Raw genomic sequence first — 57,313 nt, forward strand, 5'->3', positions numbered from 1 at the left:
GGCTGAAGCCGGTCCCACTAAAAAGCATCGCATCCCGCCAGTGGGACTGGCGCCGACCCCCGTAGGACCGGCTTCAGCCGGGAAGCCCTTGATCTGCCTAAACGCGCTTTTGATCTTGATCTTCGCACGCAAAAAATCCAGACGCCGCCAATCGCGACTTGGGTGCAAGCTGAACGCAGGGCCCACGCAGCGGGACCGGAGTGAGGGTATTGCGACGAAGGAGCAACCAAATCACCGCATTGAGAACAACAAAACCCCCTTATTCTGACCATCCGCCCGTCGCCGCTGTCGTTCAGCACGCCCGACAGCTATAATCCGCCGCTTTCCCATTTGCCAAGACCCCCGAGACCATGACTGAGTCCGTTCTTGACTACATGACCCGCCTGGGTCGCGCCGCCCGCGAAGCCTCCCGCGTGATCGGCCGTGCCAGCACCGCACAGAAGAACCGCGCCCTCGCAGCCACCGCTGCCGCGCTGGACGCTTCCCGTGCCGAGCTGACCGCCGCCAACGAACAAGACCTCGCTGCTGGCCGCGCCAATGGACTCGAACCCGCTCTGCTCGAACGCCTCTCCCTGACCCCGGCCCGCATCGACAGCATGATCGCCGGCCTGCGTCAGGTCGCCAGCCTGCCAGACCCCATCGGCACCCTGCGTGACATGAACTTCCAGCCGTCCGGCATACAAGTCGGCAAAATGCGCGTGCCACTCGGCGTCGTCGGCATCATCTACGAGTCGCGCCCCAACGTAACCATCGACGCCGCCAGCCTCTGCCTCAAATCCGGTAACGCCACCATCCTGCGCGGCGGCTCCGAAGCTATTCACTCCAACCGCGCCATCGCCGCCTGCATCCAGCGCGGCCTCGACGAAGCCGGCTTGCCTGCCGCCGTCGTACAAGTCGTCGAAACCACCGACCGCGCCGCCGTGGGTGCGCTGATCACCATGCCCGAGTACGTGGACGTCATCGTTCCCCGTGGCGGCAAAGGCCTGATCGAACGCGTCAGCCGCGACGCCAAAGTCCCGGTCATCAAACACCTGGATGGCATCTGCCACGTCTACGTCAGTGCCCACGCCGACCTGGCCGCCGCCCAACGCATCAGCTTCAACGCCAAGACCTACCGGTATGGCATCTGCGGCGCGATGGAAACCCTGCTGGTCGACCAAACCATTGCCGCAGATTTCCTGCCGCCCATGGCCGCCCAGTTCCGCGATAAAGGCGTCGAGCTGCGCGGTTGCGAGCGCACCCGCGACCTGATCGACGTTTTGCCGGCTACTGAAGAAGACTGGCACACCGAGTACCTGGCGCCGATCCTCTCGATCCGCATCGTGACCGGTCTGGATCAGGCCATCGAACACATCAATCACTACGGCTCGCATCACAGCGATGCCATCATCTCCGACTCGCAAGCCCAGACTCGCCGCTTCATGGCTGAAGTCGACTCGAGTTCGGTGATGGTCAACGCGCCCACCAGTTTTGCCGACGGTTTCGAATACGGCCTGGGTGCGGAAATCGGCATTTCGACCGACAAGATTCACGCGCGGGGTCCCGTGGGGCTCGAAGGCCTGACCTGCGAGAAATACATCGTCGTCGGCGATGGCACACAATTGCGCGGGCAGGGGCCGGTCTGACTTGGCCGACGTCGGTCAGGCTTCAGTGAGCGGCGCCCAGGCAGTGGCCGATCCGATTGCGGTTCCGCTGAACACTGCACGGATGCCCCAGCGCATCGGCATACTCGGCGGCACGTTCGACCCGGTGCACATTGGCCATTTGCGTGGCGCGCTGGAAGTCGCCGAGCTGCTGAAACTCGATGAGCTGCGTCTGACGCCCAGTGCCCGACCGCCTCATCGCGACACGCCGAGCGTTTCGGCGCAGGACCGTCTGGCGATGGTCCAGTGCGCGGTGGCCGGTGTGCCGCCATTGACGGTGGATGATCGCGAGCTGTTGCGCGACAAGCCGTCGTACACGATCGACACGCTGGAATCGATGCGCGCGGAACTCGCCGCCGATGACCAGCTATTTTTATTGCTGGGTTGGGACGCCTTTTGCGGGCTGCCTTCCTGGCATCGGTGGGAAGAGTTGCTGGAGCACTGCCATATCGTGGTGCTGCAACGCCCGGACGCCGACAGCGAGTCCCCGGATGCGATGCGAAATCTGCTCGCGGGACGTGCCGTCAGTGATCCGAAGGCCCTCAAAGGGCCCGGCGGAAAGATTACGTTCGTCTGGCAGACGCCGCTTTCGGTGTCTGCCACCCAGATCCGTCAACTGCTGGCCAGCGGTAAGTCGGTACGTTTTCTGGTGCCAGACGCGGTACTGGCCTATATCGATACGCACGGGCTGTACCGTGCGTCGAACTGAAGGTGTGTTGCTACGCAGCCAAGTGCGCGAAGAAACGCCCAAACATACGAGTTGAAAGAGTTTTTTATGACTGACAAACGCGCTGTAAACCCAATCATCGAAGTGATCAGGGCTGCCCTGGACGACGTCAAGGCCCAGGATATCCAGGTGCTGGACGTTCGTGACAAACAAAGCATCACCGACTACATGGTCATCGCGACCGGTACTTCCAATCGCCAGATCAACGCGATGCTCGACAAGGTCCGTGAAGAAGTCAAAAAACAGGGCCTCAAGCCGCTGGGCGAAGAAGGCAAGGGCGACAGCGACTGGGTGCTGCTGGACCTGGACATCGCCATCGTCCACATGATGACCGCCTCCGCTCGCCAGTTTTACGACCTCGAGCGTCTGTGGGCCGGTGCCGAGCAGAGCCGTTCGGCCAGCGCTGCACACCACAGCCCGGAAAACGCTCACGTGCATTTTGACAAGCTGAACAAAGACCAGGCCTAAGGCTTCGTTGTGCGTTTGCGTCTGATCGCCGTTGGTTCCCGCATGCCCAAGTGGGTGGAAGAGGGTTGGCATGAATATGCCAAGCGTCTGCCATCCGAACTGGCGCTGGAGCTGGTGGAAATCCCGCTCAACACCCGTGGCAAGAACGCCGACGTGGCACGCCTCATCCGTCAGGAAGGCGAGGCCATGCTGGCGAAAGTGCAGCCGGGCGAGCGGATCGTCACGCTTGAAGTGCATGGCAAGCCATGGAGCACCGAGCAACTGGCGGGCGAGCTCGATCGCTGGCGTCTGGATTCGCGCACGGTCAACCTGATGGTCGGCGGTCCGGAAGGGCTGGCGCCGGAAGTCTGTGCACGGGCCGAGCAGCGTTGGTCGTTGTCGCCGCTGACGTTGCCGCACCCGCTGGTGCGCATTCTCATCGGTGAGCAGATTTATCGTGCCTGGACCGTGCTGTCCGGTCACCCTTATCACAAGTAGCGCCGCTGCCTTCACTGTGAACCTGCCCTAAATGTCTCAGCCGATTCGCCTGAAAGACCACGAAAAGGACGCACGCCTGGTGCGCAGCCGAGTCGTGGTCGGCGCAGTCGCGGTCGTCGTGCTGATCTGCGTGCTGGTCGCGCGGCTTTATTTCCTGCAGGTCATCCAGTACGAGTACCACTCGACGCTGTCCGAGAACAATCGCGTTCACGTGCAGCCGATCCCGCCGAGCCGTGGGCTGATCTACGACCGTAACGGTGTGGTCATTGCCGACAACCGGCCCAGTTTCAGCCTGAGCATGACCCGCGAACGCTCGGGTGACTGGACCCAGGTGCTGGACACCATCGTCCAGGTCCTTGAGTTGACGCCTGACGACCGGATCATCTTCGAAAAACGCATGAAGCAGGGTCGCCGGCCGTTTGAGCCGGTGCCCATCCTGTTCGAACTCACCGAAGAGCAGATCGCCCGTATCGCCGTTAACCAGTTCCGCCTGCCGGGGGTTGAAGTGGTGGCGCAGCTGGTTCGCCACTACCCACAGGGCGAGCACTTCGCCCACTCGGTGGGTTACATGGGCCGGATCAACGAGAAAGAGCTGAAAAGCCTCGATCCCGTGAACTACAGCGGCACCCACCACATGGGCAAAACCGGGATCGAGCGTTTCTACGAGCCCGAGCTGCACGGTCAGGTCGGTTACGAAGAAGTCGAAACCAATGCCCGCGGCCGCGTGCTGCGCGTGCTCAAACGGACCGATCCGGTGCCCGGCAAGGACATCGTCCTGAGCCTCGACATCCAGTTGCAGGAAGCCGCCGAAGCCGCCCTGGCCGGGCGTCGCGGCGCGGTGGTGGCGCTGGACCCGAACACCGGCGAGGTACTGGCGATGGTCAGTCAGCCGAGCTTCGACCCGAACCTGTTCGTCACCGGCATCAGCTTCAAGGCCTATTCCGAGCTGCGCGATTCGGTCGACCGCCCGCTGTTCAACCGCATTCTGCGGGGTCTGTACCCGCCGGGTTCTACCATCAAGCCGGCGGTGGCGATTGCCGGTTTAGACACCGGCGTGGTCACGGCCAGCACACGGGTTTTCGACCCCGGCTACTACATGCTGCCGAACTACGATCACAAATACCGTAACTGGAACCGCACCGGCGATGGCTGGGTGGATCTGGACACGGCGATCATGCGCTCCAACGACACCTACTTTTACGATCTGGCCCACAAGGTCGGGATCGATCGGCTGTCGGCGTACTTGAACAAGTTCGGCATCGGCCAGAAGGTCTCGCTGGACATGTTCGAAGAATCCCCCGGCCTGATGCCGTCCCGTGACTGGAAGCGCGTGACCCGGCGGCAGGCGTGGTTCCCGGGCGAAACACTCATTTTGGGGATCGGCCAGGGCTACATGCAGGCCACGCCGTTGCAGTTGGCCCAGGCCACCGCCCTAGTGGCGAACAAGGGCAAGTGGAACCGTCCGCACTTGGCAAAAACCGTCGAAGGGCAGAAGCCGGTGGACGAGAACCCGATGCCGGACATTGTCCTGCGTGATCCCTCGGACTGGGCCAAGGTCAACCACGGCATGCAGCAAGTGATGCACGGCGCTCGCGGCACCGCGCGCAAAGCCGCCATCGGTGCCCAATACCGAATCGCCGGCAAGAGTGGTACGGCCCAGGTCGTGGCCATTCGGCAGGGCGAGAAATACGACCGTTCGAAAGTCCAGGAACGCCACCGCGATCACGCCTTGTTCGTCGGCTTTGCGCCGGCCGACAGCCCGAAGATCGTCGTCGCGGTGATGATCGAAAACGGCGAGTCCGGGTCGGGCGTTGCCGCGCCCGTGGTGCGGCAGGTCATGGACGCCTGGCTGCTTGATCCACAGGGCCACCTGAAGCCCGAATACGCCAGCAATGCACAGCCTCCGGAGACCGCGGCCCGTGAAGAGTAATTTCGACCGCATCTTGTCCAGCGAAGATGTGATGCGCCGTCGCGCCACGTTTCTGCAGAAAATTCACGTTGACGGCCCATTGCTGATCCTGCTGCTGACGTTGGCGGCGGGCAGCCTGTTCGTCCTTTATTCGGCCAGCGGCAAGAGCTGGGACCTGCTGATCAAGCAGGCGACATCCTTCGGTATCGGTCTGGTGTCGATGTTCGTCATCGCCCAGCTCGAACCCAGGTTCATGGCCCGCTGGGTGCCGGCCGCCTACGTGATCGGCGTTTTGCTGCTGGTGGCGGTGGACGTCATGGGCCACAACGCCATGGGCGCCACGCGCTGGATCAACATTCCCGGAGTCATTCGCTTTCAGCCCTCGGAATTCATGAAGATCATCATGCCGGCGACCATCGCCTGGTACTTGTCCAAACGCACGCTGCCGCCGCACCTAAAGCACGTCGCGGTGAGCCTCGGGTTGATTGGTCTGCCGTTCATTCTGATCGTGCGTCAGCCGGACCTCGGCACCTCGCTGCTGATTCTGGCGTCCGGCACCTTCGTGCTGTTCATGGCCGGCCTGCGCTGGCGCTGGATCATCAGCGTGGTGGCGGCCGCGGTACCGGTGGCGGTCGGCATGTGGTTCTTCTTCATGCACGATTACCAGAAGCAGCGAATCCTGACCTTCCTCGACCCGGAGAGCGATCCGCTCGGCACCGGCTGGAACATTATTCAGTCCAAGGCGGCGATCGGTTCGGGCGGCGTATTCGGCAAAGGCTGGCTCATGGGCACGCAGTCGCACCTGGACTTCCTCCCGGAAAGCCACACCGACTTCATCATTGCGGTGCTCGGCGAAGAATTCGGGCTGGTGGGGATTTGCGCGCTGCTGCTGATCTACCTGCTGCTGATCGGCCGCGGGCTGGTGATCACCGCCCAGGCGCAGACGCTCTACGGCAAGCTGCTCGCAGGCAGCCTGACCATGACCTTTTTTGTTTACGTTTTCGTCAATATCGGTATGGTCAGCGGTCTGCTGCCGGTCGTAGGCGTGCCGTTGCCCTTCATTAGCTACGGCGGAACTTCGCTGGTGACGCTGCTGTCAGCGTTTGGTGTTTTGATGTCGATCCACACACATCGCAAGTGGATCGCTCAGGTTTGATTAAGGTGAAGAACTCAATGCAAGTAGTGCGTGGCTGGGCTGCTCGATATGCGCCGCTGGTCGGTCTGATGGGCATCTTCGGCTCAGTGCAGGAATCACTTGCCGGTGACTATGACGGCTCTCCTCAAGTCGCCCAGTTCGTCAGCGAAATGACCCGCGATTACGGTTTTGCGGGCGAGCAACTGATCGATGTGTTCCGCGATGTGCAGCGCAAGCAGGCGATTCTCGATGCCATTTCGAAGCCTGCCGAGCGTGTGAAACCGTGGAAGGACTATCGCCCGATGTTCCTCACCGACGCGCGCGTTGCCCGGGGCGTCGATTTCTGGCGTCAGCACGAGGCCGCCCTGGCGCGCGCCCAGCAAGAGTATGGCGTGCCCGCTCAGGTGATCGTTTCGATTATCGGCGTCGAGACGTTTTTCGGCCGCAACACCGGTAATTACCGGGTGATGGACGCATTGTCGACGCTGGCGTTCGACTATCCCCAGCGCGCTGATTTCTTCCGCAAGGAGCTCCGTGAATTCCTGCTACTGTCCCGTGAACAGCAGGTCGATCCGCTGACGCTCAAGGGCTCCTACGCCGGCGCCATGGGTTTGCCCCAGTTCATGCCGAGCAGCTTTCGCGCCTATGCGGTGGATTTCGACGGCGACGGCCACATCAATATCTGGAATGACCCGGACGATGCAATCGGCAGCGTGGCCAGCTACTTTCAGCGTCACGGCTGGGTAGCCGGTCAGCCGGTTGTCAGCCGCGCGGACGTGCGCGGTGACCGTGTTGACGAGGGCTTGAGCCCCGGCATCGATCCGGTGAAAAACGTTGGGGAGTTGCGAGCGTTGGGCTGGGCGAGTCATGATGCGCTGCGCGACGACATGCCGGTCACGGCGTTTCGCCTCGATGGTGACAAAGGCCCTGAATACTGGATGGGTCTGAAGAATTTTTACGCAATCACGCGATACAACCGCAGCGTGATGTACGCCATGGCCGTGCATCAGCTGTCTGAAATGCTTGTTCAAGCCCGGGACGTCAAGTAATGCGGCCACTGCCGATGCAACAACCATTGAAACTGATGGCCTTCACGGCGCTGACTTTGCTGATCGTCAGTTGCTCGACCAGCCGCCCGACGACCACGACGCAGCGGCAGCAGGGCAACATCATTCGTTCGCAGCCCGGGCTGGACATCAACAGGGCGCACAAAGACGGCGCGCCCTGGTGGGATGTTGACGTTTCGCGCATCCCCGACGCCATTCCGACTCTGCACACCGGCCCCTATAAAGCCAACCCGTACACCGTGCTCGGCAAGACCTATTTCCCGCTCAGCGATTCCAAGACCTATTCCCAGACGGGAACGGCGTCCTGGTACGGCACCAAATTCCACGGCCAGAACACCGCCAACGGCGAGGTCTATGACCTGTACGGCATGAGCGCGGCCCACAAGACCCTGCCGCTGCCCAGCTATGTTCGCGTGACCAATCTGGACAACAACCGCACGGTGATCCTGCGGGTCAACGACCGCGGCCCGTTCTATTCCGACCGCATCATCGACCTGTCATACGCCGCAGCCAAAAAGCTGGGTTATGCCGAGACCGGCACGGCACGGGTAAAAGTCGAAGGCATCGACCCTTCTCAGTATTGGGCGCAGCGCGGCAAACCGGCGCCGCTGATGCTGGATCAGCCGCAGGTGGCGAGCAGCAGTCCTCCGGCGCGTCAGCCGCAACCGGGCGCTCCGGTGATTACCGCATCAGCGGGTACGATCGAACAATGGACACCGCCGCCGCAGCAACATGCCGCCCCGGTCACGCCCGTGCCGATCGACGCAAAAAAAAACGCTTCCGGACAAGCGTCTGGGCTGTTTCTCCAAGTGGGAGCCTTCGCCAACCCGGACGCTGCGGAACTCCTGAGGTCGAAATTGAGCGGGATGGTCCGGGCGCCGGTGTTCGTGAGTTCGATCGCACGCAATCAACAGACGCTCTATCGCGTGCGGATGGGACCGGTCGACACGCCGGGTGAAGCCCAGCAACTGCAAAACAGCGTAAGGTCGGCCAACCTCGGCTCGCCAAGCGTCGTCACGTCGGACCAGTAACGCTTTTATCAGCGATACCCGCCCTGGAAACGGAGGCGAGTTTCGCTGCCTGACCGACGACGTGCCGACCGGGTGTGTCGTTGTCAGCAGCTTTTCACGGCACGTTCTGTAGAATGTGAGCCCGTTTGCCGGGGTAGCCCGGCACCCGCTTTGCCCGCAAGGGCATGTTTGCCCATTAGCATTTTCGAGAGACGGATGAACATCACCAGCTTTGCAAAACGCCTTTGCCTGCTAATCCCGCTATTCACCGCGCCTGCCGTGTTTGCGGCAGAACAGATGACGCCATCGCCACCGCAACTGGCTGCCAAGGCTTATGTGCTGATGGACGCCAACAGCGGCAACGTTCTGGTCGAAAACAATGGCGACCAGCGCCTGCCGCCGGCCAGTCTGACCAAGCTGATGACCGCCTACATCGCCACGCTGGAAATCCGTCGCGGCCAGATCGGCGAAAACGACCCTGTGACCGTCAGCGAAAACGCCTGGCGCACCGGCGGTTCGCGGATGTTCATCAAGGTGGGCAGCCAGGTCACCGTCAGCGACTTGCTGCACGGCATCATCATTCAGTCGGGTAACGACGCCAGCGTTGCGCTTTCCGAGCACATCGCCGGCAGCGAAGACGCCTTCGCCGACCTGATGAACAAGACCGCTGCCGACCTGGGCATGGTCAACAGCCACTTCATGAACCCGACCGGCCTGCCGAACCCTGATCACTACGCCACGGCCCATGACATGGCCCTGCTGGCGCGCGCGATCATCCACGAAGACCCGGCTCACTACGCGATCTACTCGCAGAAAGAGTTCTTCTGGAACGGCATCAAACAGCCGAACCGCAACCTGCTGCTATGGCGTGACAAGACCGTCGACGGTCTGAAAACCGGTCACACCGAAGAAGCCGGTTACTGCATGGTGTCCTCGGCCGTTCGTGATGGCATGCGTCTGATTGCGGTGGTGTTCGGCACCAACAGCGAGCAAGCTCGTGCTGCCGAGACCCAGAAGCTGCTGACCTACGGTTTCCGCTTCTTCGAAACCCAGACCTTCTATCAGAAGGGCACCGAACTGGCTCAGGCGCCGGTCTGGAAAGGCACAGAGCGCCAAGTCAAAGCCGGCCTGGCTGAAGACCTGACGATGACCATGCCAAAAGGCGAGCTGAAGAAGCTGGCTGCCAGCATGACCATGAACCCGCAACTGGTTGCACCGATCGCCAAAGGCGACGTTATCGGCAAGGTTGAGGTCAAACTGGACGACAAGGTCGTGCACAGCGCCAACCTGATCGCCCTGGACGCCGTCGACGAAGGTGGTATCTTCCGCCGCCTGTGGGATAGCATCCGCCTGTTCTTCTACGGTCTGTTCAACTGATCAACGATTGATCAAAAACTGACCGTTGCTCCGTACGCCCCCGTCGCCGAACGCGCCGGGGGCCTGTCCGTTTTCCGGCTTACGAGGCCGTTACTGCCATGACAGATACCGAAGTAAAAGCGCCAAAAATCGAATTTCCCTGCGCCGACTATCCCATCAAGATCATCGGCGACACAGGTGTGGGCTTTAAAGACAGGGTCATCGAGATCCTCGAGAAGCACGCCACCGTCGACATGAAGACCCTGGCCGAGCGCCAGAGCAGCAACGGTAAATACACCACCGTTCAGCTGCACATCATCGCCACCGGTCAAGACCAGCTCTACGACATCAATAGCGAATTGCGGGCCACCGGCTTCGTGCACATGGTGCTGTGATGGGCGCGGTTCTGGGCTTTCGTGAACTCGGGCTGACCGACTACGAGCCCACCTGGCAGGCCATGAAACGCTTCACCGACGGCCGCGACCGCGAAACCGCCGACGAGGTCTGGCTTGTGCAGCATCCGCCCGTCTTCACCCAGGGCCAGTCCGGCAAGCCCGAGCATTTGCTGCTGCCGGGGGATATCCCGGTGGTGCAGGTCGATCGTGGCGGCCAAGTGACTTATCATGGCCCCGGCCAACTGGTCGCTTACTTGCTGCTGGACGTGCGCCGTCTGGGCTTTGGCGTTCGCGAGCTGGTCACCCGGATCGAGCGCAGTCTGATCGATCTGCTGGCCAGTTACGGCGTAGACGCCGCAGCCAAGCCCGATGCACCGGGGGTTTACGTCGGTGGCGCCAAGATTGCCTCGCTGGGGCTGCGCATCCGCAACGGCTGTTCGTTTCACGGCCTTGCGTTGAACGTCGATATGGATCTGAACCCTTTTAAACGGATTAATCCCTGCGGGTATGCGGGGCTGGCGATGACCCAGCTGCGCGAACAGGCAGGTCCGATTGAATTTGCCGAGGTTAGTGCCCGGCTGCGTGCGCAGCTCGTCAAACACCTCGACTACGCTGAGCAGACGACCCTAACGGGCGGAATCGATTGATATGACTACTGCGTATGAGGCAGATGACACTGTCGTGAATACAGAGAATGCCGTACAGACCCTGATCCCGACGGTGAGCGTGACCACGCCCGAGCGTGTGGCGCGTCCGAAAGTGGAGGCCGGCGTGAAGCTGCGTGGCGCGGAAAAAGTCGCGCGCATCCCGGTGAAGATCATTCCGACGGTCGATCTGCCGAAGAAGCCGGACTGGATTCGCGTGCGCATTCCGGTCTCGCCGGAAGTCGACCGCATCAAAGCGCTGCTGCGCAAGCACAAGCTGCACAGCGTGTGCGAAGAGGCGTCTTGCCCGAACCTGGGCGAGTGCTTCTCCGGCGGCACCGCGACCTTCATGATCATGGGCGACATCTGCACCCGTCGCTGCCCGTTCTGCGACGTCGGTCATGGCCGTCCGAAAGCGCTGGACACCGATGAGCCGAGGAACCTGGCCGTCGCCATCGCCGACCTGAAACTCAAGTACGTCGTGATCACTTCCGTTGACCGGGACGACCTGCGCGACGGCGGTGCCCAGCACTTTGCCGACTGCATTCGCGAGATCCGCCTGCTGTCACCAAACGTGCAGCTGGAGACCCTGGTCCCGGATTACCGTGGCCGCATGGACATCGCGCTGGAAATCACCGCCGCGACGCCGCCAGACGTGTTCAACCACAACCTGGAAACCGTGCCGCGTCTGTACAAGGCTGCGCGCCCGGGTTCGGATTACCAGTGGTCGCTGACCTTGCTCAAGCGCTTCAAGGAAATGGTCCCTCACGTCCCGACCAAGTCCGGGCTGATGCTGGGGCTGGGCGAGACCGACGAAGAAGTCATCGAAGTCATGCAGCGCATGCGCGAGCACAACATCGACATGCTGACCCTGGGTCAGTACCTGCAACCGTCGCGCAACCATTTGCCGGTCCAGCGCTTCGTCCACCCGGACGTCTTCGACTGGTTCGCCGAAGAAGGTTACAAGATGGGCTTCAAGAACGTCGCCTCAGGCCCGCTGGTTCGCTCCTCGTACCACGCGGACGAACAAGCCAAGCTGGTCAAGTCGCTGCTCACGGCGGGCTGATCACAGCGTCGTTGATGCAGAAGGCAAAACGGGCCGGATAGAAATATCCGGCCCGTTTTTTTGCGTTGCATTCAGGTGCACGCAGATTTACGGCTGGCGCAACTGCTGCAGTAATTCCTGGGTCGGGTACCCGTCCGCCGGCCAGCCAAAGGATTGCTGCGCACTGCGAATCGCCTTACGCGTGTTGGCGCCGATGATCCCGTCCGGGGCGCCTGCGTCGTACTGTCGGGCCGAGAGCAGCGTCTGCAACTCGATACGCTCGGAGCGGCTCAGCGGACGATCACCCCGCGGCCAGCTGCCCTGCACATAACCGCCGCCACTGAACCGCTCGGACAGCAACCCGATGGCCAGTGCATAGGACGACGAGTTGTTGTACTTGAGGATGGCGCGGAAGTTGTCCATCACCAGAAAGGCCGGGCCCTTGTAGCCCGCAGGCAGCAGCAAGGCCGCCTGCTGTTGCAGCAAGTTGGCCGGCAACGCTGAACCGTTTGGTAGCTTCAGCCCCAGCTGTTGCCATTCGCTGATGGATTTACGGGTTGAAGCGTCGGCCAGCGCGTAGTCGAAACCCTGAGCCAATTGCACTTCAAAGCCCCACGGCTGGCCTTTCTGCCAGCCCGAGCTTTGCAGGTAATGTGCGGTGGAGGCGAGGGCGTCGGTGGGGGAGTTCCAGATGTCACGGCGACCGTCGCCGTCGAAATCCACCGCGTGGGTGTTGTAGGTCGTCGGGATGAACTGCGTCTGGCCCATGGCGCCGGCCCACGAGCCCAGCATGCTCGGCGCATCGATATCGCCGTGCTGGATGATCTGCAGTGCGGCGATCAGCTGGTCCTGGGCAAACTGAGGTCGGCGGCCTTCATAGGCCAGCGTCGCCAGTGAGCGAATCACCGATTGCGTGCCCTGGAACTGGCCGAAGCTGCTCTCCATGCCCCACACGGCGACCAGTGCCTGGCGATCGACGCCATAACGCTGCTCGATGGCGCTCAGCGCGTCGGCGTATTGGTTGAGCAGGGCTTGACCCTTGCGCACGCGTACGGCCGACATGGCGCCATCGAGGTATTCCCACACCGGGCGGCTGAATTCTGGCTGACTGCGATCGGCCTTGACCACGCTCATGTCCGGGGTGACGCCGGCAAACGCGCTATCGAACACATCGGGCCGCACACCCGCGTTCAGCGCCAGAGCACGGAACTGGCTCTGCCACTCGCTGAAGGTCATTGCGGGCTGGATTTCAAAGTTGCCGTCGTCGGGTTGCGCAACAGCGCCAGAAGGCGTGGGCAGGTTCTTGACGACTTGGGCCGCGGGCGCGGACTGGAGAGGGGTGGCAACGGCAGCGGTAGGCTGCTCGGCACAGGCAACCAGCGCGAAGAGGCTGGAGGCGGCGATCAACTGGCGAAGGTGCCAGCGACGGGGAAAGCTTGGGGGCATTCTGGGGTCCACAGGGCTAAACCGGAAGGTGCAGACCTTAACATGCCGGCCCTGTTGGTGGGGCGTCAGTCAGTAACCTGAAGTTTTCAAGCCGCCATAACGGAAGAAGCCTCCCAGCTTTTAGACTGGAAGGCTTCGCGGCGGTAGCTGCCTTTGCCTTTGCCGGGTTGTTCCTGACGGCTGCGGAACAGTGGCTGGGCGATGATGGATTTGGCCTTGTTCGGCCGCTTTTTGGCTTTGCTCATGGCGTTCTCGCTCAAGTGGTGGGATGGAGCAGCGGGGATATTCGGCCACTTCGGCACCGCTGTCCAATAAACCTGAGCTATCGAAAGGTTACAGATTATTCCGCTGGCAATGCCAGCCGTTGCCCTGCCATTAACAACGTCAGTCGACTAAGGCTGCTCCAGACCGAGCCTTGGGCCTGTCCTTTGATTTGCGCGTCGATGTGTTGCGCGTCCATCAACAGCTGACCCCAGCGTCGCGCGGAGTGGCGTTGCAGGGCCTTGCTCATCAACGGCTTGCGCTTGTCCCAGATGGGCGGGCGCGCCTGACTGAAGGCTTTGTCCAGCGGAATGCCCTGACTGAACTGCAACGCCAGATTGGCCAGCACACGCAGCTCGCGGGACAGCGCCCAGAGAATGACCGGAGGTTCGACGCCTTCGCCGCGCAGGCCTTCAAGCATTCGCAGTGCGTGGGCCGCTTCGCCATTGAGGATGGCGTCGGTCAGGCCAAAGACGTCGAAGCGCGCGCTGTCGGCCACCGCCGCCTGCACGGTCTCGACTGTTATCTGGCCTTCGTCGGCCATCAGCTTGAGCTTTTCGATTTCCTGCGCAGCGGCCAGCAAGTTGCCTTCCACGCGCGCGGCGATCAGTTCGATGGCGTCCGGCGTTGCTGCCAGGCCGGCTTGTGACAGGCGCTGACGAATCCATTGCGGCAACTGGCTGGCGTCCACCGGCCAGATCTGCACGAACTGAGTCTGCGGCCCTTCAACGAGCGCCTTGCCCCATTTGGTTTTCTGCGCCGAGCCGTCGAGCTTGGGCAGGCTGATCAGCAGCAGCGTGTCTTCGGCGGGACGGCCGCAGTATTCCAGCAGCGCGGCGGCGCCTTTGTCGCCGGGTTTACCGGACGGCAGGCGTAACTCCAACAGCCGGCGCTCGGCGAACAGCGACATGCTCGCGCCCGCCTGGAGCAGGGTGCCCCAGTCGAAGCTCGAATCGGCGCTGAACACCTGACGTTCGTCATAGCCCTGCTGGCGCGCAGCCGCACGAATGGCGTCGCAGGCCTCCTGACACTGCAGCGGGTCATCGCCGCTGACGATGTAGACGGGCGCAAGGGTGCCTTGCAGGTGTTTGGAAAGCTGGGCGGGGGCGAGTTTCATGGGTCAGAAAAGATCAGGGCCGGCGAACCGGCCCCGATGCCGTCACTTGGACGGGATTTCGATAGGCGACTGCTGTGGCGTCTCGTCGCGAATGCGTTGAGCTGCAGCTTCGGCATCAGCCTGGGCGCGGGCAGCGGCGTCGGCTTTGGATTGCAGCTCGTCAAGGCGCTGAGGTGTCAGTTGCTGCAGACGGGCCAGCACTTTTTGCACGAGGTCGCTTTGCATTTCCTTACGGATCTGCGCGGCTTCCTGGTCAGAGCCGATCAGGTTGTTGCCGTCATGGACGAAGACTTTCTGCGACTGCACGGAGTCATCAAGCAGCAGGACGTCTTTGCTGCCGTGGATTTCGTACTTCAGCACGGTGGTCAGCTCGTATTCGGCGGAGCGGCCGGAACCTGCGTAGCTCGCGGTGCGCTGGGTTTCGTCTTCACGGGCAATGAACAGCTTGTACTGCGCGCCGGTGTAGACGTGCACGCCGCTGCTGGTCAGGGTCTGACGCAGCTGGGTGACGACGTCGCCGTAAGCATCGCGCGCGCTCACGTCCAGTTCCTTGATCGACAGGGCGTTGGTGCCGGTGCCGCGCAGCTGGAAACCGCAGGCGCTCAGCAGAACCGCGAGTCCCATTACCAGCAGATTGCGTTTGATCATCTTGTTGCTCCCTTGAATCCGTTAGAACCCGGCATCCCGGGTTCTTGAAATTGATGCGGCGCCTGCAGACAGGCGCCCAATGATTGCGTCAGCTGGCGACGATGTTAACCAGTTTGCCCGGCACCACGATCACTTTGCGGATGGTCAGGCCGTCGATGAAGCGCAGCACGTTTTCGTTGATCCGTGCGGCCGCATCGACTTCCTCGCGGGTGGCGCTGGCCGGCATCTCGATATGACCACGCAGTTTGCCGTTGACCTGAATCACCAGCTGCAACGTGTCCTGCACCAGTGCCGAGTCATCGACCACAGGCCAGCCGGCGTCGATGATCGGGTCGGAGTGGCCCAGTGCCGCCCACAGCTCGTGGCTGATGTGCGGGGTGATCGGCGCCAGCAACAGCGCGACCGTCTCCAGACCTTCCTGCAACAGCGCGCGGTCCTGAGCCGAAGCCTGCGGCGCTTTTTCCAGCACGTTCATCAGCGTCATCACCTGAGCGATAGCGGTGTTGAATTTGTGATGCTGTCCAACGTCCTGACCGGCCTGCTTGATGGCCAGATGAATCGAGCGGCGAATGGCCTTCTGGCCGTCGTTCAGCGCGCTCTTGTCGAGTGCGCTTGCAGCGCCCGCCGTCACGTGGGCCTGAGCCAGGCGCCAGACGCGCTTGAGGAAGCGGTGCGAGCCTTCCACGCCGGAGTCAGACCATTCCAGGCTCATGTCAGGTGGCGAGGCGAACATCATGAACAGGCGGCAGGTGTCGGCGCCGTACTGGTCGATCATCGACTGAGGATCGACGCCGTTGTTCTTCGATTTCGCCATCTTCTCGATGCCGCCGATTTCAACCGGCTGGCCATCGGCAATCAGTTTGGCGCCGATGATCTTGGCCTTGCTGTCGCGTTCGAACTCGACATCAGCCGGGTTGAACCATGTTTTGCTGCCGTTGGCTTCCAGGCGATAGAACGTCTCGGCCACGACCATGCCTTGGGTGAGCAGGTTCTTGAACGGCTCGTTGGAACTGACCAGGCCTTCGTCGCGCATGAGCTTGTGGAAGAAGCGCGCGTACAGCAGGTGCAGGATTGCGTGTTCGATACCGCCGATGTATTGATCAACCGGCAGCCAGTGATTCGCGGCCTTCGGGTCGACCATGCCGCCCTCGTAGTGAGGCGAGGCGTAGCGGGCGAAGTACCACGAGGACTCGACGAAGGTGTCCATGGTGTCGGTTTCGCGCTTGGCCGGCGCGCCGCAGGTCGGGCAGCTGCACTCGTAGAACTCGGGCATGCGCGCCAGCGGTGAGCCCGCGCCGTCCGGTACCACGTCTTCAGGCAGCTTGACCGGCAGTTGATCTTCCGGGACAGGCACGTCGCCACAGGTGTCGCAGTGAATGATCGGGATCGGGCAGCCCCAGTAGCGCTGGCGACTGATGCCCCAGTCGCGCAAGCGGAACTGGGTGCGTGACTTGCCGAGTTCTTTCTTCAGCAGCGCGGCTTCCATGGCGTCGAATGCGCTGGCGAAATCCAGGCCGTCGAACTCGCCGGAGTTGATCAGTTGACCGTGCTCGCCGTATGCGTCCTGCCAGGGCGCAGGGGTTTCATCGCCCGCGCTGGTGCGCACAACGGCTTTGATCGGCAGGCTGTATTTGGTCGCGAACTCGAAATCGCGTTCGTCGTGGGCAGGAACGGCCATAACCGCGCCGTCGCCGTAATGCATCAGCACGTAGTTGGCGACCCACACGGGCAGCTTCTCGCCGGTCAGCGGGTGCTCGACGAACAGCGAGGTCGGCAGGCCTTTCTTTTCCTGGGTGGCGACGTCCGCTTCAGCGACGCTGCCGCTTTTGCATTCGTTAATGAACGCTTGCAGCTCGGGATTATTCTGCGCAGCGAGGGTCGCCAGCGGGTGCTCGGCGGCAACGGCCACGTAGGTCGCGCCCATCAGGGTGTCGGGGCGGGTGGTGAAGACTTTCAGGGTGCCGGCTTCGCCGATCGACGCCTGGTCGTACGGGAACTGCACTTCCATGCCACGGGATTTGCCGATCCAGTTGCGTTGCATGGTCTTGACCTGTTCAGGCCAGCCCGGCAACTCGTCGAGGCTTTCCAGCAGCTCATCCGCGTAGGCGGTGATCTTGAAGTAGTACATCGGAATTTCGCGTTTTTCGATCACCGCGCCCGAACGCCAGCCGCGCCCGTCGATGACTTGCTCGTTGGCCAGAACGGTCTGGTCGACCGGGTCCCAGTTCACGGTGCCGTTCTTGCGGTAGATCACGCCTTTTTCGAACAGGCGAGTGAACAGCCATTGTTCCCAGCGGTAGTAATCGGGTTTGCAGGTGGTGATTTCGCGGGACCAGTCGATCGCCAGACCCAGGCTCTTGAGCTGGTTCTTCATGTAGGCGATGTTTTCGTAGGTCCACTTGGCGGGGGCGACGTTGTTCTTCATCGCAGCGTTTTCCGCCGGCATGCCGAACGCGTCCCAGCCCATCGGCTGCAGCACGTTTTTGCCTTGCATGCGCTGATAGCGAGCGATCACGTCGCCGATGGTGTAGTTGCGCACGTGACCCATGTGTAGCTTGCCGCTGGGGTAAGGGAACATCGACAGGCAATAGAAGGTGTCCTTGCCTGGCTGTTCACTGACTTCAAAAGACTTTTGCTCGTCCCAGAAGGTCTGGGCGGCGGCTTCGATTTCGCGGGGCTGGTAGAGTTCGTGCATGGCTACTTTTGGCTGAAATGAGTGACCCTTGACCGCTTCTCGGCGTGACCGGATCAGGAAGCCTTCGCATGCCAGACGAGGCCGTCCGCATTGCGATGCATCCATGCCCGGTTGGGCGGAAGTGGATTTACAGGAAGCGCCGTAGCATACATGAGGCTACCAAGCCGAGGGAAACCCTGATTGCGTGCTCAAGACTCGCCATCTGCGGCATCCGCCGTTGGTCGCGGCACCGCGCCGGTTTTTGCAGTGGCGCTAAGCTCACTGACGGGGGTAAATGTTTATCTTCAGTGAGGTGAGCGGATGGCAGAGCTGCAGCATGAAGTAGAGCAACCTGATGTGTATGACCGTTTGATCGATCGTCTGGGTCTGGCTCTGGACACAGCAAAAACGGCGGTGCGGCTTCGAAACGAATCCCCCGCCGAGCTTGAGTTGCGTGGATTGAGTCACGCCGAGTTTCAGTTGATCGAGGCTTATCTGGGCAGGACCGAAGTCGTTATCAAAGAAGATTCTTCGATCATCACGAGGGGAAGTTCCAGCACCTCACGGGAGCCTTCCCAGTCGATGCGAGCGCCGCATCCTCAAGCCAATGTCATCTGGCTCAAGGATCAGCGCCGAGCCAAGGTGTCGGCAAAGTTGAGTCGCTACAGTTCCACCAAACATTTCAAGCGTTAACTTCTGCGGGGGGCTGACCCCGGCCAATCGAGCATTGCTGCTTAGCGTCATTGCTTCTAGGCTTCGGGCATCTTTGGAGATGCCCGATGCCCGTTCGTTATTTCATCAAAAACCTGCTACTGCCTCCGGGCCTTTTCCTGCTGTTGTTGGCGCTCGCCTGGTGGTTGAAAAATCGCCGGCCGGTGTTGGCGCGGGTGCTGTTTTTCATCGGCGTTGGCGGCATGACCGCAATGAGTCTGCCCATTGTGGTGGAGTGGTCGGCGAAAGGCATCGAGAGCATTCCGCCGCTGCCGCGTAGCGAGTGGGCAACATTGGCCCAGCGCGCCGATGCCATTGTGATTTTGGGGTCAGGCCGCGAACGCAATGACCCGAGCTGGGGCACTGATATCCCAACGGGCGTGGCGCTGGAGCGCATGCGATACGCCGCGCGTCTGTCGAAAGCGTCCGGTTTGCCGATCCTCACCACGGGCGGGCTGCATTACGGCGAGCCACCGAGCGAGGCGGCGATCATGGCTGACTCCCTGCGCGACGACTTCCGCGTGAATGTCCGTTGGCAGGAAGGCGAAAGCCGCACGACATGGGAAAACGCCAACATGACCGCCGCGATCTTGTTGCCCCAGGGCATCAAGCGCGTGGTCGTGGTCACCCAGGCCTGGCACATGCCGCGTTCGGTGTGGAGTTTCGAGAAGGCCGGATTTGACGTGGTTCCGGCTCCGGTCGGATTTCTGAGCGTTGACAACGCCCGCCCGTTCGGCGGCTGGACGCCGGAGGCGAGGGCGGTGTGGCAGAACGGGCAACTGATCAATGAAGCAGCGGGACTGGTAGGCTATCGCTTGTTTTACCGGTGACAGAATTGCCTTGGCGTCGTGGAGGACCCACGGTGGTGCGATAGGCACTGTTCATGTGGGAGCGAGCTTGCTCGCGAAGAGGCCGGGGCAGCCGCTAGATCTTCGGCGGCTGATGTGCCGTCTTCGTGAGCAAGCTCACTCCCACAAGGTTGCGTTCGCTGTACGACGGCGCTGTGTCAGGACGCCGGGACCTCTACCGCAGAGAGCCGGCAACGGGCTCACACCGCCTTCGCCATCCTGCCTGCAAAGAACGCCCAGCCGATCAGCAGCAGCGACAGCACGATCAGCGGCCATGAGCGCCAGTGCAGGTAGGGCGTGAGGTTTTGCATCGGGGTGACTTCGCCGTACATCACGGCGCGCTCGAACTGCGGCACGGTGGTGGTTATTTCGCCGAACGGGTTGATCAGCGCGCTGACGCCGTTGTTGGTGGCGCGGATCATCCAGCGCCCGGCTTCCAGTGCGCGCATCTGCGCCATCTGCAAATGCTGCAGCGGGCCGATCGAGGTGCCGAACCACGTGTCGTTGCTCACCGTCAGCAGCAGATCGCTTTGCGCCGAGAGCCCGGCGGCGAACTCCGGGTACACCACTTCGTAACAAATGAACGGCGCGATCTCATAACCCTTGGCCTGCAACAGCGCTTGCCCGGACGGGCCGCGCGCGAAGTCAGACATTGGCAGGTTGAAGAATGTAATCAGCCCACGCAGCAGGTCCTGCAATGGCACGTACTCACCAAACGGCACCAGCTTCTGCTTCAGGTAAGTGCCGTCGCCTTCGCCCGTTACGGTAATGGCGTTGTAGTAACGATATTCCCCATGGGTGCCTTTCTCACGCAGCGGTACCCCGGTGATCAACGCCGAATCGCGCTCGGCCGCAAACTTGCCCATTACCGACAGATAACCTTCGACAGACTCTTTAAGCACCGGCACGGCGGTTTCCGGCCAGATGATCAGGTCAGCTTTCTTCGAGGTGAAGGTTATGTCGCGGTACAGCGCGAGTTGCGCGTTGAGCGCCGCCGGGTCCCACTTCATGCTCTGCTCGACGTTGCCCTGCATGGCCGCAACGGTGAGCGGCTTGCCCGAAGGCTCGGTCCAGGCGTGATGCTTCAGCGCCAGCCCGGCAATCCACGGCGCCAGCAGCAACACAATGCCAGCCGCCAACTTCGGGGCGCGCGTCCGCAAACGGGGCAGATTGCACAGCAGCGCTGCAGTCAGCGCGAGCACAAAGGAGATCAGCCACATGCCGCCCAATGGCGCGAGCCCTTTAAGGGGGCCGTCCAATTGGCTGTAGCCGGAATAGAGCCAGGGGAAACCCGTGAGGAACCAGCCGCGAAACATTTCCTGGCCGAACCACAAGGCGGCAAAGGCCAGTGAATCTGCAAGCGGGGCTTCGTTACGGCGGATCCAGCGGGCCCAGATCCACGCCGGCAGGGCGAAGAAAAACGCCACCGCCGCGCAAAACAGCACCATCAGGAAGGCCGCCAGCCAGACCGGCGCCTCGCCATAGGTGTGGATGCTGACGTAAATCCAGCTGGTGCCGCCGCCGAACAGGCCAAATCCGTAGGACCAACCGCGCCAGAGGGCCTGACGAGGTGTGAGGTCGCGCAGACCGAGATAGAAAACCACCAGCGCGACAATCGCCAGTGGCCAGATATCGAAGGGTGCCAGAGCCAGGGTAATCAACGCGCCGGCCACCATGGCCAGCAGGTTACCGGGCCAGCCGGGGCGGGTGATCCAGCGCATTTACATTCCTTAAAGCGGGTAGGGCATCACGTGCGGTTGATCGGGCTCAGGCGCAGCAAGTGAATACGACGGCTGTCGGCATTCAGGATGCGGAAACGGTACGCGCCGATTTCGGTGATTTCATTACGCTTGGGCAGATGCCCGAACGCATTCATCACCAGACCGCCGACGGTGTCGAATTCGTCATCGGAGAACCCGCTGTCGAAGAACTCGTTGAAGCTCTCGATCGGGGTCAGCGCCTTGACCAGGAAGTCGCCACTGGGCAGCGGCTTGATGTAGCTGTCTTCCTCGACGTCATGCTCGTCTTCGATGTCGCCGACGATTTGTTCGAGCACGTCTTCGATGGTCACCAAACCCGCCACGCCGCCGTATTCGTCGATGACGATGGCCATGTGATTGTGGTTGGCGCGGAATTCCCGCAGCAGCACGTTCAGACGCTTGGATTCAGGGACGAAGGTCGCCGGGCGCAGCAGGCTTTTCACGTCGCCGCTGCCACCGTCTTCCTTGAGAATCAGCGGCAGCAGGTCCTTGGCGAGCAACACGCCCAGCACGTCATCGTGGCTTTCACCGATGACCGGGTAGCGCGAGTGCGCCGAATCGATCACGGCAGGCAGAAACTCGCGTGGGGTCTGGCTGGCCTTGATGCTGATCATCTGCGAACGCGGCACCATGATGTCGCGGACCTGCAGGTCAGCGACCTGAATGGCGCCTTCGACGATGGCCAGCGCTTCACTGTCCAGCAGCTTGTTCTGATGGGCTTCGCGCAGCAGCTCCAATAGCTCCTGGCGGTTTTTCGGCTCATGGGCAAATGCCTGGGTCAGTTTGCCCAACCATGACTTTTGCCCGTTGCTCGATCGGTCTTCGCTCATAGCCCTTACTCGTGGTCCTTGGCTGATGTTTCTAAATGGGGTGTGTCGGAATGCGGACTGTCGACGGATTCGTCGTCGGCGTAGGGATCCGGATAGCCAAGCTCTGCAAGCAACTCCCGTTCCAGCGCTTCCATCTCTTCGGCTTCGTCGTCATCGATGTGATCGTAGCCCAACAGATGCAGACAGCCATGAATCACCAGATGCGCCCAATGAGCGTCCGATGACTTGCCCTGTTCAGCGGCTTCACGGGTGACGACCGGCACGCAGATGACCAGATCGCCCAGCAGCGGGATGTCCAGCATCTCGTCGGGGACGTCGGCGGGAAATGACAACACGTTGGTGGCGTAATCCTTGTGCCGCCAGGTGTTGTTCAGTTCTCGGCCTTCGACTTCGTCGACGAGGCGAATGGTCAGTTCCGAGTCAGCCGAACGCTGGCGCAGGCCCATTTCACACCAGAGGCGGAACTGGGCTTCGCTCGGGGCGCTGGCCTGACTCGCACGTTGCAGATCCAGCTCAAGCATCGCGGCGAGTGTCCCGTGAACCCTGGGGAGCGGCTGGATTGTCGTTGCGTTCCTCGTAGCGCTCGTAGGCTTCGACGATGCGCTGCACCAACGGATGGCGCACGACGTCCTTGGGCTTGAAGTGGGTGAAGCTGATGCCCGGCACGTCCTTGAGCACGTCGATAACGTGGTTCAGACCGGATTTAGTGCCCTTGGGCAAGTCGATCTGGGTGACGTCACCGGTGATCACGGCGGTGGAGCCGAAGCCGATACGGGTCAGGAACATTTTCATCTGCTCGACGGTGGTGTTCTGACTCTCGTCGAGAATGATGAAGCTGTTATTAAGGGTGCGACCGCGCATGTACGCCAACGGCGCGACTTCGATCACCTGCTTCTCGATCAACTTGGCGACGTATTCGAAGCCGAGCATCTCGTACAGCGCGTCATACAGCGGGCGCAGGTACGGGTCGATTTTCTGGGACAGGTCGCCGGGCAGAAAGCCGAGCTTTTCGCCCGCTTCTACGGCAGGACGCACCAGCAGGATGCGACGGATGGTCTCGCGCTCAAGGGCATCAACCGCAGCGGCCACGGCCAGATAAGTCTTGCCGGTACCGGCCGGACCGATGCCGAAGTTGATGTCGTTGGCGAGGATTTCCTTCACGTACCGCTGCTGATTCAAGCCACGGGGGCGAATCATGCCTTTCTTGGTACGCAGAGCGACGCCGACTTCGGCAGCAGGGTGGTTATCCAGCTCTTCAACGCCGGATTCCTGCAGGAACAGATGAACCATGTCCGGTGACAGTTCGGTCGCTTTCGTTTCCCGATACAGCCGGCGCAGCAGGTTTTCTGCCGAGGTGGTTTGTTTGCGCTCGCCGATCATCTCGAACTGGCCTCCGCGATTGCGGATCTCGATGTCCAGGCGCTGTTCGATCAAGCGCAAATGCTCGTCGAATTGCCCGCACAGATTGGCGAAGCGGTGAGCCTCGATAGGTTCGAGGCTGAAGCGATGTGGTTCGATAGGTGCGTTCAAAGTGGTTTTGGGCCGCCCGACGGCAATGTGAAGTGACGTGAAGGATAACCCCTGCAGGCAGTGTCAGGAAGGGTTCACTCACGAATGGATAAATGAGCTGCGCAGACGCCCGGCGGGGCAGCCGATAACAGACAGCCCGCCGGGCCTGCGAGCTGAATCGTGCGCGGGTGCAGCCGACGTATGGCGGCTGTCCGACAGCAGATTCAGCGCGAGGGCCTGCGCATAAACATCATGCGTGGCGATTAGATTGGGGCGCTTTGGCTTATTGCAACAACGACCCGCGCAGCGAGTGGGGTTGGGCGCTGTCGATATAGACATCGGCGAACTGGCCGATCAGCCGGGGGTTGTCGCAGCGGAAATTGACGATCCGGTTGTTCTCGGTACGGCCCTGCAGTTCGCCGGGGTCCTTCTTCGAATAGTCGGTGACCAAAATGCGCTGCACGGTGCCGGCCATCTTGCGGCTGATGTCCAGGCCCTGGCGGTTGATCAGGTCCTGCAGCTGCTTGAGGCGCTCCTTCTTCACCTCTTCCGACGTGTCGTCGGGCAAATCGGCCGCGGGTGTGCCGGGACGTGCGCTGTAGACGAAGGAGTAGGAGAAATCCATGCCGACGTCTTCCACCAGCTTCATGGTTTGCAGGTGATCCTTCTCGGTTTCGCCCGGGAAGCCGACGATGAAGTCGGAGCTGATGCAGATGTCCGGTACCGCCGCGCGCAGCTTGCGCAGGCGTGACTTGTATTCGAGCACCGTGTGATTGCGTTTCATGGCCGCGAGAATCCGGTCGGAACCTGATTGCACGGGCAGGTGCAGATGCTTCACCAGTTCCGGGACTTCGGCGTGGGCCTGAATCAGGCTGTCGGAGAACTCCAGCGGGTGCGAAGTGGTGTAGCGAATGCGGTCGATGCCGTCGATGGCGGCGACCACGCGGATCAGTTCGGCCAGGTCAGCGAGGCGACCGTCGTGGGTGGTGCCGCGATAACCGTTGACGTTCTGGCCCAGCAGGGTCACTTCACGCACGCCGTTCTCGGCCAGATGAAGCACCTCGTTGATGACGTCGTCGAACGGCCGGCTGACTTCTTCGCCACGGGTGTAAGGCACCACGCAGAACGTGCAGTACTTGCTGCAGCCTTCCATCACCGACACGTAAGCGCTAGGGCCATCGACACGGGGCTCGGGCAGGTGATCGAATTTTTCGATTTCAGGGAACGAGACGTCTACCTGGGGCAGGCGGGTGATGCGCGCCGCGTCGATCATTTCCGGCAGACGGTGCAGGGTCTGCGGGCCGAACACCACGTCGACGTACGGCGCACGATCGCGGATGGCCGCGCCTTCCTGACTCGCCACGCAGCCACCGACGGCGATGACCATTTCCGGGTTTGCCAGCTTCAATTCGCGCCAGCGGCCAAGCTGGGAGTACACCCGATCCTGCGCCCGCTCGCGAATCGAGCAGGTGTTGAGCAGGATGACGTCAGCGTCTTCCGCCCGTGCGGTGACTTCCAGTGCTTGATGTTCGCCCAGCAGATCGACCATGCGCGAGCTGTCGTACTCGTTCATCTGGCAGCCGTGGGTTTCGATGTAAAGCTTCTTGGCCATGCGGGGGTTCATCAGGTGATTCAAAGAACCGCGCATTATAGGGATGCGAGCCCCGGCTTCCTAGCGTCGTCTAACCAGCGGCATGCTATAGTTCGCGCCCTTTTCAAAACGCTGATCACTGCCTGCCTGTTATGACCAAACGCGAAGCTCCAATCTACAAGGTGATTTTTCTCAACCAGGGACAGGTGTTCGAGATGTACGCCAAACAGATCTATCAGAGTGATCTGTGGGGTTTTCTGGAAGTGGAAGAGTTCGTCTTCGGCGAGCGCACCACCGTCGTGGTCGACCCCAGCGAAGAGAAGCTCAAGGCGCAGTTCGATGGCGTAGTGCGCAGCTTCGTGCCGATGCACTCGATCGTGCGGATCGATGAAGTGGAGCGGATGGGCACAGCGAAGATCACCGAGGCACGTCACACCGGCAACGTCATGCCGTTTCCGATGCCCATGCCGGACAAGTAATTCAGATCAAGGCTTGTCGCTGTCGGCAGGGAAGGGCGCAAACGGCGTGCGTCCTTCAGCGGTCTGCAGCTCCAGCAGGTATTTGCGGAAGATCTGCCCGAGCACTTGGGTGGCCACGTCGAGATCTTCCCGCTTCATCTGTGCGGACACTTCGTCCGCCTGATCCAGCGCATCTTCCGAACCGTTGACCGCCGCCATCTTCAGCACGATATACGCCTGAATGTTGTTGGCCTGCACCCCTTCGCCACGAAAGAACATCAAGCCCAGTTGGTACTGCGCCTGGGCGTGCCCCTGCAACGAAGCTTTTTCGAAGTAATTGAGTGCCTGGGTCAAGTCACGTGGCGCACTTTTGCCCTCGTAGTAGAACTCCCCCAACTCGTATTGCGCCTGCGCATCCCCATCCTGAGCCGCCTGCTGACAAGCGGACAACGCTGCTGGCAGGTTGTCTGGCTGGGTATTGAGGGTGCAACGACCCACCGCCGGGATCAACAACGAGTTGCCACCTGCATTAGCCAGCAGGGGATGAAGAAGCAACAGGCAGCCCAATGCAAGGGTGCGGCCGGTGCGATTCATGGAAGTCGACTTACCTCTGAAAAAGGTGCGGGCATGCCCGTCCAGCGAAACGTGCTGGCTGCGCATTATGAAATAAGCGAGGGCAACCTTACAAAGTCTTTACTGATTTTCTGCTGCGCGGGCTTGATTGGCCTGAATTCAGGGAGGTTGAGCAGGCTGTAGAGACGCGGGCGGAATCCGTTGCGCCCGGTCTACCCGTTATTTCAGTTGGGCGAACGCCTTTTCTGCCGCATCCAGCGTCTGCTGCAACTCTGCGTCGCCGTGGGCGATCGAGGTAAAGCCGGCTTCGAACGCGCTTGGCGCCAGGTACACGCCGCCTTCCAGCATCAGGTGGAAGAATTGCTTGAAGCGATTGGCGTCGCTGGTCATTACGTCCTGGAAAGTGACGATTTCTTTGGCGTCGCTGAAGTACAGGCCGAACATGCCGCCCGCCTGGGTGGTCACGAACGGGATGCCGGCGGCGTCGGCGCGCTGTTGCAGGCCTTCCAGCAGGCGCGTGGTGAACGCACTCAACTCATCGTGGAAACCCGGGCGGCTGATCAGGCGCAGGGTGGTCAGACCCGCCGCCATCGCCAGCGGGTTACCCGACAGCGTGCCGGCCTGATACACCGGGCCCAGCGGCGCGATGTGCGACATGATTTCGCGCTTGCCGCCGAAACAGCCGACCGGCATGCCACCGCCGATGATCTTGCCGAACGTGCTCAGGTCCGGTTTCACGCCGTAGTACGCCTGCGCCCCACCGAGGGCGACGCGGAAACCGGTCATCACTTCGTCGAAAATCAGCACCACGCCGTGCTCGTCGCAGGCCTCGCGCAGGCCTTGCAGGAAACCCGGCGCAGGCGGCACGCAGTTCATGTTGCCCGCCACCGGCTCGACGATGATGCACGCCACTTCCTGGCCGACGTCAGCGAGCATCGTTCTGACCGCGTCGATGTCGTTGAACGGCAGGGTCAGCGTGTGCTTGGCGAAGGCCGCCGGTACGCCGGGCGAACTCGGCACGCCCAGGGTCAGTGCGCCGGAACCGGCTTTCACCAGCAGGCTGTCGGAGTGGCCGTGGTAGCAGCCTTCGAACTTGATGATGCTGTCCCGGCCAGTGAAACCGCGCGCCAGACGGATCGCGCTCATGGTCGCCTCAGTGCCGGAACTGACCATGCGCACCATTTCCATCGACGGCACAATCGAGCAGACCAGATCGGCCATCTCGGTTTCCATCGCGGTCGGTGCGCCGTACGACAGCCCGTGTTCCAGCTGCTTGCGCACGGCATCCAGCACGTCCGGATGACTGTGGCCCAGAATCATCGGGCCCCACGAGCCGACGTAATCGACGTAACACTTGTCGTCTTCGTCGGTGACGTAGGCGCCGACCGCGTGTTTGAAGAACAGCGGCGTGCCACCCACGCTTTTGAACGCGCGGACCGGTGAATTGACGCCGCCGGGGATGTGTTTCTGGGCGTTGGCGAACAGGGTTTCAGAACGGGACATGATGAGGTCTCTGTTTGAATCGGGAATGAATGAGTGCGTAACCGGCCTGATGCAGAATCAGGCGGGTTTGAACAAATCGTTGAAAGCCCGGGCGCGGCGCGTAACTTCCTGAGTGGTTTCAGCGCCGAACAGCCCGTGCACGACGGCCAGCAGATCGGCGCCGTGGGCCACCAGAGGCGCGGCGTTTTCCAGGGTGATGCCGCCGATCACCGCAATGGGCAGCTTGATGCGTTTGCGTGCCTGGCTGAGCAGGTCGAGGCTGCAGGTCGGTGCGCCGGGTTTGGTCTGGGAATTGAAGAAGCGTCCGAAGGCGACATACGAGGCGCCGTCGGTCTTGGCCTTGTCGGCCAGTTCCAGCTGTGCGTGGCAGGTCGCGCCGACAATGGCTTTGTGACCGAGCAGGGCGCGGGCGTCCGGCAGCGAGCCGTCGGTTTGCCCAAGGTGCACGCCGACGCCCAGGCGCGCGGCCACTTCGGCGTCGTCGTTGATGATCAGGCGGGTCTTGTAGCGCTCGCACAGCTTGAGCAGCGCCGAGGCTTCGCGCAGGCGGCGGGTCTCGTCGCCGGATTTGTCGCGGTATTGCAGCAGGGTCACGCCGCCATCGAGGGCGGCTTCGACGTAAGACAGGAATTTGCCGGCCAACAGCTGGCTGTCGGTCACGGCATACAAGCCACGTAGTCTCATCAGGGTGCCTCTTTTTCGTGGCGTTACGAGCAGAAATCCAGCGGCAGGCGGCGCGGAACGAATTGTCCCCGGCCCAGCTGTTCGGCATCGCGCAGCGTGCGCCAAGTGTAGTCCAGCGCCATTTGCACAGCGCCGATCAGGTCCTGACCTTGGGCCAGTCTTCCCGCCAGGGCGCTGGCCAGTGTGCAGCCGGAGCCGTGATAGCTGCCCGGCAAACGCTGACAGGTGAAAGTGCGTGACTGACCGCCGCGGATGTACAGACGGTTGTGAACTTCGTGCTCATCGCCATGACCGCCGGTGATCAGCAAGTGCTCGCAGAACGGCAGCAGCTTTTCGGCACATTCATCGGCGGTGCCTTCAGGCAGTTCGGCGAGGATGCGCGCTTCCGGCAGGTTTGGCGTGGCGATGGTGGCGAGTGGCAACAGACGCTCGCGCATGGCGTAACCCACTTCGTCCTTGCCCAGCCGACCGCCGCCACCGGCACGCAACACCGGATCGCAGACCATGGGCAGATGCGGATGCGCTGCCAGCAGTTCAACGACGGTGTCGACCATCTCCAGCGAACCCAACATCCCCAGCTTCACTGCCGCGACGGTGGAATCGTTGAGCACGGCATTGGCTTGCGCCAGCACCCACTCGCGGTCCAGCACGCGAAAGTCAGTGACGTTCACGGTGTCCTGAACGGTCAGGGCGGTGACAGCGGGAGCGGCGTGGCAACCCTGAGCAAGCAGGGCTTCGATATCCGCCTGCAAACCGGCGCCGCCACTGGGGTCGTGACCGGAGAGACAGAGGACAACAGGGCGGGAGCTATAGATATTCATGGTGCGCGAGCTTACCACTAAACTTTTTGCCAGTGGGACCGGCTTCAGCCGGGAAGGGGCCAGTGCGAACATCCCTCATTTTGCAGCGAGACGCCTGACGTCTTCCCGGCTAAAGCCGGTCCCACCAGATGAATTGCGATCAGCCTGTACTGCTTGGCAATCTGGCCAAAGCCACTCCTGCATGTGAACGAACCCGTCTCACCCAATGCACAGATTTAGATGGTGTCATCGAGCTATCAATCGCTATCCTGTGGCGCTTCATCTGTTCCGCCAAAAGAGTAAATGCAAGTGCGTTGCCCGCTGACCCTTTCGACCCATACAGCGGTCGCTCGCAGAATTGCGAAGCCGTTCCACGACTTCACGACGGCTCGCGCCCGTCATCAGTGCCAAGGCGGTGACCCATGCGCCTAGTGCTGATTGCGCTGTTCTGCCTGTTTCCGATGTTCGCCAGCGCCGTGGACTTCGATGAAAACACCCGCACCCTTGCATTGGGGCGCGACACCCAGGTGTTCGAAGACCCCACCGGCGATGCGACCATCCAGCAAGTCTCGTCCCCCGAGGGCGCCGCGCGCTTCCGCCCCCTTGTTGGTCAGTCGCTTAACGCCGGCTACTCGCGCTCGGCGTTCTGGCTAAAGGTGCGTCTGACCTATCGTCCCGCCAACCCGCAGGCGTCCGCCGACTGGTTGCTCGAACTCGCCTACCCGCCGATGGATCACGTCGATCTGTACCTCGGCAACGGCGACATGCTGCCATTTGCCAGCCGGCAGATTAAGCAGAACAACTACGTATTCGATCTCAACCTGAACGCCCACGAGACCAAGACCGTTTACCTGCGCGTCGCCAGTCACGGCTCGGTGCAGGCGCCGCTCAATCTGTGGGCCAGCCACGCGTATATAGAAGAGCAGCCGTCGCGCCTGTACATCCTCGGCATGATTTACGGCGTGCTGGCGGTGATGCTGGTCTACAACCTGTTCATCTACCTGAGCGTGCGCGACACCGCTTACCTGCATTACATCCTCTACATCACCTTCTTCGGGCTGTATCAGGTGTCGGTCAACGGCGCGGCGATCGAGTATTTCTGGCCCGACAACCCGTGGTGGGCCAATACCTCGACCACTTTCCTGATTGCTGCCGCGATCCTGTTTGCCAGCCAGTTCACCCGTAAATTCCTGCAGACGCCGAGCCTCGGTCGCTGGCTGGATGTGCCGTTGCTGGTGATGATGGTCTGCTCGGCGGTGATCATGGCCCTCGCGTTGAGCATGGATTACGGCGTTGCCCTGCGCCTGGTGACCGGGCTGGTCTTGCTGTTCACGCCGGTGGTGCTGCTGATCGGGCTGGCGGCGTGGTTCAAGGGGCGGCGGGTCGCGCGGTATTTCATTATCGGCTGGTCGGCGTTCCTGATCGGCGGAGTGGTCAACGCGACCATGCTCCTCGGGCATCTGCCCAACGATTTCTGGACCATGTACGCCAGCCAGATCGGCTCGGTGATCGAGGTGGCGCTGCTTTCGCTGGCGCTGGCCGACCGCATCAATGCCATGCGTGAGCGCGAGGCGCAGATCATGGCGGAGTCGCAGCAGGGGCTCGAAGCCCTCAATCAGCAATTGGCCGTGAGCAACCGGTTGAAGGACGAGTTTCTCGCCACGCTGACCCATGAACTGCGCACCCCCATGAACGGCGTGATCGGTTCGCTGGAGTTGATGCAGATGGACGTGGCCGACAGCGAGATCGAGCTGTATCGCCAGACCGCCGCAGACTCGGCGCAAAACATGATGGGTATCGTCAACGGCATTCTCACGCTGACTGAACTGCAAGCAGGCCGCATCACCGTGCGCAACGAGCCATTTAGCCTGCGTCATGTGCTGTTTCAGCTGCGCAGTGGCTTCGAACCGCTGGCCCGCAGCAAGGCGCTGGCACTCAGTGTGGAACTGGACGAGACGCTGCCGGACAGCCTGCACGGTGACGGCGTCAAGTTACGCCAGTGCCTGGAGTGCCTGCTGGACAATGCGATCAAGTTCACCAAGACCGGTTCGATCAGAATCCGCGTCAATGGCCAGCGCCCAGACGCCGAGCACGTGCGGCTGGTGATCGACGTCATCGACACCGGCATCGGCTTCAGCCGTCTGGATGAGGAGACGCTGTACGCCAACTTCTTCCAGGTGGATGGCTCGACGACGCGGGAATACGGCGGGCTAGGCATCGGTCTGGCGATTTGCCGACAGTTGATTGAATTGCAGGGCGGGCGCCTGAGCCATCAATCCGAGCCGGGCAATGGCAGCCAGTTCCGCTTGAGCCTGGATGTGCAGATCGCAACGCAAATGGTGTAGGAGCGCCACCCCGGTCACTCCTACATGGGCCGTGCATCCCGCGGGATGTGCATCAACTCTGATGCCAGCCATCGACAAGGCAAAACCGCCGTGATTTCGTCTTTTATGGCGCTGTCGCCGGGGCGGGGTGCGTGATTCACTAGGTCATCTGCACGACCGCCGCGTGCTGCCCGGACCGGAGTCGCCTCATGGACCAGCGCATCAACCTGCATCAGTTCGCCGAGACCCACGAGGTCACCAATCAGCCGCCTTCTCTGGACGGCACCAACTTGTACCGCATCGACCTGCCGCTGCAAGAGTGGTCGCAGCGCTTCGGCGCGGGTTGGGCACGGGACCGAATCGATGCCTATGGCGCACTGGCCGGCGGCCCGTTGATGGAAGCGGGTTTCCTCGCCAATCAGAACAAACCGGTGTTCGCCAGCCATGATCGCTACGGCCATCGCATCGATCTGGTGGAGTTTCATCCTGCGTATCACCAACTGATGCAGACGGCGGTCGAACACGGCATCCCGTCGCTGCCGTGGACCGATCCCCGAGAAGGCGCCCACGTGGCCCGCGCGGCGATGAGCTATCTGCACACCCAGGCCGAGGCAGGCAGCGGGTGTCCGCTGACGATGACCTTCGCCAGCGTGCCGGCCCTGCGTCTTCAACCGGACCTGGCCGAGACCTGGCTGCCGAAGATCCTCGCCACCCACTACGACCCGCGCAACGTCGGCATCGCCCACAAGGCCGGGGTGACTATCGGCATGGCGATGACTGAGAAGCAGGGTGGCACCGACGTGCGCGCCAACACCACCCGGGCCTATCCGGTCGGCCAGCCCGGGCCCGGTCAGGCCTATGAACTGGTCGGGCACAAATGGTTTTGTTCGGCGCCCATGTGCGACGCCTTTCTCACCCTGGCGCAGACCGACAAGGGCCTGACCTGTTTCCTGCTGCCGCGCCATCGCCCGGACGACACCCGCAACGCGTTCTACATACAGCGGCTGAAGAACAAACTCGGCAACTGGTCCAACGCCTCCAGCGAAGTGGAATTCCGTGGCGCCCTGGCCTGGATGGTGGGCGAGGAGGGGCGCGGCGTGCCGACCATCATCGAAATGGTGGCGATGACGCGCTTTGATTGCATGACCGGTTCCAGCGCGCTGATGCGTCAGGCCCTGACCCAGGCCGCGCACCATTGCGCCCACCGCAGCGTCAGCGGTCGTGTGCTGAGCGAGCAGCCGCTGATGCAAAACGTGCTCGCCGATCTGGCGCTGGAAAGCGAAGCGGCCCTCGCACTGACCTTGCGCATGGGACGCTCGCTGGAGCGTCTGGATGACGGTCACGAAGCCCGTTTCGCACGACTCGTAACGGCGGTGGGCAAGTACTGGATCTGCAAGCGCGCGCCGGCAATGATCAACGAAGCGGCGGAATGCATGGGCGGTGCAGGCTATGTCGAGGACAGCATCCTGTCGCGCCTTTACCGTGAGGCGCCAGTCAATTCGACGTGGGAAGGTTCCGGCAACGTGCAGTGCCTGGACGTCCTGCGCGCGCTGTCCAAAGAGCCCGGCGTGCTGGATGCGCTGTTCGATGAGCTGGGCGACGGTCATGGCGACAGGCGACTGGCCGCGCATATTCATGGCTTGAAGGAGGCGTTTCAGGACACCAGCGACATCCAGTACCGCGCCCGTCAACTGACCGAAGACATCGCCGTGGCGCTGCAGGCAAAACTGCTGCTGGAAGCGGGCAATACAGTGGTCAGCGACGGGTTTATTGCCGGGCGCCTGGAACGGCCGGGGCGTGTCTACGGCGCCTTGCCGCGCGGGGTGGATGTTCAGGCGCTGGTCGCGCGGTCATCGCCGCAGGTATAACGCGTCCATTGCCGCGTCGGCCGCAGGCAAATCGTGCCTTCGTCATCTGTTGCAGGCAAGATATGCGCTTGCAAGATAAGAAGGATATGCATCGTGACCGAAGCTTTCATTGTCGTAGAAACTGCCGAACACGCCGTTGACCGGCTCGCTGAGCTGCACGCACGGGCAACCACCGCCTTGAGCCAGGCGCTCAAGCGCTACCTGAAAGACCGCGTCGAACCTACTGCCGCCGAGCGTCTGACGTTTCGCTACCCCGAGCTGCGCCTGACCTACCACTGCCAGGGCGAAGTGCCGCTGACCACCCGCGCCTACGCCAAGGTTCAGTTGCCGGGGACTTACAGTGTCACCGTCACCCACCCGGCGGCGTTCCGCAAATACCTGCTCGAACAACTTGTGCCGTTGATGAACGACTTCACCGTGACGGTGGAAGTGGGCGTCAGCGAGCAGAACATCCCTTACCCGTACGTTGTCGAGCAGGGCGATGAGCTGGCCGGTACCGGCGTCACCGCTGCGACCCTGGCCCGCGTTTTCCCGAGCACGGATTTGTCGGCGGCCACCGATGGCATCGCTGACGGTCTGTACGACTGGGCCAACACCGATCCGCTGCCGCTCGCGTTGTTCGACGCCGCCCGTGTGGATTTCTCGCTGCGCCGTCTGGTGCATTACACCGGCAGCGACTGGCGCCATGTTCAGCCGTGGATCCTGCTGACCAACTACCACCGCTACGTCGACCAGTTCATCGTGCATGGCCTGGAAAAACTGCGCGACGACCCGCGCTTCGTGAAGATGGTCCTGCCGGGCAACGTCGTCGTCGACAAGAGCATGGATTACGGCGAAGCCCAGGCCATCGTCTCCGGTGTGGTCTGGCACCGTTACCAGATGCCTGCGTATCACCTGATCGCCGAAGACGGCCATGGCGTGACATTGGTCAACATTGGCGTCGGCCCGTCCAACGCCAAGAACATCACCGACCACCTCGCGGTATTGCGTCCCCATTGCTGGTTGATGATCGGCCACTGCGGCGGCCTGCGTCAGTCGCAGACCATCGGCGACTACGTGCTCGCCCACGCCTACATGCGCCGCGACGGTATTCTTGATCGCGTGCTGCCGCCGAACATTCCGATCCCGGCGCTGGCCGAAGTGCAACTGGCGTTGCAGGAATCAGCCGCCCAAGTCACCGGCGAACGTGGCGACGATCTGAAGAAGCGTCTGCGCACCGGCACGGTCCTGACCTACGACGATCGCAACTGGGAACTGCGCTGGGCCCAGGAACGGCCGCTGATCAACCTGTCCCGCGCCGTGGCGGTGGACATGGAAAGCGGCACCATCGCGGCTCAGGGTTATCGCCTGCGGGTGCCTTACGGGACCTTGCTCTGCGTCTCGGACAAACCGCTGCACAGCGAGATCAAGCTGCCGGGTTCGGCCAATGCGTTTTACGAGCGGGCGGTCACCCAGCATTTGAAGATCGGCATCGCCGCGCTGGACCTGATGCGCACGCAGCTCAACTCGCTGCACTCGCGCAAACTGCGCAGCTTCGACGAACCGCCGTTCCGATAAGGCTCCGTTAAGGCGCTAGGCGTTCAACGAAAGGGCCACTAAAGTGGCTCTTTCTGTTTCTGTCATTTTTTTACCGGTTTCCCATGCCCCGCCACCAACGTCCCGATTCCCGCCGTCCTTCGCCTGATCGCACGGGCGCGCCCCGGCGTGTCGCCAAAGCACCGCCCGCCGAACCGCGGTTGATTCTGTTCAACAAACCCTTCGACGTGCTGACCCAGTTCAGTGATGGCGAAGGCCGGGCGACGCTCAAGGATTTCATCGACATCCCCGGCATCTACCCGGCCGGGCGCCTGGACCGCGACAGCGAGGGCTTGCTGCTGCTGACCAACGACGGCCAATTGCAGGCGCGCATCGCCGACCCCAAGCACAAGCTGGCGAAAACCTACTGGGTGCAGGTGGAGGGTGAGCCGACGGAAGAGCAACTGCAGAAGCTGCGCAACGGCGTCGAATTGAACGACGGCCCGACGCTGCCCGCACAGGCTCGGCAACTGGACGAACCGGAGCTTTGGCCGCGCAACCCGCCGGTGCGGTTTCGCAAAAGCGTGCCGACGAGCTGGCTGGAACTGGTGATCAAGGAAGGCCGAAACCGCCAGGTGCGCAGAATGACCGCGGCAGTCGGCCTGCCGACGTTGCGACTGGTCCGCGTGCGGATCGGCGACTGGAGCCTTGATGGGCTGGATCAGGGGCAGTGGCGGGAAGTGCCAGCGAAGCTTTGATTGAAGAACTGCAGCAAGACCCGAATTCGAATGCTGCTGAGTTCCATTGTGGGAGTGAGCTTGCTCGCGAAGGCGTCATCTCTACCGGCGGTTATTCAGCGTCTTAACGGGCCTCTTCGCGAGCAGGGTAGATCGGCGCCCCGGTCGCTTCCACAAAAACCTGTACCTGCGCGGACGCGCTTCAGCCGCGCAAATGCACCAGCGGCAGTTCGGTGCTCGCCAGTACCTGATTGAGCACGAAGCTGGAGCGCACGCTGGTCACGCCGTCGATGCGGGTCAGATGGCCGAGCAGAAATTTCTGATAGTGATCCATGTCCGGGACGACGACCTTCAGTTGGTAATCGGCGTCGATGCCGGTCACCAGGCTGCATTCCAGCACCTGCGGCAGGTTGCGGATGTGCTGCTCGAAATTCTCGAAGCGGTCGGGCGTGTGGCGATCCATGCCGATCAGCACGTAAGCCGTCAGGCTAAGGCCCAGCTTCTTGCGGTCCAGCAGCGCGACCTGACCCACGATATAACCGTCGTCTTCCAGCTGTTTGACGCGGCGCGAGCAGGGTGAAGGCGACAGGCCAATGCGTTCGGCCAGTTCCTGATTGGAGATGCGCGCGTCCTTTTGCAGTTCGGCCAAAATACTCAAGTCATATCTGTCGAGCTTGCTCACGATAAGCGCCTTTATTGAATGGATTGCGCAGGATTATTCATCTGAAGTGAATTATTGCGCAAGTGGTGTTTTCACCAGCAATATTCGCAATCCTGTGTCGTCCGCCAAAGCCTATTCTTTTAACCAGAATCACTGCCCGGACACAGCGTCCAGCGCGGCCCGCCGAATCAGGCCAGCCGCGGCCTCCAGCCCGACAGGGTTGATCAGGCCACCGGGCTACGCACTGTCCAGAAGACGATGCGAGGTGAGCCGATGCCACAAGCGTCGAGCCAGGACGAAGTATTCCAGAGAGGGCCATCGAGCCCTCTTTTTTTGTGCCCGGCTTTTGTCCAGCACCGCAGCGAGCGCTTCTATAGTTTCATCCGCCACGCTGATAGAGTGCGGCGAACGGCGTACCCGACTCGCAGTCCTATCCCATAGGTATCCGCGCCGTAGTGAGGAAAGCATGAACACGCGCATCTGGCGTTTGGCAGGTGTCAGTCTCTTGGCCTTGAGCATCAGTGCTCAGGTGTTGGCCGACGACAACAATCAACAGCAGCAACAGCAGCGTAACGAGCAGCAGCAGCGCCAACAGCAGCAACGTGGGTTCGAGATGCAGCGCCAGCAGCAGGAGAACCAGCGCGGCTTCAACGACAACCAGCAGCGTGAGCAGCAGCAACAACGCCAGCAACAGCAGAATCAGCAACAACAGCAGCGCCAGCAGGAACAGGTGCAGCAACAGCGCCAGATCCAGCAGAACCAGCAGGAGCGCGCCAATCAGCAGCGCCAGCAGCAGGATCGCGAGCGCAATCAGCAGCGTGACGATCAGCGCCAACAGCAGCAACGCCAGCAACAGCAGGATCAGCAACGACGCCAGCAAGAACAGCAGCAACAACAGCGTCAATTGCAGGACCGTCAGGGCGGTCTGCCCATTCAGGGACGGCCGGATACGGTGGTTCAGACCCAGGAGCCGCGTCAGGGCTTCTACCGCGACCAGCCCCGAGACAACCGCTGGCGCGACGGCGACCGTCGTCCCGATAACGGCAACTGGCAGGCCGGCCGCCCCGGTGGTCATGGCGACGGCTGGGGATCGGGCCCGCGTTATCGGCCGGGTTACGAGATCGATCGCATGCCGGGTGGTTACTCGCGGGTGCCTTACCGCGGTGGGGATTACTTCTACTCCGGCGGTTACTGGTATCGCCCACAGGGCCCGCGCTATGTAGTTGTCCAGCCTCCACGGGGCGTTCGCGTCCGCTACCTGCCCGACTACGCGCAACAGGTCTGGCTCGGCAGCGCGCTGTTTTTCGTCGCCGCCGGGACCTATTACACCTACGAGCAGAACACCCAGGAATACGTAGTCGCCGAGCCTCCGCAGAACGTCGAGCCGGTGTATTCACCTCAGCAGCCGCAGCCCGTTCAGCAGGCAGCGAATCCCTACGATGTTGTCGCCTACCCGCCTGAAGGCAAGCCGCAACAGGAAATCGAACAGGACCGCTACGACTGCTACCGCTACGCCGTGCAGCAAAGCAATTTCGACCCGGCAGGCGCAGCGTATCAGCCGGCACCGGAAGTGCTCGGTGTGTACCGTCAAGCGATGGCCAGTTGTTATGCAGGGCGGGGGTATAGCATTCAGCAGTAAAGGCGCGGGCACGCAGGCCGGAATTCGGAATGCCCTAGTGGGACCGGCTTCAGCCGGGAAGAGGCCGGTTTGGGCGACATCAGATTTGCGGTGTGACAACCGACGCCTTCCCGGCTAAAGCCGGTCCCACTAAGTGCACGCGGTGTGTCAATGGGACCGGCTTTAGCCGGGAAGAGGCCGGTTTGGGCGACATGAGATTTGCGGTGTGACAACCGACGCCTTCCCGGCTAAAGCCGGTCCCACTAAGTGCACGCGGTGTGTCAATGGGACCGGCTTCAGCCGGGAAGAGGCCGGTTTGAGCACCATCAGATTTGCGGTGTAACAACCGACGCTTTCCCGGCTAAAGCCGGTCCCACTAAGTGCACGCGGTGTGTCAATGGGACCGGCTTCAGCCGGGAAGAGGCCGGTTTGAGCACCATCGGATTTGCGGTGTAACAACCGACGCTTTCCCGGCTAAAGCCGGTCCCACTAAGCGCACGCCGATAGTAGGACCGGCTTCAGCCGGGAAGAGGCCGGTTTGGGCGACATCAGATTCGCGGTGTGACAACCGACGCCCTCAATTCAAAACCGGTCCATCCCCACGACCCACCACTTCCTGCGGATCCGCGTGCACAAGCACTTCGGCCTTGGGGAATTCGTCCTGAATCGCTGCTTCGACCTGCTCGCATAGGTCGTGCGCCACCGACAGCGTCAGCGTGCCCGGCAGTTCCAGGTGCAACTGCACAAACCAGTGATTGCCCGAAATCCGCGTGCGCAGGTCGTGGGCGCCCAGTACGCCGGGCACGCCTTCTGCCAGTTCGAGCATTTTGGCGCTCACATCCACAGGCAGTTCAGCGTCCATCAGCACCGACACCGTTTCCCGTGCAATGGAAATCGCGCTCCACAAAATGTAGAACGCGATCGCCAGACCAAAATAAGCGTCCAGTTGGGAATAGCCGAAAAAAGCCAGACCCAGCGCCAGCATGATGCTGAAGTTAAGCAGCAGATCAGAGCGGTAATGCAGGGAATCCGCGCGTATCGCCGCCGAACCCGTGGCCTTCACCACACGGTGCTGCAACATCAGCAACGCGATCGTCAGGCCGATCGACAACACCATCACCAGCAAACCTAACCCGGGGGCGCCGAGGGGTTGCGGGTGCTGGATGCGGTCAACCGCCTGAAAACCGATCAAGAACGCACTCACCGCGATAAAAAGCGCCTGGGCCATGCCCGACAGCGCTTCTGCCTTGCCGTGGCCATAGCGATGATCATCGTCCGCGGGACGCAGCGCGTAATGCACCGCCAGCAGATTGAGAAAAGACGCCGCGCCGTCGAGCATCGAGTCCGTCAGGCCGGCCAGCAGACTCACTGAGCCGCTTAGCCACCACGCGACGGCTTTGGCAACAATCAGAATGCTCGCGACCGCAAGTGAGGCGCGGGTTGCCAGACGCAATAAGCGGGCGTGTTCGGGGCTGGTGCTCATGGCGCTTCCTTTAGATCATGAATCTCAAGCGGACGGGACAAGGCCCAGAGCAGCGAGCTGCTGCACGCTGCCTTTGTGCTGGATCAGGCGAGGATCGTCCAGCGGCAATGTGCGGCCGAGCTCGGTTTGAATGATGGCTTGCAGCTTGAGGTTGTCGACCGTGCCGTCAGCGCGCACCGCCGGTTCAAGTTTCTGCGGATCGATCTGCGCCTGATTGCCGCTTGGCAGGTAGATCGCGCCCGTGGCGAAGTCCACGCCGAACGCGATCACGCCGGGGATGATGTAGAACAACAGGCCGATGGCGTCGAGTATCACGATGGCGGGGTCCATTCGACCGCTGCCCTGAATCTGGCCACGACGATCCGGGTAGAAAATACTGCCGCACGCGGTCAGTTGCGTCAGCAGCGTGGCAACCAGAACACCGCCAATCAAACGGGATGGAATGCGCATGGGGATCTCCTCATAAGAAGTCGCAACTATACAAGGCAAATGCCTAATCAATAAGAGTATCCGTAGGGGAAGACAGTTCGTTGGCAGGGTGAACAAAGCCGCAGCGGCTCGCCGTATAATCGTCGCCCTGTTTCTGGAGCTCTCATGAATTCGCTGCCCATCGACGCTGTTCTACCCGCTCTGCGCCAGGCCCTTGCCGATCGGGACGAGGCCGTGCTCGAAGCGCCGCCGGGCGCGGGCAAGACCACCCGTGTGCCGCTGGCGCTTTTGCACGAGTCGTGGCTCGCAGGGCAGACGATCCTGATGCTTGAGCCCCGGCGTCTGGCGGCTCGTGCTGCTGCCGAACGATTGGCGAGCGAGCTGGGGGAGAGCGTCGGCGAGACGGTGGGTTATCGAATTCGTCTGGACAGCAAGGTTGGCCCCAACACCCGCATTGAAGTGGTCACCGAGGGCATCCTCACCCGGCGCTTGCAGGAAGACCCTTCGCTGGAAGGCGTCGGGCTGCTGATCTTCGACGAATTTCATGAGCGGAGCCTCGACGCTGATCTCGCCTTGGCGCTTAGCCTCAACGGTCGTGCGCTGTTTCGTGACGAGCAGCCGCTGAAGATTCTGCTGATGTCGGCGACCCTTGAAGGCGCGCGTCTGTCGAGCTTGCTCAACGACGCGCCGGTCATCAGCAGCGAAGGGCGCATGTTCCCGGTGTCGATGCAGTGGGGGCGGCCGTTTCAGCCGGGGGAGTTCATCGAGCCGCGGGTGGTGCAAACCGTGCTCGACGCGCTGGGCAACGAGTCCGGCAGCGTGCTGGTATTCCTGCCGGGCCAGGCTGAAATTCGTCGGGTCACTCAACAGTTGGCCGATGCCATTGGTGATCGCAGCGATGTGCTGTTGTGCCCGCTGCATGGCGAGCTCGACCTGAGCGCCCAGCGCGCGGCGATCGAACCCGCGCCCAAGGGCAAACGTAAAGTGGTGCTGGCGACCAATATCGCCGAGACCAGCCTGACCATCGATGGCGTGCGGGTGGTCATCGACGCGGGGCTGTCGCGGGTGCCGCGTTTCGATCCCGGCAGCGGCATGACGCGCCTCGACACCCAGCGCATCTCCCGTGCCAGCGCGACTCAGCGGGCGGGCCGGGCAGGGAGACTTGAGCCGGGCGTGTGTTACCGACTGTGGTCCGAGGCGCAACACGATCAATTGGCGGCCTACGGCGCGGCGGAAATCCTTCAGGCCGACCTTGCCGGTCTGGCACTGCAATTGGCGCGTTGGGGCGTCGAACCGGCGCAACTGACCTGGCTGGATCTGCCGCCCGCCGCCGCATATGCCCAGGCGCAGGACCTGCTGGCCCGACTGGGCGCTCTGACGCGCAAGCCGGGTGAAGACTGGAAACTCACGGCTCACGGCCAATCGATGGCAGAGGTGCCTGCGCACCCGCGCATCGCCCATTTGCTGCTGCGCGGTCATGAACTGGGTCTAGGCCCGCTGGCCTGCGACGTGGCTGCGTTGCTGGGTGAACGGGACATTCTGCGCGGCGCCGGGGCCGATCTGCACAGCCGGCTGACGTTGCTGGCCGGCGCAGAACGCGCGGCGAAAGGCGCACAGGGCGGCGTGCAGCGAGCGCGGCAATTGTCGCGGCAATATCGCGGGTATCTGAGGGGCACCGTCCGGAAACCGGTCGCCGATCCCGATCACCCGCGCTGGCTCGGCGCGCTGCTGGCGCTGGCCTATCCCGATCGCGTCGCGCAACAACGCCGTGCCGGCGGAGCGGAGTATCGACTCGCCAACGGACGCGCCGCCCTGTTCGCCGAGCCAGACGCGTTGATGAAACAGCCGTGGCTGGTGGTCGCTGATCTGGGCAGCCGCCAGGGCCAGCGCGAAGAGCGTATTTATCTCGCCGCCGAGTTCGATCCCGAGCTGTTCGACACAGTGCTCGCCGAACAGGTGACTCAGTTCGATCAACTGGACTGGGATGAGCGCGAGGGCGTGTTTCGCGCCGAACGTCAGCGCAAGGCCGGTGAACTGATCATCAGCCGCGAGCCGCTCACCGGGCTGGACGATTCCGCACGAGGTCAGGCCCTGCTGGCGCTGGTGCGGCGCAAGGGACTGGAACTGCTGCCGTGGACGCCCGAGCTGCGCCAGTGGCAGGCGCGCATCGGTTTGTTGCGTCAGATGGATCTGCAAACGCTGAGCGAAAGCCAGTGGCCGGATGTGAGTAACGACGGGTTGCTGGCGACGCTGGAGCACTGGCTGCTGCCGTACCTGGGCAAGGTCACCCGGCTGAGCCACTTCGGCAATCTGGACCTCTCATCGATCCTGCACAACCTGCTGCCATGGCCCTTGCCCCAGCGGCTCGACGAGCTGGCGCCGCAGCACCTGACCGTGCCGTCGGGCTCATCGGTGCGCCTGGATTACAGCGAGTCCCCGCCCATTCTGGCGGTGCGCCTGCAAGAACTCTTCGGCCTGGCCGACACCCCGCGCATTGCCAACGGCCGGCAGATCGTCAAGCTGCACCTGCTGTCCCCTGCACGCCGCCCGGTGCAAGTCACCCAAGACCTCGCCAACTTCTGGCGCAGCACCTATGCCGAGGTGAAGAAGGACCTGAAGGGGCGGTACCCGAAGCACTATTGGCCAGACGATCCGCTGATCGCTGAGCCGACCGCGCGGGTGAAGCCGAGGAAGTGAACGGCAGTACAAGGGCATGACAACGAGCGAATGAAAAAAAACTTCACACGCCATGTGAGGTAAATGCAGGCTCAACCCGTGTAATAGTAACGAATCGCATTTGCACTCGTTTCAATTATGGAGTCAGCTCGTGGTCAAGCGCTTTAACCGGACTCATGCGTCAGTCCTGCTGTGTTCTGCCTTACCTGGTTTTGCAATGGCTGCCCAGACAGTCACCGAGTTGGCGCCCAGTGTCATCCAGTCCACACGCGATGCGGCTGACGGCTCGGGAAGCTATACGGTTTCTGAAGGGAGCACCGCCAGCAAGACCTCCACCCAGAATCGGGATGAAGCCCAAACCGTCAACACGGTCACTGCGCAAACCCTGGATGACTACAAGGTCAAAGACCTCAACGACGCCATGCGCTTTGTCAGTGGTGTGTCCCAGACGAATACGTTGGGCGGCACCAAGGATGCCGTGATCAAGCGCGGATTTGGCAGCAACGACGACAACTCCATTTTGCGGGACGGGGTCCGCTCGGCGATTGGCCGCAATCTCGGCGCTACCACCGATCACGTGGAAGTGTTGAAGGGCCCGGCATCGCTCATGTATGGCGCGCTGGAGCCGGGCGGGCTGATCAATGTGATCAGCAAACAACCGCAGTTCACCCAAAGCACGACCTTGACGGGCTCTGGTTACAGTGAAGGCGGCGGGACCTTTGGTGTGGACACCACCGGGCCGCTCGGCGATACCAACTTGGCGTACCGGCTGGTTGCCGAGCGCTCCCACGAGGACTACTGGCGTAATTACGGTGTCGATGAGCACACGCTCATTGCGCCATCGATCGCCTGGGTCGGCGACCGCGCCAGTTTCTCGCTGGCCTACACCTACAACGATTACGCCAGCCCCTTTGACCGCGGCACGGTATTCGCCAACGGCCACCCTGCGGACATCAGTTACCGCGACCGTCTGGATGAGCGCTGGGCCAAGACCGTCGGCATCAGCCAAAGCACCACCGCGAAGTTCGAGTACCAGCTCAATGATGACTGGCGAAGCCGGTTGACCTATGGATGGACCGAGGATCGTTACAGCCTGGCGATTGCACAGCCCAGCACCTTGAAAGGCGACACCCTGCGCCGGATTGCCAACGGCGGGCACTATGACTACGAGAGCCGCTACACCGCGCTGGACTTCATAGGCGATCAGCAATTGTTTGGCCAGCGGCATGAGATTGTCGTTGGGGTGGACAACGAGTCGCTGGATAAATACCGCGGTAAAACCTACCGCAACGCCAGTAGCACCGCCGGCAACCTCGACATCCAGAACCCCACCTACGGCAATCTGGCTGAGCCTGCGACGGTCAGTGCCGCCCAGAGCAACGCCGAAAATAACCTGGTCACCACCTCGGCGTACTTCAAGGACAACTGGCACCTTAACGATCGCTGGATTCTGGTGTTTGGTGGTCGTCAGGAACACTGGGATCAATACAGCGATCAGGGGCTGGGCAGCTCGTACGCACCGGGTGCGGATTCCAACGGCGACAAGTTTCTGCCCTTTGGCGGGATTGTTTATCAGCCGACCGAGAACGTTGCGCTCTACGCCAACTACAGCCGTTCCTTCGTGCCGAATGATGCCGACGATGCAGGTAACAGCTTCAAGCCTACCGAAGGTCGCAGCTACGAAGTCGGTGTCAAATACAGCCCGGTCCAGGCGCTCAACGTGAACCTGGCCGTGTATGACATCGTCAAGAAAAACCTTGTGAACAGCGTGCTGCAAAGCAACGGCGACAGCATTGACGAGGCGGTAGGGAAGGCGCGCTCGCGAGGGGTTGAACTGGATGTGACCGGAGAGATCACGCGTAACTGGAGCATCATCGGCACCTACGCCTATGACCACACGGAAGTGCTGAAAAACGCAGAATCACCCGAGCAGGAAGGCAACCGCTTGCCCAATGCGCCGATGCACACCGCGAGCCTGTACCTCAGCCATCAACTCGGGCTGCCTGCCGAAACCGGCAAGTGGCATGTCGGCGCAGGTGCCCGATACGTCGGAGAGCGGCCGGGCGACGATGCCAATAGCTTCTGGCTGGACAGCTACACAACGGCCGATGCCTTTGTGCGCTGGGATTTACCCACCCATGACTACAAGACCAGTCTGCAGTTGAACATCGACAACCTGTTCAACAAGGAATACTACCCGGCCACCACGGGCAGCAGCACGCTCCAGGTGGAGGAGGGAGCGCTCCGAACTGCGCGGCTGACTGCCAGCGTCACGTTCTGATGGCAGCGATCGGTGCCGGGCAATCCGGCACGGGTCGGTTCAGATCAAACGACTCTCTTGTGCATCCGTACAGAGGGTTTACTCACCCTGCGCTGGTACCCTGAACCGCGCAATCACCGGCATGTGATCAGAAATCAACAACGTATCTGCCTGCCTCACCCGTGCCTCGACCCGGTTCAGCTTCGGGCTGTAGAACAGAAAATCCTGCGTCCGGTCCGGGCCGCTGATACGGGGGTCATTGGGGAAGCGGGTGTACCAGGTGCGACGGTCCTCACCGGCCACGTCTTCATTGCTCGGGATCATCGGGAAGCTTTCCCACAAGCCACGCAGCTCACTCTCTGCCGCAAACGGCGCGCGCTGCTCGGCAGGTAGCCGCTGATATTGCCCCTGTGGCAGCAGGTTGAAATCTCCGCCGGTTATCCACAGCGTGCCATTTTGCTCGAAGGTTTGTTGCAACTGACGAACCGAGGCTACTTGCCGTTTTCGCACGTCGCCCCCCGGCGCATCGCCCAGGTGCGTGTTTGTCACCGCCAGATGTCGGCCATCGCTCAGCGGCAGGTAGCTGACCAGCAGCGCAGGTTGAGGTTGAAACAGGCGGCTGATGAAATGGCCGGACGGCGAGGGCAGGTGCAGACGTTCGGCGCTGTCCAGTTGGTAGCGGCTCAGCGTCGCCAGTTTGCGGCCGACGCTGCCGAAGATGTGGCGATCCGGCACGAAGTCGGACTTCCAGTCAAACGCCTCGCTGCTGCAGGGGTACAGGTCGGCGACGCGCGCCTGGAGCAGGGCTAGTTGGTTGCCGTAGTCGGTGTTCTTCGCGCCGTCGTCGACTTCCTGCAGCAAGACGATGTCCGGCTGCTCATCGCGGACGACCCGTGCGACTTCATCGAGGTTGTACGCCAGGTCTTCCGGGGTCGGGCGCTCGTCCGGGCCGCTGCCGTCGGGCAGGTCGTACCAGAAGACATAACGCTTGCCGGCCAGGTATTGAATGTTCCAGGTCATCACCTTGAGCGTCTGACCCGGCGCCAATACCGGTGGCTTTCCGTCCTTCGCGTTGCGGGATACCGCCACCTGCTCGTGTCGGGCGGGGTGCCAGGTCACGTCATAAAACAGTATCACGAACAGCCCGGCACACGCCGCGAGGTAAAGCAGATACCGCGTCGGACGTGCCATCTTCTCAGGCCGACCGCGCGGGCGGGTCAATGAGCATGAACAACCGGAACATCATCACGCTGATAAGCAGCTGCAGGAAGCTGGAAACACTGTCCACCGCAATCGACAGCATTGGGCTTTGCTGGTCTGGCAGCACGTAATAACTCAGCGCCTCAAGCAGCGACAGCGGGATGTAAACGCACAGCACGCAGACAAAAATCCGCACCACGTGGCCCTGCGTCATTCTGAAGCTTTCGCGCATCGCCTCCAGCGGCCCCATCCCGCGCAGTACCAGCAAGTATTCCGACAGCTGCAGTTTGATCATCACCCACACGCCCGGCAGGATGAACAGCGACATGCCGGCCATGATCAGCAGCGTACTCAGCGCCGTCAGCATTGCGAACATGGGCCACATGCGCAATGCACCGGCCCACAGGCTGGATTTGACCGGCTCTTCGCCCCGGGTTTTCGCATCCAGGAAAAGGATCAGCGCGCCGGTGTAGAGCGGATAAAAAAGCAGTCCGACCAACAGTGGCGCGACGCCGTTGCCCTGCCCGAAGCCGATGAGCTGTTTGGTCAGGGCCTCCAGCACTACCAAGGGCAGGCACAACGTAAGAATGCTGCCGAAGTTGCGTCGGAAGAAGTACAGGGAGTCTTGCAGAATGGTCAGCGGATTCATGAACGGATCACAGGGATAAGCAGGCCGACACTGTAACGTAGCGCCGCAGAACCGGCCAACAGGCACCCACTAGCCGGCTTTCTTAACTTTTTTTACATCCTATTGAAACGCCCTTGAACAGCCCCATTACTGGCTATGTCCGAGCAACGGCTCAGAACAGAATTCCTACGGCAATCTAACGAGGTCGCCATGAACAGCGAAGAACAAACCCTGATCGATGGCTTGTTTGGCAAGCTCAAGCAAGCAGAAACCGAATCGGCCCCCCGTGATGCGCAGGCCGAAGCGCTGATCAAGGAGCACCTGACTCGCCAGCCGGCCGCGCCTTATTACATGGCGCAGTCGATCCTCGTGCAGGAAGTCGCGATCAAGCAGCTGGAGGCCCAGAACCGTCAGCGCGACGAGCAGATTCAACAGCTGCGGGCTGAGCTGGAGCGGGCAAAGTCCGCCGCGCCTGCCCAGTCCGGCAGCGGCGGTGGATTTCTGTCGAGCATCTTCGGCGGCGGCTCCCGTGAGCCCCAGGCTCAGCAGCCAGCTTCGTCGTTCTCGCGTCCGTCGAACCCGCAACCTTCCTCGGGCGGCTGGCGTGAAAGCGGTCCGGCAAGCGCGCCGCAGCAAAATTATGCTCAGCCACAGCAAAACTATGCCCAGCCGCAACAGGCACCGGCGGCCCCAGTCGGCAGTGGTTTCCTGGGCGGCGCCCTGAAAACCGCAGCGGGCGTGGCCGGGGGCGTGATGCTGGCGGAAGGCATCAGCAGCCTGTTCCATCACAACAGCCAACCGCAGGAAATCGTCGAGATCATCCAGGAGCAGCCGGCCCAGCCTGCTGCCGAACATGATCAGGGCGGCAGCGGTGGGTGGGGTGACGACCAGCAGCGCGTGACAGGTAATGACAGTACCGGCAATGACAGCTGGGGCAGTGATTCAAATGGCTTCGCCGACACTGACTACGGCAGTGACACCGGTGGCGGCTTGTTTGACGACGACGATTCTTTCGTCTGATAACGAAAGGCAGCGGCGGCATATCCTCCAGGAATGCCCCGCTGCCCCGACAGCGCGCTGCGGCGCTCCACACCCAATCCTTCAATCCCGTTCCCAAAATGGCATACTGAGCGCCGGTCCGGTTTTCGGGCCCTTGTCGCTTGTCAGCGCATCGAGGATTTTGGGTGAGAAGAATCGCGGTCTTCGCCGACGTACAGAACCTGTATTACACAGTGCGTCAGGCTCACGGTTGTCACTTCAATTACGCCGCCCTGTGGGCTGACATCAGCCAGCGCGGGCAGATCGTCGAGGCGTATGCGTATGCCATTGACCGTGGCGACAGCAAGCAGCAGCAATTCCAGCAGATCCTGCGCAACCTCGGTTTCACCGTCAAACTCAAACCCTACATCCAGCGCAGCGACGGCTCGGCCAAGGGCGACTGGGACGTGGGCATCACCATCGACATCATGGACGTCGCGCCGAATGTCGATGAAGTCGTGCTGGCGTCCGGCGATGGCGATTTTGACCTGTTGCTGGAGCGCATCATCAGCAAACACGGCGTCGAAGCGATTGCCTACGGCGTACCGGGGTTGACCGCCAATTCGTTGATCCGCGCGGCCAGTCGTTATGTGCCGATCGAGGGCGGGTTGCTGCTCAAGACCTGATCCACCGCCTCGGTGCAGCAGCGTCTGTGTCGCCTATGCGACTGACGACGAATGACTTGTGGGAGTGAGCTTGCTCACGAAGAGGCCGGGGCATTCAGCCACTTTCTCTGGGGCTGAAAGTAAGCCTTCGCGAGCAAGCTCGACTCCCACGGGAGGGTGATTCGGCTCGGGATTCCCGGTTGGCGCAAGACCTGTGGGAGTGAGCTTGCTCACGAAGAGGCCGGTATGCGCACCAGAACTTCCGTGGCTGAAATGCACTATTCGCGAGCAAGCTCGCTCCCAGAGGAATTAAGTTTGCTGCAGAACAGTGTGATGCCTGAACATCACGCGTTTTCCGAAAAAAATCGTCACTGTTAAGGCCTCCTCCATGCAAGAACGCATCGCCGTCATCGACTTCGAAACCACCGGCATTTCCCCCAGCAGCTACTGCCGCGCGACGGAAATCGCCGTGGTGATCGTGGAGCAGGGCGTCATCGTCGAGCGCTATCAAAGCCTGATGAACGCCGGCGTGCGCATCCCGTCTTTCATCGAATCCCTGACCGGCATCAGCAACAGCATGCTGCGCACGGCGCCGCCGGCTGAACGGGTCATGAATGAAGTTGCCGAGTTCGTCGGCCTGACGCCGCTGGTGGCGCACAACGCCTCGTTCGACCAGAAATTCTGGGACTTCGAACTGTCGCGCATCAAGCGTAGTCGCGTGCAAAGCTTCGCCTGCTCCATGCTGCTGGCGCGACGTCTTCTGCCCCATGCGCCGAACCACAAGCTCGGCACGCTTACCAGCTGGGCCGGCTTGCCCCACACCGGCAAGGCTCACCGGGCCATGGCCGATGCCGAAATGGCCGCCAACCTGACGCTGCACCTGGGCCACCAACTGCGCGACACCCACGGTCTCGCCGGTGTCTCCCATCAGTTGCTGTGCACCCTGCAAAAAGTCCCGGCTAAGAAGATTGCGGATGCGATCACCAAGCATCGCGGTCTCGCGACGAGTCAGTAGGACCGGCGGATGAATGCGTGCTGTCAGTGGGACCGGCTTCAGCCGGGAAGAGGCCGGTGTGAGCGCCATCAATTTTGCGATATGACGCCTGACGCCTTCCCGGCTGAAGCCAATCCCACAAGGTGTGCTCGGTCGATTAGTGGGACCGGCTTCAGCCGGGAAGAGGCCGGTGTGAGCGCCATCAATTTTGCGATATGACGCCTGACGCCTTCCCGGCTAAAGCCAGTCCCACTAATCGGCGCTTCAACGCGCGAGAAATTGTACGGGTCGAATAAACCACATTTGTAACTGACGCCTGCGGCCCGGACATTTCTAGAATCAGTCCCACAATAACCGACTGTACTAGAGCCCTTCATGCCTGCTGTCCGCCGTTTCCCCCTGCTGCTCATCGGGGCCTTTTTCGCGCTTTATGTGATCTGGGGCTCGACCTATCTCGCCATCCGCATCGGTATCGAAACCTGGCCTCCGCTCATGATGGCCGGGGTCCGCTTTACCATCGCCGGCTCCATCCTGTTTGCCTTCATGCGCTTTCGTGGCGCGCCGATGCCGACCTGGAAGCAGTGGAAATCCGCAGGGATGATCGGCTTTCTGCTGCTCGCCTGCGGCAATGGCGGCGTGACCCTGGCGGAACATGCAGGCGTTGCTTCGGGTGTCGCCGCGTTGGCCGTGGCCGTGGTGCCGTTGTTCACCTTGTTGTTCGGCCTGTTCTGGGGGCATCGCAATACCGGGTTGGAGTGGGCTGGCATTTTGCTCGGCCTCGTCGGCATCTCCTTGCTTAACCTCGGCTCGAACCTGCAGGCCAGCCCCATGGGCGCCGCGCTGGTGATCTTCGCCGCAGCGACCTGGGCGTTCGGCTCGGTGTGGAGCCGCTACCTGCCATTGCCCGCCGGGCCGATGGCCAGCGCCTGCGAAATGCTGGTGGCCGGCGCGGTGCTGTTGCTCGGCAGCTTTGTGAGCGGCGAACGCATGACTCAATCCCCGGGCCTCTCCGGCTGGTTGGTGATGGCGTATCTGGTGGTGTTCGGCTCGATCGTCGCGTTCAGCTCCTATATGTACCTGCTGAAGAACGTGCGACCCGCCGCCGCGACCAGCTATTGCTACGTCAACCCGGCGGTGGCGGTGTTGCTGGGCGTGTTGTTCGCCGGCGAACACATCGGCTGGGCAGAAGGTGCAGCGATGGCGGTGATCATCAGCGCCGTCGTGCTCATCGGGCTGCCGCAGTGGCGCAAGCAGAAACCGGTGTAGAAAGGGTAAACTGCGCGCCATTGTCTTCTACAGACTCTTGTGCGCTGACCTTTTTCCAACGGTACTGAAATGACATTCGCCTCCCTCGGCCTGATCGAACCCCTGCTGCGTGCCCTCGAAACACTGGGCTACCAGACTCCCACCCCCGTTCAGGCCCAGGCGATTCCGCCCGTGCTCGAAGGCCGCGACCTCATGGCCGCCGCCCAGACCGGTACTGGCAAGACCGCAGGCTTCGCGCTGCCACTGCTGCAACGCCTGACCATGGAAGGCCCGAAAGTGGCCGCCAACTCCGTGCGCGCGCTGGTGCTGGTGCCGACCCGAGAGCTGGCCGAGCAGGTTCACGAAGCCATCGCGCAATACGCCGAGCACCTGCCGCTGACCACTTACGCGGCTTACGGCGGCGTCAGCATCAACCCGCAGATGATGAAGCTGCGCCGTGGTGTTGACGTGCTGGTTGCCACTCCCGGCCGCCTGCTCGACCTGTATCGCCAGAACGCCGTGAAATTCTCGCAACTGCAGACCCTGATCCTTGATGAAGCCGATCGCATGCTCGATCTAGGCTTTTCCGAAGAGCTGCGCGACATCTACGCCGCGCTGCCGAAGCGCCGCCAGACGTTGCTGTTCTCCGCGACCTTCTCCGATGCGATCCGCGCGCTGGCCGGGCAGATGCTCGACAACCCGCTGACCATCGAAGTCAGCCCGCGCAATGTGGCGGCGTCGTCGGTCAAGCAGTGGATCGTCACCGTCGACAAGAAGCGCAAGAGCGAGCTGTTCATTCATCTACTCAAGAAGCATCGCTGGGGTCAGGTGCTGGTCTTCGCGAAAACCCGCGTCGGCGTCGACCAATTGGTGGAGCGCCTGCAAGGCCTGAGTCTCAACGCAGACGGCATTCACGGCGACAAACCCCAGGCCACTCGCCAGCGCGCGCTGGATCGGTTCAAGAGCGGTGACGTGCAGATCCTCGTCGCCACCGACGTTGCGGCTCGCGGCCTGGACATCGACGACCTGCCGACCGTGGTCAACCTTGACTTGCCGATCGTTGCTGAAGATTACATCCACCGCATTGGACGCACCGGGCGTGCGGGGCAAACCGGTGAAGCGATCTCCCTGGTGTGCGCCGACGAAGTCGACCTGCTCAGCGCCATCGAAATGCTCACCCGCCAGACCCTCCAGCGCCGCGAAGAGCCCGACTTCATTCCAGAACACCGCGTGCCGACTACCGACGCAACCGGGCAGATTCTGAAGAAACCGAAAAAGCCAAAGAAACCGAAAGGCGGTGGCGGAGGCGGCAAACGCAATCTGGGCAAATGGGTCGATAGCGGTGAAGCGGCGGCAGAAGTGCCGTCCATTAAGCCAGTGCGCAAAGTGCCGGTGTTCAACACCGGACCGCGCAAGCGCAAGCCGTAAGAGGAGGAACTGCAGCACGGTCCGGCCAATCCCATTGCCCGGACCAGCGAGTTTATTGTGGGAGCGAGCTTGCTCGCGAAGCTGTTTGTCCGGCGCAGAAAATCCACCGGATGGACTGGCCTATTCGCGAGCAAGCTCGCTCCCACAGGTTCTGCGTTCAATCCATAGTGCCCGGTCGACGCAATCAATTTGTGGGAGCGAGCTTGCTCGCGAAAGATGGCCCGCCAATCCACGTCCCAACGACACACCCAAAGGGCCTAACGCCCGCGCAGCACATCCTGATAAAGATCCGCATACCCCTGCACCATCTTCTTCGACGTAAACATCGACTCAAATCGCTGCGCCGCCTTCAACCCCATCTGCGTCGCCCGCTCTCTGTCATTCCACAGCGTATTCATCGCGGCCGCCAACGCATCCGGTTCCCGTGGCGGAACGACCAGCCCCGTCTCGTCCGCGATGTTGATGAAGGTGGTACCAGTGCCCATCTCGCACGAGATCATTGGCTTGCCATACATCGCCGCTTCCAGCAGCGAGATCCCGAACGATTCCGAACGCTGGTGCGACGGGAACACAAACGCCTCACATAGCATCAGCAGCGCGTTCTTGTCCTCGTCCGGCAGGCTGCCCACAAACACGACGTTACTAAGCCCCAGCGCCTTGGCTTTCGCCTTGAGCTCCAGCTCTTGGTGCCCGCCGCCCATGATCACCACCGGCAGGCGATTTTTGTGCGCTGCCTCAAGCAGGAAATCCAGGCCCTTGTAGTAACGCAGGGCACCGACGAACAGAAAGAAGCGTTCGCCCAATTGCTGCTTCCACTGCTCAAGTTTTGCCTGAGAAGGGGCACGGTAGGTGGCGCGATCCAGACCAAACGGAATGATCTCAACCTTATCCCTGAACCGGGTTAGCACTTCACTGCTGGCGGCATAGTTCGGCGACGATACGACGATCCGATCAACGCTTCCCAGAAAGCGATTCATCAGCGGCGCATACAGCTTGAGCAGCGTCTTCTGCTTGATGATGTCCGAGTGGTAGCTCACCACCGTCGGTTTTTTGATGTGAGCGGCGAAGTGCGCGATGTCCATGTACGGCCACGGGAAGTGGTAATGCACGATGTCGGCTTCGCGCGCGAGCTCCTTGAAATCCCGAATGCCCGACAGTGAAAAGCCCGTCGACGCGACATACAGATCCTGTTTTGAGCGGTGTGCGATGTGATTGCCCACCGTCTCGTTACGCGCCGCGCCTTGAGTGCTCAGCGACAACACCTGGGACTCGATCCCGTGAGCCTGGCAACCCTGTGCCAGCTGAAAGATGACTTGCTCGACGCCACCGCCCTTGCTTTCCGGGAAGTAGGTTTTGAAGAAGTGCAAAACTTTGGTCATCAGGATTCTCTGACGAAACGATAACGTCCGCTGTTCTCGCGATAGGTGCGTTGCGGGCAGAGCGGGGATGTGTGGGGCGGAGGATAAAGGAAAACCTGAAGCGCCTCACAGCGCTTCGGGTTGGGTACTGCGGCGTTACGCGTCTGCCAGCATCCAGCCAAGCGTTTCGCTCAGCTCGGGTGTCTGCCAGCCCGCGACCAGCGACTTCAGCTTGCTGTTGTCGCCGCACAAGGTCTTCACCTCGTTGGCCCGCACGAAAGCAGGGTTCACTTCGACAGTAAGGTCGTGGCCGGTGATGGCGCGACACATGTCGAGCACTTCACGCAGCGAGTGAGTCTTGCCTGAACTGACGTTGACATACTGACCGAACGGCTTGGCTTCAAGCAGCCCGCGGTAAGCGGCCACCAGCGAACGGACGTCGCTGAAATCGCGCCAGACATCCAGGTTGCCCAGCTCGATCTTCCCGGCCTTCTCGCGGAAGTGTTTGACGATCTTTGGCAGCAGGAAGTTATCCGCCTGGCCGACGCCGGTGTAGTTGAACGGGCGCGCGATGATGATCGGCAACCGCCCGAACCACAAGCTGGCCATGTATTCCATGGCCAGCTTGCTCACGGCGTAATCGTTGGCCGGCGCCGGCGTGGTGCTCTCATCGAGCAATCCTTCCGACGCATTGCCATACACGTTGGCACTGCTGGCGAGCAAAACGCTTTCCGGCGCCTTGCCGCAGTTGGCGATGGCTTCGAGCAGGTTGCGCGTACCAATCAGGTTGACCTGGTAAAACGCATCCGCCGCGCCATGCCCGACAAACGCCAACGCCGCGAGATGAACGACGATGTCCGGCTGAAGGTCCGCCAGCAGCTTGCTCAGACCCACCAGATCGGTGAGATCAGCCTGATAATAATTGGCTTCATCGGACGGATTGCTGCCCAGACCGACAACCTCGCAGCCCTGGGCTGTGAGTTCGGCCGCCATGTAGCGCCCCGTAAATCCATGAATACCCGTTATCAGCGCTCGCTTGCCGGCGATACTCATCAGAACGAGAACCCTTTTTCGTTACGACGCAGGTCCGCTTCGACCATCATGCGGCACAGCTCTTCCAGGTTGGTCTTAGGCTCCCAGCCCAGGACTTCCTTGGCTTTGGCCGGGTTGCCGATCAACAGCTCAACTTCGGTCGGGCGGTAGAACTTCGGATTGACCGAGACCAAGACCTTGCCAGTGGCAGCGCAGGTACCGATTTCTTCTTCCGCTTCGCCACTCCAGTTGATGGTGATGTCGACAGCCTTGAATGCCATCGCGACGAAGTCACGAACGGTTTCAGTGCGGTTGGTGGCCAGGACGAAAGTGTCCGGCTGATCAGCCTGCAGCATGCGCCACATACCTTCGACGTACTCTTTGGCGAAGCCCCAGTCGCGCTTGGCGTCCATGTTGCCCAGTACCAGCGAGTCCTGCAGACCCAGCTTGATCTTGGCAACGGTGTCAGTGATTTTGCGCGTGACGAACTCACGGCCGCGCAGTGGCGACTCGTGGTTGAACAGAATACCGCTGGTCGCAAAAATACCGTACGACTCGCGATAGTTGATGGTCATCCAGTGAGCGTACAGCTTGGCGACGCCGTAAGGGCTGCGCGGGTAGAACGGAGTGTCTTCAACCTGAGGAATGGCCTGAACCTTACCGAACATCTCGGAAGTCGACGCTTGGTAGAAGCGGACTTTCGGGTTAACGATACGGATAGCTTCTAGCAGATTCACAGCGCCCAGGCCGGTGATTTCGGCGGTGGTGATCGGCTGTTCAAAGGAAACGCCCACGAAGCTCTGCGCAGCGAGGTTGTACACCTCGGTGGCTTCGGTGGTCTGCAGCAGGCGGATGCTGGCCGACAGGTCGGTCAGGTCGTACTCGACCAGGTGCAGGTTTGGATTGTTCTGGATGCCCAGTTCTTCGATCCGCCAGAAATTGACAGAACTGGTACGACGATAGGTGCCGTAGACGGTGTAGCCCTTGCCAAGCAGCAGTTCAGCCAGGTAGGCGCCGTCTTGACCAGTGATGCCGGTAACAATTGCTTTCATGCGGGGATCAAGCTCCGTTGGTAGTTGTGTATTAGTGGCGAAAAGCCGGCAGCGTTGCAGCGACCGCTGGCGCGCGCGAATTGTTTGCCGGGAAATATACACGGAACCGGCAATAGGCTCGATAGGCGCCAGATAAAAGTGCTCTCCAAAGTTCAACGTGCAGTTCTTGCATCCTCTTACAAGGGTTGTGCCAACTACGTAAGAGCCCTGAAGCGGCGCTATCATGCTTGCGCTCCAACTTCCTAAGTCCCCCGGCGGTCTTTGGGCGCGGTGCCTGCATGTGCGGCGTGAGATTCCTTCCAACGGCCATCCCCCGACAGGAGCCGCCTCGCAAAATCCTGCACTAAACCGGGCACCAGAGTGTAAACTCCGTCCCCCGAAGCAACTTCAGATGCGCTCAAACCGCGCGTGGTACTCCACGCCTCGCCCTGTTCGGCGTGGTCCTGGAGCATCTTCCGCACGCCACTTTTGTTATGTTCGTCGCCCGAAGTCTTTTTCACAGGCGTTGCCAGACGTTAACTTCTGCAGCCTTTCAGTATTTCGAATCCGGTAACCCCATGGTTTCAGTAAAGCTCCACAGTGGGCAGACATTCATTTCCGAGCCTGGCGCTTCGTTGCTGGACAGCGCAAAAGCTGCCGGCATCACCCTTGAGTACAGCTGTCGCACGGGTCGTTGCGGCGTGTGCAAAACCACGGTGCTCAGCGGTGACACTGAGGCCCTCAAAGGAGAGGCGTCACTGACCGCGGAGGAGATGGCCGCAGGAATGATTCTGACCTGCTGCCGCCGTGCGATTACCGATGTGGAGATAGACGCCGAGGATATCGGTGCGCTGGGCGACATCGAAGTCAAAACCCTGCCTTGCCGGATCGACACCATTACTCATCTTGCGGACAACGTGGTTGAAGTCATCCTGCGCATCCCGCCTGCCAGCAAGCTTCATTACCTGCCTGGTCAGTATCTGGACGTGATCGGGGCGGGCGGCTTGCGTCGCAGTTATTCCATCGCCAATGCCCCGCGCATCGACGGCAAGCTCGAACTGCAGATCCGGCAAGTCGAGCACGGCTCGATGTCTCGTTACTGGTTCGGTGACGCCAAACCCAATGACCTTCTGCGCCTGGAAGGCCCGCTGGGCACATTCTGTCTGCGTGACAAGAGTGCTAGCACCCTGATTTTTCTCGCTACCGGTACCGGCATTGCGCCTGTCAAGGCGATGCTTGAGCAGTTACAGGCTAATCCGGAGCTGGCGGCGGGCAAGAAGATCTTCATCTATTGGGGCGGGCGCAGTCTTACCGATATTTACTGGGCACCTCATCTTGAGGGTCTGAACGCGGTATTTATTCCTGTACTCTCACGGCCGGATGCGCAATGGCAGGGCCGTACTGGCTACGTCCAGACCGCTCTGCTTGATGACGGAATCGAACTTGATCATGCAGTGGTATATGCCTGCGGCTCAGAGAGCATGATCCATTCCGCGCGTGAAGCTCTGAATAGTGCCGGATTGCCTGTCAAACACTTTTACTCCGATGCATTCGTGAGTTCGAACTAACAAGGAGCGGTTATGAAAGCGGTCATTCTGGCAGGTGGGCTCGGCACGCGTTTAAGCGAAGAGACCGGTACACGGCCCAAGCCAATGGTTGAAATCGGTGGCAAGCCGATTCTGTGGCACATCATGAAAATGTACTCCTCCCACGGCATCAATGATTTCATCATTTGCTGTGGCTACAAGGGCTACATGATCAAGGAATACTTTGCCAACTACTTCCTGCACACGTCCGACATCACGTTCAACATGCGCGAAAACACCATGAAAGTTCACGACCAGCGCGCTGAAGACTGGAATGTGACGTTGGTCGATACAGGCGAGACGTCCAT

General features: G+C 61.4%; 52 protein-coding genes (1 of these 52 cut by a window edge). 29 read left to right on the forward strand and 23 right to left on the reverse strand.

The window, feature by feature from the left end; translation table 11 throughout:
* Positions 1 to 350: 350 nt before the first annotated feature.
* The 12 genes from QMX88_RS05745 to lipA all read left to right on the forward strand — a co-directional run bounded on the left by QMX88_RS05745 (position 351) and on the right by lipA (position 11,897).
* Complete coding sequence (locus QMX88_RS05745; protein ID WP_282367172.1) at positions 351 to 1,625, forward strand: glutamate-5-semialdehyde dehydrogenase; 1,275 nt, start codon at positions 351 to 353, stop codon at positions 1,623 to 1,625.
* Between the two features lie 82 nt (positions 1,626 to 1,707).
* On the forward strand, positions 1,708 to 2,352 hold the full coding sequence (nadD, locus tag QMX88_RS05750) for a nicotinate-nucleotide adenylyltransferase (RefSeq protein ID WP_108121747.1): 645 nt from the start codon (positions 1,708 to 1,710) through the stop codon (positions 2,350 to 2,352).
* 66 nt (positions 2,353 to 2,418) lie between these two features.
* Positions 2,419 to 2,838, forward strand: coding sequence for a ribosome silencing factor (rsfS, locus tag QMX88_RS05755; RefSeq protein ID WP_192173763.1), 420 nt, complete (start codon positions 2,419 to 2,421; stop codon positions 2,836 to 2,838).
* Between the two features lie 9 nt (positions 2,839 to 2,847).
* Positions 2,848 to 3,315, forward strand: a complete 468-nt coding sequence (gene rlmH / locus QMX88_RS05760; RefSeq protein WP_037017961.1) for a 23S rRNA (pseudouridine(1915)-N(3))-methyltransferase RlmH — start codon at positions 2,848 to 2,850, stop codon at positions 3,313 to 3,315.
* Positions 3,316 to 3,346: 31 nt separating this feature from the next.
* Complete coding sequence (gene mrdA / locus QMX88_RS05765; protein WP_282367186.1) at positions 3,347 to 5,245, forward strand: penicillin-binding protein 2; 1,899 nt, start codon at positions 3,347 to 3,349, stop codon at positions 5,243 to 5,245.
* Positions 5,246 to 5,276: 31 nt separating this feature from the next.
* Positions 5,277 to 6,380 (forward strand): rod shape-determining protein RodA, encoded by a 1,104-nt coding sequence (gene rodA, locus QMX88_RS05770; RefSeq protein WP_163022102.1) that lies wholly within the window; start codon positions 5,277 to 5,279, stop codon positions 6,378 to 6,380.
* A gap of 17 nt (positions 6,381 to 6,397) precedes the next feature.
* Complete coding sequence (gene mltB / locus QMX88_RS05775; protein ID WP_282367188.1) at positions 6,398 to 7,408, forward strand: lytic murein transglycosylase B; 1,011 nt, start codon at positions 6,398 to 6,400, stop codon at positions 7,406 to 7,408.
* Entirely contained in the window at positions 7,408 to 8,457 is a 1,050-nt protein-coding gene (locus QMX88_RS05780; RefSeq protein WP_282367190.1) for a septal ring lytic transglycosylase RlpA family protein, read from the forward strand. Before mltB ends, QMX88_RS05780 begins: the two co-directional genes overlap by 1 nt.
* A 195-nt stretch (positions 8,458 to 8,652) precedes the next feature.
* Positions 8,653 to 9,813: a D-alanyl-D-alanine carboxypeptidase family protein gene (locus QMX88_RS05785; protein ID WP_282367192.1), complete on the forward strand. Its 1,161-nt coding sequence runs from the start codon at positions 8,653 to 8,655 to the stop codon at positions 9,811 to 9,813.
* A gap of 98 nt (positions 9,814 to 9,911) precedes the next feature.
* Entirely contained in the window at positions 9,912 to 10,187 is a 276-nt protein-coding gene (locus tag QMX88_RS05790) for a DUF493 domain-containing protein (RefSeq protein WP_074892711.1), read from the forward strand.
* The gene (lipB, locus tag QMX88_RS05795; RefSeq protein ID WP_282367196.1) at positions 10,187 to 10,834 is read left to right on the forward strand and encodes a lipoyl(octanoyl) transferase LipB; all 648 of its coding nucleotides are present in this window, start codon (positions 10,187 to 10,189) and stop codon (positions 10,832 to 10,834) included. The genes QMX88_RS05790 and lipB overlap by 1 nt, the downstream gene beginning before the upstream one ends.
* A 73-nt stretch (positions 10,835 to 10,907) precedes the next feature.
* Positions 10,908 to 11,897, forward strand: a complete 990-nt coding sequence (gene lipA / locus QMX88_RS05800) for a lipoyl synthase (protein ID WP_442969436.1) — start codon at positions 10,908 to 10,910, stop codon at positions 11,895 to 11,897.
* 87 nt (positions 11,898 to 11,984) lie between these two features.
* Here lipA and QMX88_RS05805 read toward each other — a convergent pair whose 3' ends face one another.
* The 5 genes from QMX88_RS05805 to leuS form a co-directional block, all read right to left on the reverse strand.
* Complete coding sequence (locus QMX88_RS05805) at positions 11,985 to 13,322, reverse strand: lytic murein transglycosylase (protein ID WP_282367200.1); 1,338 nt, start codon at positions 13,320 to 13,322, stop codon at positions 11,985 to 11,987.
* A gap of 86 nt (positions 13,323 to 13,408) precedes the next feature.
* Complete coding sequence (gene arfA, locus QMX88_RS05810) at positions 13,409 to 13,567, reverse strand: alternative ribosome rescue factor ArfA (RefSeq protein WP_037017982.1); 159 nt, start codon at positions 13,565 to 13,567, stop codon at positions 13,409 to 13,411.
* 95 nt (positions 13,568 to 13,662) lie between these two features.
* Positions 13,663 to 14,700, reverse strand: coding sequence for a DNA polymerase III subunit delta (gene holA, locus QMX88_RS05815; protein WP_172609817.1), 1,038 nt, complete (start codon positions 14,698 to 14,700; stop codon positions 13,663 to 13,665).
* Between the two features lie 42 nt (positions 14,701 to 14,742).
* Positions 14,743 to 15,348, reverse strand: a complete 606-nt coding sequence (locus QMX88_RS05820; protein ID WP_282367207.1) for an LPS-assembly lipoprotein LptE — start codon at positions 15,346 to 15,348, stop codon at positions 14,743 to 14,745.
* Between the two features lie 88 nt (positions 15,349 to 15,436).
* The gene (leuS, locus tag QMX88_RS05825) at positions 15,437 to 18,043 is read right to left on the reverse strand and encodes a leucine--tRNA ligase (protein ID WP_282367208.1); all 2,607 of its coding nucleotides are present in this window, start codon (positions 18,041 to 18,043) and stop codon (positions 15,437 to 15,439) included.
* Between the two features lie 300 nt (positions 18,044 to 18,343).
* On the opposite strand from leuS, the gene QMX88_RS05830 reads away from it, so the two are divergent.
* Complete coding sequence (locus QMX88_RS05830; protein ID WP_282367209.1) at positions 18,344 to 18,715, forward strand: hypothetical protein; 372 nt, start codon at positions 18,344 to 18,346, stop codon at positions 18,713 to 18,715.
* An 86-nt stretch (positions 18,716 to 18,801) separates the two neighbouring features.
* Positions 18,802 to 19,563, forward strand: a complete 762-nt coding sequence (locus QMX88_RS05835; RefSeq protein ID WP_282367211.1) for a YdcF family protein — start codon at positions 18,802 to 18,804, stop codon at positions 19,561 to 19,563.
* 218 nt (positions 19,564 to 19,781) lie between these two features.
* On the opposite strand, the gene lnt is transcribed toward QMX88_RS05835, so the two are convergent.
* From lnt to miaB, 5 genes are all read right to left on the reverse strand, one after another.
* Positions 19,782 to 21,302, reverse strand: a complete 1,521-nt coding sequence (lnt, locus tag QMX88_RS05840; protein WP_282367213.1) for an apolipoprotein N-acyltransferase — start codon at positions 21,300 to 21,302, stop codon at positions 19,782 to 19,784.
* Between the two features lie 26 nt (positions 21,303 to 21,328).
* Positions 21,329 to 22,171, reverse strand: coding sequence for an HlyC/CorC family transporter (locus tag QMX88_RS05845; RefSeq protein ID WP_065988361.1), 843 nt, complete (start codon positions 22,169 to 22,171; stop codon positions 21,329 to 21,331).
* A gap of 5 nt (positions 22,172 to 22,176) precedes the next feature.
* A complete protein-coding gene (gene ybeY / locus QMX88_RS05850; protein ID WP_282367216.1) occupies positions 22,177 to 22,692 on the reverse strand; it encodes an rRNA maturation RNase YbeY in 516 nt (171 codons plus the stop codon).
* Positions 22,685 to 23,701 carry a PhoH family protein gene (locus QMX88_RS05855; RefSeq protein WP_282367217.1) on the reverse strand — a complete coding sequence of 339 codons (1,017 nt, stop codon included), beginning with the start codon at positions 23,699 to 23,701 and terminating at the stop codon, positions 22,685 to 22,687. The genes ybeY and QMX88_RS05855 overlap by 8 nt, the downstream gene beginning before the upstream one ends.
* A 262-nt stretch (positions 23,702 to 23,963) precedes the next feature.
* Positions 23,964 to 25,292 carry a tRNA (N6-isopentenyl adenosine(37)-C2)-methylthiotransferase MiaB gene (gene miaB / locus QMX88_RS05860; RefSeq protein WP_282367219.1) on the reverse strand — a complete coding sequence of 443 codons (1,329 nt, stop codon included), beginning with the start codon at positions 25,290 to 25,292 and terminating at the stop codon, positions 23,964 to 23,966.
* A gap of 131 nt (positions 25,293 to 25,423) precedes the next feature.
* On the opposite strand from miaB, the gene QMX88_RS05865 reads away from it, so the two are divergent.
* Positions 25,424 to 25,750: a DUF1820 family protein gene (locus QMX88_RS05865; protein ID WP_065988358.1), complete on the forward strand. Its 327-nt coding sequence runs from the start codon at positions 25,424 to 25,426 to the stop codon at positions 25,748 to 25,750.
* 6 nt (positions 25,751 to 25,756) lie between these two features.
* On the opposite strand, the gene QMX88_RS05870 is transcribed toward QMX88_RS05865, so the two are convergent.
* The 4 genes from QMX88_RS05870 to QMX88_RS05885 all read right to left on the reverse strand — a co-directional run bounded on the left by QMX88_RS05870 (position 25,757) and on the right by QMX88_RS05885 (position 29,310).
* Positions 25,757 to 26,323: a tetratricopeptide repeat protein gene (locus QMX88_RS05870; RefSeq protein ID WP_282367220.1), complete on the reverse strand. Its 567-nt coding sequence runs from the start codon at positions 26,321 to 26,323 to the stop codon at positions 25,757 to 25,759.
* Positions 26,324 to 26,521: 198 nt separating this feature from the next.
* Complete coding sequence (hemL, locus tag QMX88_RS05875) at positions 26,522 to 27,805, reverse strand: glutamate-1-semialdehyde 2,1-aminomutase (RefSeq protein ID WP_282367222.1); 1,284 nt, start codon at positions 27,803 to 27,805, stop codon at positions 26,522 to 26,524.
* Between the two features lie 57 nt (positions 27,806 to 27,862).
* On the reverse strand, positions 27,863 to 28,489 hold the full coding sequence (gene thiE / locus QMX88_RS05880) for a thiamine phosphate synthase (RefSeq protein WP_074892695.1): 627 nt from the start codon (positions 28,487 to 28,489) through the stop codon (positions 27,863 to 27,865).
* A gap of 23 nt (positions 28,490 to 28,512) precedes the next feature.
* Positions 28,513 to 29,310: a hydroxymethylpyrimidine/phosphomethylpyrimidine kinase gene (locus QMX88_RS05885; protein WP_192173744.1), complete on the reverse strand. Its 798-nt coding sequence runs from the start codon at positions 29,308 to 29,310 to the stop codon at positions 28,513 to 28,515.
* Between the two features lie 401 nt (positions 29,311 to 29,711).
* On the opposite strand from QMX88_RS05885, the gene QMX88_RS05890 reads away from it, so the two are divergent.
* The 4 genes from QMX88_RS05890 to QMX88_RS05905 all read left to right on the forward strand — a co-directional run bounded on the left by QMX88_RS05890 (position 29,712) and on the right by QMX88_RS05905 (position 35,754).
* Entirely contained in the window at positions 29,712 to 31,634 is a 1,923-nt protein-coding gene (locus QMX88_RS05890; protein WP_442969434.1) for a sensor histidine kinase, read from the forward strand.
* 200 nt (positions 31,635 to 31,834) lie between these two features.
* Complete coding sequence (locus QMX88_RS05895) at positions 31,835 to 33,481, forward strand: acyl-CoA dehydrogenase family protein (RefSeq protein ID WP_282367339.1); 1,647 nt, start codon at positions 31,835 to 31,837, stop codon at positions 33,479 to 33,481.
* 93 nt (positions 33,482 to 33,574) lie between these two features.
* On the forward strand, positions 33,575 to 35,038 hold the full coding sequence (gene amn, locus QMX88_RS05900) for an AMP nucleosidase (RefSeq protein WP_065988354.1): 1,464 nt from the start codon (positions 33,575 to 33,577) through the stop codon (positions 35,036 to 35,038).
* An 83-nt stretch (positions 35,039 to 35,121) separates the two neighbouring features.
* Entirely contained in the window at positions 35,122 to 35,754 is a 633-nt protein-coding gene (locus tag QMX88_RS05905; RefSeq protein ID WP_282367227.1) for an rRNA large subunit pseudouridine synthase E, read from the forward strand.
* Between the two features lie 181 nt (positions 35,755 to 35,935).
* Here QMX88_RS05905 and QMX88_RS05910 read toward each other — a convergent pair whose 3' ends face one another.
* Complete coding sequence (locus tag QMX88_RS05910; RefSeq protein ID WP_074893299.1) at positions 35,936 to 36,415, reverse strand: Lrp/AsnC family transcriptional regulator; 480 nt, start codon at positions 36,413 to 36,415, stop codon at positions 35,936 to 35,938.
* Positions 36,416 to 36,824: 409 nt separating this feature from the next.
* Entirely contained in the window at positions 36,825 to 37,298 is a 474-nt protein-coding gene (locus QMX88_RS05915; RefSeq protein WP_282367233.1) for a hypothetical protein, read from the reverse strand.
* Here QMX88_RS05915 and QMX88_RS05920 point away from each other — a divergent pair, their 5' ends adjacent.
* Positions 37,299 to 38,033: a DUF6515 family protein gene (locus QMX88_RS05920; RefSeq protein WP_192173742.1), complete on the forward strand. Its 735-nt coding sequence runs from the start codon at positions 37,299 to 37,301 to the stop codon at positions 38,031 to 38,033.
* Positions 38,034 to 38,589: 556 nt separating this feature from the next.
* Here QMX88_RS05920 and QMX88_RS05925 read toward each other — a convergent pair.
* The gene (locus QMX88_RS05925) at positions 38,590 to 39,495 is read right to left on the reverse strand and encodes a cation diffusion facilitator family transporter (RefSeq protein WP_282367235.1); all 906 of its coding nucleotides are present in this window, start codon (positions 39,493 to 39,495) and stop codon (positions 38,590 to 38,592) included.
* Between the two features lie 24 nt (positions 39,496 to 39,519).
* A complete protein-coding gene (locus QMX88_RS05930; protein WP_122536914.1) occupies positions 39,520 to 39,945 on the reverse strand; it encodes a polyribonucleotide nucleotidyltransferase in 426 nt (141 codons plus the stop codon).
* A gap of 144 nt (positions 39,946 to 40,089) precedes the next feature.
* Between QMX88_RS05930 and hrpB the strand changes: the two genes are divergently transcribed.
* On the forward strand, positions 40,090 to 42,621 hold the full coding sequence (gene hrpB / locus QMX88_RS05935) for an ATP-dependent helicase HrpB (RefSeq protein WP_282367240.1): 2,532 nt from the start codon (positions 40,090 to 40,092) through the stop codon (positions 42,619 to 42,621).
* A 196-nt stretch (positions 42,622 to 42,817) separates the two neighbouring features.
* On the forward strand, positions 42,818 to 44,881 hold the full coding sequence (locus QMX88_RS05940) for a TonB-dependent siderophore receptor (RefSeq protein WP_282367242.1): 2,064 nt from the start codon (positions 42,818 to 42,820) through the stop codon (positions 44,879 to 44,881).
* A gap of 78 nt (positions 44,882 to 44,959) precedes the next feature.
* Here QMX88_RS05940 and QMX88_RS05945 read toward each other — a convergent pair whose 3' ends face one another.
* Both QMX88_RS05945 and QMX88_RS05950 read right to left on the reverse strand, forming a co-directional pair.
* Positions 44,960 to 46,051: an endonuclease/exonuclease/phosphatase family protein gene (locus tag QMX88_RS05945; RefSeq protein WP_282367244.1), complete on the reverse strand. Its 1,092-nt coding sequence runs from the start codon at positions 46,049 to 46,051 to the stop codon at positions 44,960 to 44,962.
* A 4-nt stretch (positions 46,052 to 46,055) separates the two neighbouring features.
* Positions 46,056 to 46,709, reverse strand: coding sequence for a YciC family protein (locus tag QMX88_RS05950; protein WP_282367246.1), 654 nt, complete (start codon positions 46,707 to 46,709; stop codon positions 46,056 to 46,058).
* A gap of 189 nt (positions 46,710 to 46,898) precedes the next feature.
* Between QMX88_RS05950 and QMX88_RS05955 the strand changes: the two genes are divergently transcribed.
* From QMX88_RS05955 to QMX88_RS05975, 5 genes are all read left to right on the forward strand, one after another.
* Positions 46,899 to 47,708, forward strand: a complete 810-nt coding sequence (locus QMX88_RS05955) for a DUF2076 domain-containing protein (protein WP_282367248.1) — start codon at positions 46,899 to 46,901, stop codon at positions 47,706 to 47,708.
* A 164-nt stretch (positions 47,709 to 47,872) separates the two neighbouring features.
* Entirely contained in the window at positions 47,873 to 48,352 is a 480-nt protein-coding gene (locus QMX88_RS05960) for an NYN domain-containing protein (protein ID WP_108121635.1), read from the forward strand.
* A 367-nt stretch (positions 48,353 to 48,719) separates the two neighbouring features.
* Entirely contained in the window at positions 48,720 to 49,346 is a 627-nt protein-coding gene (locus QMX88_RS05965) for a 3'-5' exonuclease (protein WP_282367254.1), read from the forward strand.
* 354 nt (positions 49,347 to 49,700) lie between these two features.
* Entirely contained in the window at positions 49,701 to 50,591 is an 891-nt protein-coding gene (gene yedA / locus QMX88_RS05970) for a drug/metabolite exporter YedA (protein ID WP_282367256.1), read from the forward strand.
* A 69-nt stretch (positions 50,592 to 50,660) separates the two neighbouring features.
* Complete coding sequence (locus tag QMX88_RS05975) at positions 50,661 to 51,998, forward strand: DEAD/DEAH box helicase (RefSeq protein ID WP_282367258.1); 1,338 nt, start codon at positions 50,661 to 50,663, stop codon at positions 51,996 to 51,998.
* Between the two features lie 257 nt (positions 51,999 to 52,255).
* Here QMX88_RS05975 and QMX88_RS05980 read toward each other — a convergent pair whose 3' ends face one another.
* The 3 genes from QMX88_RS05980 to gmd all read right to left on the reverse strand — a co-directional run bounded on the left by QMX88_RS05980 (position 52,256) and on the right by gmd (position 55,440).
* Positions 52,256 to 53,377 (reverse strand): glycosyltransferase family 4 protein, encoded by a 1,122-nt coding sequence (locus QMX88_RS05980; RefSeq protein ID WP_282367260.1) that lies wholly within the window; start codon positions 53,375 to 53,377, stop codon positions 52,256 to 52,258.
* A 135-nt stretch (positions 53,378 to 53,512) separates the two neighbouring features.
* Positions 53,513 to 54,409: a GDP-mannose 4,6-dehydratase gene (locus QMX88_RS05985; protein WP_282367262.1), complete on the reverse strand. Its 897-nt coding sequence runs from the start codon at positions 54,407 to 54,409 to the stop codon at positions 53,513 to 53,515.
* Positions 54,409 to 55,440, reverse strand: a complete 1,032-nt coding sequence (gmd, locus tag QMX88_RS05990; RefSeq protein ID WP_192174574.1) for a GDP-mannose 4,6-dehydratase — start codon at positions 55,438 to 55,440, stop codon at positions 54,409 to 54,411. Before gmd ends, QMX88_RS05985 begins: the two co-directional genes overlap by 1 nt.
* 557 nt (positions 55,441 to 55,997) lie before the next feature.
* Here gmd and QMX88_RS05995 point away from each other — a divergent pair.
* Both QMX88_RS05995 and rfbF read left to right on the forward strand, forming a co-directional pair.
* On the forward strand, positions 55,998 to 56,987 hold the full coding sequence (locus QMX88_RS05995; RefSeq protein ID WP_282367341.1) for an FAD-binding oxidoreductase: 990 nt from the start codon (positions 55,998 to 56,000) through the stop codon (positions 56,985 to 56,987).
* Between the two features lie 12 nt (positions 56,988 to 56,999).
* Positions 57,000 to 57,313: the 5' end (the start) of a glucose-1-phosphate cytidylyltransferase gene (rfbF, locus tag QMX88_RS06000; RefSeq protein ID WP_282367265.1), read on the forward strand. The gene runs 460 nt beyond the window's last position; the window shows 314 of its 774 coding nt (coding positions 1–314); it begins with the start codon at positions 57,000 to 57,002; its stop codon lies off the right edge, out of view.

It is taken from the genome of Pseudomonas sp. PS02290 (assembly GCF_029960075.1).
Classification (GTDB): Bacteria; Pseudomonadota; Gammaproteobacteria; order Pseudomonadales; family Pseudomonadaceae; genus Aquipseudomonas.

Excerpts from the sequence above, each read along its gene's own strand:
- QMX88_RS05745 (WP_282367172.1), top strand. The coding sequence starts at position 351 with ATGACTGAGTCCGTTCTTGACTACATGACCCGCCTGGGTCGCGCCGCC.
- nadD (WP_108121747.1), top strand. The coding sequence starts at position 1,708 with ATGCCCCAGCGCATCGGCATACTCGGCGGCACGTTCGACCCGGTGCAC.
- rsfS (WP_192173763.1), top strand. The coding sequence starts at position 2,419 with ATGACTGACAAACGCGCTGTAAACCCAATCATCGAAGTGATCAGGGCT.
- mrdA (WP_282367186.1), top strand. The coding sequence starts at position 3,347 with ATGTCTCAGCCGATTCGCCTGAAAGACCACGAAAAGGACGCACGCCTG.
- rodA (WP_163022102.1), top strand. The coding sequence starts at position 5,277 with ATGCGCCGTCGCGCCACGTTTCTGCAGAAAATTCACGTTGACGGCCCA.
- mltB (WP_282367188.1), top strand. The coding sequence starts at position 6,398 with ATGCAAGTAGTGCGTGGCTGGGCTGCTCGATATGCGCCGCTGGTCGGT.
- QMX88_RS05780 (WP_282367190.1), top strand. The coding sequence starts at position 7,408 with ATGCGGCCACTGCCGATGCAACAACCATTGAAACTGATGGCCTTCACG.
- QMX88_RS05785 (WP_282367192.1), top strand. The coding sequence starts at position 8,653 with ATGAACATCACCAGCTTTGCAAAACGCCTTTGCCTGCTAATCCCGCTA.
- QMX88_RS05790 (WP_074892711.1), top strand. The coding sequence starts at position 9,912 with ATGACAGATACCGAAGTAAAAGCGCCAAAAATCGAATTTCCCTGCGCC.
- lipB (WP_282367196.1), top strand. The coding sequence starts at position 10,187 with ATGGGCGCGGTTCTGGGCTTTCGTGAACTCGGGCTGACCGACTACGAG.
- QMX88_RS05805 (WP_282367200.1), bottom strand. The coding sequence starts at position 13,322 with ATGCCCCCAAGCTTTCCCCGTCGCTGGCACCTTCGCCAGTTGATCGCC.
- arfA (WP_037017982.1), bottom strand. The coding sequence starts at position 13,567 with ATGAGCAAAGCCAAAAAGCGGCCGAACAAGGCCAAATCCATCATCGCC.
- holA (WP_172609817.1), bottom strand. The coding sequence starts at position 14,700 with ATGAAACTCGCCCCCGCCCAGCTTTCCAAACACCTGCAAGGCACCCTT.
- QMX88_RS05820 (WP_282367207.1), bottom strand. The coding sequence starts at position 15,348 with ATGATCAAACGCAATCTGCTGGTAATGGGACTCGCGGTTCTGCTGAGC.
- leuS (WP_282367208.1), bottom strand. The coding sequence starts at position 18,043 with ATGCACGAACTCTACCAGCCCCGCGAAATCGAAGCCGCCGCCCAGACC.
- QMX88_RS05830 (WP_282367209.1), top strand. The coding sequence starts at position 18,344 with ATGGCAGAGCTGCAGCATGAAGTAGAGCAACCTGATGTGTATGACCGT.
- QMX88_RS05835 (WP_282367211.1), top strand. The coding sequence starts at position 18,802 with ATGCCCGTTCGTTATTTCATCAAAAACCTGCTACTGCCTCCGGGCCTT.
- lnt (WP_282367213.1), bottom strand. The coding sequence starts at position 21,302 with ATGCGCTGGATCACCCGCCCCGGCTGGCCCGGTAACCTGCTGGCCATG.
- QMX88_RS05845 (WP_065988361.1), bottom strand. The coding sequence starts at position 22,171 with ATGAGCGAAGACCGATCGAGCAACGGGCAAAAGTCATGGTTGGGCAAA.
- ybeY (WP_282367216.1), bottom strand. The coding sequence starts at position 22,692 with ATGCTTGAGCTGGATCTGCAACGTGCGAGTCAGGCCAGCGCCCCGAGC.
- miaB (WP_282367219.1), bottom strand. The coding sequence starts at position 25,292 with ATGGCCAAGAAGCTTTACATCGAAACCCACGGCTGCCAGATGAACGAG.
- QMX88_RS05865 (WP_065988358.1), top strand. The coding sequence starts at position 25,424 with ATGACCAAACGCGAAGCTCCAATCTACAAGGTGATTTTTCTCAACCAG.
- QMX88_RS05870 (WP_282367220.1), bottom strand. The coding sequence starts at position 26,323 with ATGAATCGCACCGGCCGCACCCTTGCATTGGGCTGCCTGTTGCTTCTT.
- hemL (WP_282367222.1), bottom strand. The coding sequence starts at position 27,805 with ATGTCCCGTTCTGAAACCCTGTTCGCCAACGCCCAGAAACACATCCCC.
- thiE (WP_074892695.1), bottom strand. The coding sequence starts at position 28,489 with ATGAGACTACGTGGCTTGTATGCCGTGACCGACAGCCAGCTGTTGGCC.
- QMX88_RS05885 (WP_192173744.1), bottom strand. The coding sequence starts at position 29,310 with ATGAATATCTATAGCTCCCGCCCTGTTGTCCTCTGTCTCTCCGGTCAC.
- QMX88_RS05890 (WP_442969434.1), top strand. The coding sequence starts at position 29,712 with ATGCGCCTAGTGCTGATTGCGCTGTTCTGCCTGTTTCCGATGTTCGCC.
- QMX88_RS05905 (WP_282367227.1), top strand. The coding sequence starts at position 35,122 with ATGCCCCGCCACCAACGTCCCGATTCCCGCCGTCCTTCGCCTGATCGC.
- QMX88_RS05925 (WP_282367235.1), bottom strand. The coding sequence starts at position 39,495 with ATGAGCACCAGCCCCGAACACGCCCGCTTATTGCGTCTGGCAACCCGC.
- QMX88_RS05930 (WP_122536914.1), bottom strand. The coding sequence starts at position 39,945 with ATGCGCATTCCATCCCGTTTGATTGGCGGTGTTCTGGTTGCCACGCTG.
- hrpB (WP_282367240.1), top strand. The coding sequence starts at position 40,090 with ATGAATTCGCTGCCCATCGACGCTGTTCTACCCGCTCTGCGCCAGGCC.
- QMX88_RS05940 (WP_282367242.1), top strand. The coding sequence starts at position 42,818 with ATGGCTGCCCAGACAGTCACCGAGTTGGCGCCCAGTGTCATCCAGTCC.
- QMX88_RS05945 (WP_282367244.1), bottom strand. The coding sequence starts at position 46,051 with ATGGCACGTCCGACGCGGTATCTGCTTTACCTCGCGGCGTGTGCCGGG.
- QMX88_RS05950 (WP_282367246.1), bottom strand. The coding sequence starts at position 46,709 with ATGAATCCGCTGACCATTCTGCAAGACTCCCTGTACTTCTTCCGACGC.
- QMX88_RS05955 (WP_282367248.1), top strand. The coding sequence starts at position 46,899 with ATGAACAGCGAAGAACAAACCCTGATCGATGGCTTGTTTGGCAAGCTC.
- QMX88_RS05965 (WP_282367254.1), top strand. The coding sequence starts at position 48,720 with ATGCAAGAACGCATCGCCGTCATCGACTTCGAAACCACCGGCATTTCC.
- yedA (WP_282367256.1), top strand. The coding sequence starts at position 49,701 with ATGCCTGCTGTCCGCCGTTTCCCCCTGCTGCTCATCGGGGCCTTTTTC.
- QMX88_RS05975 (WP_282367258.1), top strand. The coding sequence starts at position 50,661 with ATGACATTCGCCTCCCTCGGCCTGATCGAACCCCTGCTGCGTGCCCTC.
- QMX88_RS05980 (WP_282367260.1), bottom strand. The coding sequence starts at position 53,377 with ATGACCAAAGTTTTGCACTTCTTCAAAACCTACTTCCCGGAAAGCAAG.
- QMX88_RS05985 (WP_282367262.1), bottom strand. The coding sequence starts at position 54,409 with ATGAGTATCGCCGGCAAGCGAGCGCTGATAACGGGTATTCATGGATTT.
- gmd (WP_192174574.1), bottom strand. The coding sequence starts at position 55,440 with ATGAAAGCAATTGTTACCGGCATCACTGGTCAAGACGGCGCCTACCTG.
- QMX88_RS05995 (WP_282367341.1), top strand. The coding sequence starts at position 55,998 with ATGGTTTCAGTAAAGCTCCACAGTGGGCAGACATTCATTTCCGAGCCT.